The organism is Vicinamibacterales bacterium, from assembly GCA_036504215.1.
Lineage (GTDB): Bacteria > Acidobacteriota > Vicinamibacteria > Vicinamibacterales > Fen-181 > FEN-299.
Map to the genome: position 1 here is coordinate 1 of DASXVO010000005.1, position 56574 is coordinate 56574.

Below are 56574 nucleotides of genomic sequence, written 5' to 3' on the forward strand. Positions count from 1 at the left end.
GCTGGCCTCGCAGTCCGCTTCGGACGGGTTCACGGGCTCGCGCACGACCCTGAACGACGAAGCCAACAAGATCCTCGCGGAAATCGACCGTGAAGCCGGCGTTGCCGGCCTGACGACGTCCACCCAGCAGTTCTCGGTGTATGTCAGCACCAGCTCGACCGCGGCGAACAACACCGTCGGTGGCGCCATCGGCCAGGCCGACTCGAAGGCTGACGGCCTGAACGTCACGGGCATCTTGCTCGACAGCGTCGCGAACGCCAAGCTGGCGGTCGCGACCGTCAAGAGCGCGGTCGCGATCCTGGGCGGCGTCCAGGCCCAGGTCGGCACGCTCGAGAATCGGCTCCAGTTCGCGGTGGCGCTGAGCCAGTCGCAGGTGGTCAACGTGAAGGCCGCCGAGAGCCGGATCCGCGACGCCAACATCGCGGAAGAGTCGGCCAACATGACCCGCTACAACATCCTGAACCAGAGCGGCATCGCCTCGTTGGCGCAGGCCAACCAGCAGGCGTCTTCGGTTCTGTCGCTGTTGCGGTAAGCGGGCCGCCTGACCGGGGAGTTTCCCTTCCCGTTCGGCAGCATCGGCGGAGTCGTGAGTTCATCGCCGGGGAAGCCGCCGTGGCGGCTTCCCCACCTTCCTCCTGGGAAGTGGCAGTTCGTGCCGCCTGAGGGCCGCGGACGCGGGTGTGTGCGTCTGCGCTCAAGGTTTGCGCGCCGTGTCCGATTACATACTCGGAACGCGGCAGCGACGCTGCCAACGGCCGGCAAGGATGCCGACCGGAAACTTCAAGGAGGAATGTCATGGCTTCGTTCTCTGTTGTCAGCAATATCGCCTCGGCAAACGCCCAGGCCAACCTGTCCATCAACAACGTCGGCTTGCAGCGGTCGCTCAACCGGTTGTCGAGCGGCTTCCGCATCAACTACTCGGGCGACGACGCGGCCGGTTTGGCGGTGGCGAACGGCTATCGATCGGACGTCGCGGTCCTCAACCAGGGGATCCGGAACGCGAACGACGGTCTCTCGACGCTCCAGATCAAAGACGGCGCGCTCAACAATATCTCGACGTTGCTCGACCGGCTCGCGACCCTGGCATCGCAGTCGGCCTCCTCGGCATTCAACGGCAGCAGGGACACCCTGAACGCCGAGTTCGTCGCAATCGTCGGTGAGATCGACCGTGAATCGTCGGTGGCCGGCCTCAACACCGTCCAGCAGTTCTCGGTATTCGTCGGCAGCGGCAGCACCGTGGGTGGCACGATCGGGATGGTGACTTCCGGCGCCACGTCGCTGGCGCTCTCGGGTGTCGGAATCGCGACAGACGCGACCGCCAAATCGGCGATTGCGCTGATCTCGTCGGCCGTGTCGATCCTGGGCAGCGTCCAGGGCAGCATCGGAACCCTGGAAAACCGGCTGCAGTTCGCCGTGGCGCTCGGTCAGTCCCAGGTCGTCAACACGAAGGGCGCCGAGAGCCGGATCCGCGATGCGAACGTCGCCGAGGAATCCGCTAACATGACGCGGTACAACATCTTGAACCAGAGCGGCATCGCGGTACTCGCCCAGGCGAACCAGTCGTCCTCGGCGGTATTGTCCTTGCTGCGCGGCTAAGCGGCGGCGCAGGCGTCGGACCCGCGGACGGGTGACCCGTCGTCACGGTAGGGGCACAGCCGGATGTGCCCCGCCCAGGACGGCGGACAAGAGAGGTCTTGATGGTTGGCGTAGATCTCGCAATCGCCGGAACGGCGGACCTTGGCGACGAGGGGCTGGATCGCCTCGAGCAGCTCCTCTCGGTGCACGACATCAGGGTCTCGTTCGGCCGGAGCCGGTGGACCGGTCAGCCAATCATCCGCCTCGTAGACGGGCACACGGGCCAGCCGCGGCGTCAGATCCCGCGGCCGGTCGTCAGTGAGCTGGCCGGTCTTGCCGCCGAACTCGCGCGGCAGGCCAGGCAGCGATAGCAGGGAGGAGACATGGGCACCATCACGATGAGCGGCTTCAACAACATCGACTGGTCATCGATCCTGAAGGCCGTGATGGCACAGGAGAGCCAGCCGCTGACTGCGATGCAGAAGCAGCGCAGCGCGATGTCGTCGCAGAAGACCGCGTTCACGACCCTTGCCACCAAGCTGAGTGCGCTCGAAACGAAAGCCTCGGATCTTTCCAGCGTCAGCTCGTTTGCAGGCCGAAAGGCCACGAGCGCCGATACGACGGTGCTCGGCGTGAGCGCAACCAGCACCGCGGCGATCGGCATGTACAGCATCGAAGTAAAGTCGCTGGCCCGCGCCCAGGTCACCACGTCGAGTCAGGCCAATGCCCGCACCGACATCGTGGCCAACGGCGGCACGCTGCGGATCACCTCGGGCGGCGTCAACACGGACATCGTCCTTGGCACCAGCCCCGTGACGCTCGAAGGGCTCTCTGCCGCGATCAACTCGACCGCGAACAGCCCGGTGACGGCGTCGATCGTTCAAGCGAATGGCAAGTACCAGCTCGTCCTGACCGGCGCGAGCACCGGCAAGGACCATGCCTTCACGGTCGATACGAGCGGTCTCACCGCGGGCTCGACGATCAGCTTCAACGCAACGCCCGTCATGAACGCGACCGACGCCGACATCTTCGTGAACAAGGTCGAGGTGACCAGCGCGAGCAACGCGATCGACGGCGCGATTCCCGGCGTGACGCTGAATCTGCTCAAGGAGACGGCGACGGGCAGCAGTGTCGGAGTGTCGGTCAGTCAGGACTCCTCGGCGACCAAAGACAAGATCCAGGCCTTCATCACCTCCTACAACGACCTGATTACGTTCTTCGACCAGCAGGCACAGTCGGCACGAAGCGGCGACACGGGCAGCATCGGACGTGACGCGATGGCGCGCGGTCTCCGATCGACGCTCTCGTCAACGCTGCTCCAGCCCTTTGCCGTTGGCGGCGTCTTCTCGAATCTCTCGGAGATCGGCATCGAGTTCCAGCGGACGGGCCAGCTCGGGCTCAATGCCACGGTGTTCGACGATGCGATGAAGAACCATCAGCCAGACGTCGAGAGGCTGCTGGCAGGGACGACCGGTGTGACCGGCGCCTTCGGGACGATCGGAACCGCGATTGGGCAGTACGTCGACGCGGGTGGTCTCGTGCCCGGCGTACAGGACCGTCTCGATTCGCAGATGAAGGCCATGGACGACCGCATGGCCGCCATGGGGGCGCGCCTGGCGATCCGGCAAGAGTCGTTGCAGCGGGAGTACGCCGCAACCGACCAGTTGATTTCGCAACTGAATGCGAGCGTGAACTCGCTCTCGTCGCTGAACAACGTCTACAAGCTCTACTAGCCAGTAGCGGTTCGTCTCGGAGGAACGCAGGCATGCAGACAGCGATGGCACGGGCCGCCCAGGCCTATTACCAGACCCAGGTCCAGTCCCAGTCACCGCTGGAGCTGGTCGTGATGCTGTACGACGGGGCGCTGCGCTTCATGCGCTTGGCTGCTGACGGTACGCGAAGACGGGACCTCGTGGTCAAGCGCGACGGCATGTCACGCGCGATGGCCATCCTCGCCGAGCTTCAGAACACGCTGAATGTGGAAAACGGCGGCGAGATTGCCCGATCCCTCGACGGTCTGTATGCCTACATCACGAGCCGCCTGATCGAGGCGAACATCAAGCAGGATCCGGCGCCGATCGAGGAGTCAATCCGTCTGCTCACGCCCCTGCGGGACGCCTGGGCCCAGATTGCCGCAAACCCCGGTCAGCCGGTGACGAAGTGAGCGCTGCGACGACCACCGAGCTCGAGAACGCGCTGTCGGAGTACGGCGCCGGCCTGGAAGCGGAAGTGGCGCTGTTGCAGCACCTGCAGCGTCTGGCGCGCGAACAACGCGAAGCCGGTCTTTGCAACGACGTCGGCCGTCTGACCGACTGCAGCGACCATCGTACCCGCATCATGGCGGGTCTCCTTGAAATCGAAGAACAGATCCGACCGATGCGGCGTCTGATCCTCGACAATCTGCCGGCCGCGCGCTCCCTCCCCGGATTCGCCGACGTCTCCCTGCAGCATCGAGCCGCCAGCAACCACGTGACCGCCATCCTCGGATCCGATCAGGAGACGCTGGCCGCGCTACACGCGATCGACGACCAACGGCGGACGGCCGCGCAACTCCTGGAGAGCGGCGAGAACACGCTGGCTGCGTATCGCCGTGTCATCGCTCCTCACTCCTCGAACGCCGGCCTGGTCAACGAACGCGGCTGACGCCCTCATCGACTCCAATTGACTGCAGCAGACAGACGCGCCTGCCGGCGGAGTGCCGGAGGATTGAGGCGCTGTCAGCCCCTGGCGGCCGCAACTTGAGACGCGGTCTGGAACGAGCGGCGGGACAGGGCCGGTCGGCTGGCGAAGAAGAAGGACGCGGTCTCTGAAAATCCGAGCTTGGCGTAGAGCTGACGCGCCGGGCCGTTTCGATCGGACACAATCAGCGTCAGCCGCAGATAGCCCATGGCGCGAACGGTGTCCGCCACGCTGCCGAGAAGTTCACGCGCAAGACCTGCCCGCCGAATCGATGGGTCGACGACGATCTGGGCGATGTGCGCCGTCTCGGGAGCCACGGCCGTGGTAATGACGGCACCCACTACCTGCCGCGACTCACGCCGCTCGATTGCGAAGCTCGCCTGTGGCAGATAGCTCCCGCAGGCTGGCGTGGCGAGCAACTGGCCCAGATAGTGGGCCCACTGATCGAGCCGTCCGTCCGGAGCGAAGCACCGTGCCTCAGCCAGGCCGGCGTACGATCGGGCTGTCAGCCTGACAACGTCGGCCGGATCGACATCCATGAGAGGCTGGAGGCGGAATTCGGGGCCGAGACCACCAGGCGACAGGGCCCCGGACGCGGCAACGAGCGGAGAGGACAGGTAGGGATGACGCTCCACGACGAACCGCTGTCGTTCGAACGCCGATAGCAGCGACGGCGAGATCGGGAACAGGAAAGAGCTCAGCGACCGCGCGAACCTGGCTTCCGGAGACTGCATCACCCGGTCGAGAAGTTCGCGCAGCCGGGCGGCGCTGTCGGCCACGAGCGTTCCGAGTTGCAGGGTGCCTTCGTGGACGACGAAGTACGTCCAGCCCACGGCCCGGCCCTCGGTGTTCCGGACCACGAGGCCGGGGAGGCGTCCGGCCCGACGCGCCTCTTCGACGATGACGCACGACGGCGCCAGGTCCCACGAGAGCTGAGTTCGATAGCGCTCGCACTCGGCCTCATAGAGCCGCTCGAACTCCGCAGCGTCCGTGTCGCGCCAATCCTCGAAGATCATGGCGGTTCGGTTGTCAGCCGCGGGTGGGTGCGGAGGGTGGCGGCTGCGTCTGGCCGGCAAATCGCCGCAACCGCTCCACCAGGATGTGCGCGGCCGTGGCGGTGCCAGCCGCCGTCCGGTTCTCCTCGCAGATCTGGTCGTAGATCTCGCGGCGATGCACGGCGACCGCCGGCGGCGCCGTGACCCCGATCCGGACGCCTTCCCGACCGACGCGAAGGACGCGGATCTCGATGCCATCACCAATCATGATGGCTTCGTTGCGCTTGCGTGTGAAAACGAGCACCGCACCTCTCCCCGGTTATTCGACCGTCAGCGGGTAGCGCAACGGATACAGACTGTTGCTGGGGACGACCTGGAACCCTGCCATCCGGCTCGGGTTGACGACCACCGGCGCGCGGAGATTCACGGTCGCCTCTCCGCTCTCGTCCACCGCCACGAGGGCGAGCCACAAGAGCAGGGTCTTGTCGTCGGCGCCCAGCCGGAGCAGATCGCTAGGCCCCAGGACGCATCGGTACTTCGGCAGAACGAGCCGAGGATCGATGGCGAGAAACGTCGCCGCCGGACCGTCTACGGCGTGCAGGCACTGCAGCGGCGCCATGGTCATCGACGAGAGCACCACGAACCGATGACAGTGCTCGAATCCGGGAAGGCCGTCTGGAAAGTTGAGGATGTCTCGCGGGTCGGCATCGAAGTCGCCAAACCGCGTCTGAACCCTGATGCGTCCGTCCATCGGCTGTTCCTCTTCGTCCAAGCGCTCTGGGTAGGTCATTTGAGGTAGTCCAGCAACGAAAGTCGTGTCCGTGTTGAGACGGCGCCGAGGGCCGCCTGGTACGTCGTGTTGGCCTGCTGCATGCCCGTAATGGCTTCGGCCATGTTCGCGTCCTGCTCCTTCGACAACCGGGCCTGGCTGGAGAGCTTCATCTCATTGAGACGCCTCCGCTGATCGTCGAGTCCGTTCAGGGCCGCACCGACACCGCTCTGCACCCTGGTGAACTCGTTGAAGGCCTGCTCCAGGCTCGCCAAGCCGTTCGCCATCCCGGCTTGATCGCCCGTGCGAACGGCGGCGATGAGCGTCTGCAGGTTCGCGAACAGGCCCGGGCCACCCGCTGCCAGGTCGAGGCTTCCACCGTCGAACGTCACCTGAATGGCCTTGTTCTTGTCGATGTCCACCGAGATCGGCGAATTGTTCCCGCTGTAGCCCGAGATCGAGCCGCCGGCAAGCCGGGCGAACGGAGGCGTCAAGCTCGCGGATCCGGAAAACAGGTACGTGCCGCGAAATGTCGTGTTCAAGTCGTCGAAGATCGCGTCGCGCAGCCCTTCGAGCTGCTGCGCCGTTGCCTCACGCTGCTGGGTCGTCTGGGTCGTGCCCTGGCCAGCCACAGCCGCCGAACGCGCGGTCGTGACCTGCGAGATGAGGTCCGACATCACCGTGTCGACGACGGTGAGACGCGAGGTGACCGAATCGGCCGAACGGACGTACTGATCCACGGTCGCAATCTCGCCGCGCCCGCGAACCACCGCTGCCATCGCCGAGGGGTCGTCGCTTGGCTGCAACAGCCGTTTTCCCGACGAGACCTGACGCTGGTACCGCTGCAATTCGGCTTGCGCGCGTTCGAGATCCGCGAGCGCGGCAGCGTCGCCAGAACCAAATGTGATGCGCATGATCAGTGCCCCACCATCGCCATCAGTGTGTCGAGCGCCTGGTTGATTGTCGTGAAGAACTTCGCGTTCGCCTCGTACGCCCGCTGGAACTTCAACATCGTCATCGCTTCCTGGTCGAGCGAGACGCCGGATACGGCGCCCCTGAGCGCGTCGATCTGGGTGACGATCTCCGCTCGGTTCTTCTGTTCGGCCCGTGCGGTCGCGGTATCCTGCCCGATTCGATACGTGAGCTCGGCCCAGCCATCGTTGAAGGTCCCGGCCCCGCCGTTCAGGACCTTCTTGTCGCCGAGCGCGGCGAGGATTCGGGCGTTCCCGTTGTCGCCGACAGCCGCCGTGGCTGCGGCCGCGACCAGCCGGGGATCGGCGGCCAGTGCCGGGTTCACGGTAATCGCCGCAGCCGCACCCGTCTGCGCGGCAAGGGGCGTGAAGAAGTTGGCCGCCGGGTTGCCGTTCAGGTCGCGCCCGGCCGTGTGCTGGGTGTTCACTTCCCGGACGAGGGTGTAGGCCATCGAGTCGAGGCTGTCGATGTAGCCGGGGATTACGACGTCGCGAGCGTGCAACATGCCGCCCAGCTGGCCGCCAGTAATCTCGCCCGTCACGGACACACCGCCGGTCTGCAGGTCCGCAAACCCATCGCTGTTGGTCACGACATCGAGCTTGTAGGCGTTCGTGCCAATGACGAGCGCGCGGCCGTTCGCGAACGACACGTCCACGCCGCCGCTCTTGTTGTCGAGCACGTTGACATCGACGAGCTGCGACAACTGCTTGATGTTCTCCGACAGGTCGTCGCTCAGGCTGAGCGTCATCGAGGACGACCCGCCGCCGCGGCCGATCGAGTCGTTCAGGGCCGCAATCCGCTGAACCAGGCCGTTGACGGTATCCGCAATCCCTTTGACCCTGTTGTCGGCGTCCAGCCGCGCAGCCGTGAACCGCTCCGACATGCCGTTGAAGGCGCTTGCGAGCGACTGGCCCTGGAGGATCACTCCCTGCCGCATGGTGGAGGACGTCGGATCCTCGGACAGACTGGCCCACGAATTGACGAACGCGGTGAACTTGCCGTCAATCGACTCGCCCGGCGCTCCGAGCGCGGCTTCGACAACGCTGAGCGCATCGGCCAGTGCCGACTCACGACCCTCTGCCGGGCGTTCGAGGCGCACGCGCCGCTCGAGCAACGCATCGCGGGTCGACCGGATGCCCACGACGTCCACGCCGCCTCCGGCGCTCAGTCGATCCGTCGGGGGAACCGAGGCGAGGTCGAGTTGACGTCGGGCGTAGCCCGGCGTGTTGATATTGGCGATGTTCTGACCGACGACGTCCAGGCCGAGTCGCTGCGCGTCGAGCGCCCGGGACGCCATCGTCAGGCTGCTGAACAAATCCGACATCAGCCCCTCGCTTCCAGCGCTGCCGGCGCCTGGCTGGTGAACTCACGACCGTCGGCACCGTAAGCACCGACCAACCCCTGCGCACCGAGTGAAGTCCGGACCATTTCCGACAAGGCGCCGCCGAGACGACGGCACCGCATCAGCGCCGATTTGGCGCGAGCCAGTTCCTGCAGGATCTGGTCACGCTCTCCGTCGACCGCCCCGCGCTCTGCCGGCAGCACGGCGAGTGCCGCCGCGAGCGCGATCTCGGAACCGAGGATCTCGTCGAGCCTGGCGGAAGCCAGGCCGTCGCCCGCCTGTTCGAGGGCCGTGCGCAGGCCAGTGGCTGCAATCAGCAGAATTCGCCCGTAGTCAGACATGGCTCCCGTCCTTGGAACGTGAGCGCGAGCGGTACGGTGGCTGGACAGGCTACAGCCGACCACGCCTGCCCCGCCGCCCGTCGGGCGACCAGGCCTGCGCGTCGGCGGTCTCTCTGAACGAAGGATGAGTGCTCCACTGCCAGTCCCCGCATACTTCGGGCGGGGGCGATTCGGGCAGGCTCTCGCCCTGCAGGGGGCCACGGGCCCCCTGGCAGGACCGAGCCGCGCGAACCGGCTCGCCCGTTACCGCTCGAGCAGGTGATCGATCAAGCGGTCCGCCAGTTTCATAGGATCCTGGCCGACCCGCCCTGCCACGAGCTTCTGCCGGGCCGCCGCGACGACATCCTGGCGGATCGACGGAGCGTTCTCGGCTGCCTTCATCGCGGCGCTCGCGAGCTGGGCATCCGACGACAACTCCACACGGTCCGTCCCGGCGTCGCCCGGACGATCGGCTTTCCCCTGCCGTTCCAGTCGCGTCTGCTCGAGACGTGCTGCGGCCGAGGCCTCATGGTTCGGGCTATTGCCCTGAATCTTCATCATCTACTCCCACGGCCACTCCGAGCGTGGAGGGCTGGCTGTTTGGTAAATCGGCAACCACCCCACCAAGCTTTAATAGCCCCGCGTATTTGGTGGCCGCGACCTCCGGATTCACCGGATGGCCGTCCTGGAGTACCTCGAAATGCAGGTGGGGTCCCGTTGACCGCCCCGTGCTGCCCACCCGCCCGATCACTGCGCCGGCATCGACCACGGCACCCGTCCCCACTTGGACGGACGCGAGATGCGCATACCGGGTCCGAATACCGTCGGCGTGCTCGATGACAACCGTATTCCCGTAGCCGCCCTGGGCCCCGGAGAACACCACCCGTCCCGAACCGGCGGCCGGCACTTCCCTGCCATACGCCGCCTGGATATCGACCCCCGCGTGAAAACGCCGCGTCCCGCTGAATGGATCCGCGCGGATGCCAAACGGAGAGCTAATTCCCGATGACAGCGGCAACGGCAGGGCGGCCTCGGGTTCGTCGTCGGCCGCGGGCGTGACGACAGGCAGGATGGAACGGCCCGGGAGACCGAGCGGCGCCGTGGTCACGGCCGCCGGCCACGCAGAGTCGGTGGCGGCGGTCTCGCTCGACGACTTGGCGGATCCACCGACCTGGCGGTCCAGCGCTCCCTGCAGCACACGCGTCAGGCCAATGCCCCCGCTCAACGTCAGCTGCCGTGCCAGCTCCACGTCCATCGTCTCGGTCATGGTGCCAGCGCCAAGACCGTCCTTCTGATCCTGGTCCCCGAGCATCGACTCCCGCATCTGGCGGATCATCTGGCAGACGAAGAACGACTCGAACTCCCGGGCCAGCTCCAGGATCTTCTCCCGGTCGCCGGGCTTCACGCCCGCCTTGGCGGACGCCACCGTCGTCGCGGGCACTTCCGGCATCGACAGGGGCCACGAGGCGCGGGTCGGGTCGGTGCTCATCAGATGATCACCAGCTCGGCGCGCAGCGCGCCAGCCGCCTTCAGGGCCTGCATGATGGCGATGATGTCGCGGGGCGTCGCGCCCAGGGCATTCAGCGCCTTGATGACCGACTGCAGCGTCGTGCCTTCCTCGAGGGCCACCAACTGTCCGCCGCCCTCGCTGACATCGACGTTTTCGTCAGGCGTGACGACGGTGTCGCCCTGTTTGGAGAACGGCGAGGGCTGAGACACGTTGTACTTGGTCGAGATCTTCACCGAGAGATTGCCGTGCGCGACCGCCGCCGAGCCGATGCGGACGTCGGATCCCACGACCACGGTGCCGGTGCGCTCATTGATGACCACGCGTGCCGGGGCGTCCACCTCGAGCGACAGCGGCTCGAGCCGCGCCATGAGGTCCGGCAACGACGCTCGATACTGCTCCGGCACCTTGACCGCGACGCTCGCCGGGTCGACGACCTGGGCCGCACCCGATCCGAGTTCGGCGCTGATGCTCTTTGCCAGCCGCATCGCCGTCGTGTAGTCCGGATCGTTGACCGACAGGATGATGCGCTCGGCCGGCTTCAGTTCAACTCTCTGCGCGTACTGCACCATGCCGCCAGCCGGCACGCGCCCCGCGGTGAGGTGATTGACCTGAACACTGTTCCCGCCCTTGCCACCGCCGAAACCACCGAGTGTGAGCGCCCCCTGGCCCAGCGCGTAGACCGACCCATCCGGCCCCCGCAGCGGCGTGGGCAGCAGCATCCCGCCCTGGAGACTGCGGGCATCGCCCACAGACGACGCGGTGATGTCGATGCGCGCACCGGCGCGAACGAAAGCGGGCAACTCCGCCGTCACCATCACGGCCGCGACGTTCTCGATCTTCATCTGGTCGCCCGGCACAACGATGCCGAACCGCTGCAGCATGTTGGCGAGCGATTGCGCGGAAAAAATAGTCTGCCGGCGATCGCCGGTCTTGTTCAGGCCGACCACGAGACCGTAGCCCACGAGAGGGACCGCCTGGTATCCGTCGAGGCGCGCGACGTCCTTGAGGCGGACGGGCGCATGCCCTTGCGCAAACACTCCCGCGCCCGGCAGGAACAGCGCCACGGTGAGCAGTACGGCACAGGTGCGGGTCGGGCACATGGTGATATTGCCTAGAAGACTTTGTTGAGCAGCCGGACCAGGATCCCGGGCTTCAGGCTGTCCCTGATGAGCCCGTTCCCGAAGTAGCGAACACTGAGCTGACCGATCTGCGTCGAGAGCACGACGTTGTTCGGCAGGATGTCCGCCGGCCGCACGACGCCATTCAAGACGACCATCTGCCGGTCGCCGTTGATGTCGATCTCGCGGACACCTTCGAGCACCAGGTCACCGTTCGGCAGCACCTCGGAGACGCGCGCCGTCATGACCGCCGTCAGTTCACCCGCGCGCGTCGTGGCGCCGGCGCCCGAGAATTTCGAGTCGCTGGCCAGCGATGCCAGTTTCGACGGGTCGATACCGCTCGGCAACTTGCCCTCGAGGCCCAACAGATTGGGGACTCCGGCCGTCGCCGCGCTGTTCTTGCTGACACTCGAATCGGCCTTGCCCGACGCCGTGATGCTTTCGATGACCCGGATCGTGACGAGGTCGTTCACGCGGCGGGCGCGTGGGTCGTTCATCAGTCCGGTCATCCAGGCGATCGACGCATCAGGGGCCGGCTGCGCCGCGCGTGCGGCCGCGAGATAGCGCTGGTACTGGTCCTCGTAGGCGCCGCCCGGCTTCTGCGCCGGCTTGGCCGTCTTCCCCTGCGCGCTCTGCGCGATGGCAGGGCACGTCCAGACGACGAGCATCAGCGCCAGCAGTCCCCGGCCGGCGACGCGGTACGCACCGCTCATTGCACCACCTCGACTTGTCCGGGTCCCACGACCCGCGCCTTCAGCGCCCGCCGGCTTTCACGGTTGACGACACGAATCATGTCGCCTTCGAGACCGCTCTGCTCGGCCACTGCCTGCGTCTGTACCATCACGGGCCCCACGGACGTCCGCACGGCCACGACGTCGCCACTACGGACCGTCGGCCGGACCTCCACCGTCGATCGCGTCACGACTTCGCCGGTCACGAGGTCTCGCACGACCCTGGCGCCCACGATGTCCGAGGGGCGAGGCAGGCGCTGGAGGAGGACAGCCCCCACCTCGCCCCGTGTCGCCACCAGGTCGGCGTCGACGAATGACTCGCCGCGTGAGAGCGGCCGCACGGTTCGCACGTGATCGGCCGCCACGAAAATGGAAGCGAGAGCATAGCCGGCGGGAACATGGGAGGCCTGGCCCGCGTCGGAGCCGAGGGTCTCACGGCTGCCGGGCTTCAGCCGCGACAGATTGAATCGGATTGAACGGCCGACGCGCGCGCCGGGCTCAGGGCTGGCCATGAGCGCCATCGCCTCGTCTCCTGCCACCGCGTTGATGCGAAGAGCTTCGATTCGCACGTCGGCCTCGCGTCCCATCCTGTCCCTGATTACGTTCTCGATGGCGTGTCGGACAACCGACTCCGACACGGCCTGTCCGTTGGCGCCTGGTGGCGCCGCGTGGAGCCATGAGCCCCACAGCAGCGCGATCACCGCACTACCGAGACATGTTGTTGACCTGCTGAAGCATTTCATCGGCCGCTTTCACGACCCTGGAATTGGCCTCGTACGCCCGCTGGCCAAGGATCATGTTCACCATCTCCTCGACCACGCTCACGTTCGATTCTTCCAAGAAGCCCTGAGCCACGGTGCCCAGGCCGTCGGTGCCCGGCACGCCATTGGTCGGCTCGCCGGACGCAGTCGTGGGTGCAAAGAGGTTGCCGCCGAGCGCGGTCAGGCCGGCAGGGTTCTGGAAGCTCGCGAGTTCGATGGTACCGATCTGCTGCGCGGCCGACTGTCCCGGCAACGAGGCCGAGACGATGCCCTGTCGCGAGATGGTGACGGAGATGGCGTTCGGCGGAATCGTGATCGCCGGCTCGAGCTGATAGCCATCGGCGGTGACCAGCATGCCCTGGCCATTCAGGTGCAGGGCGCCCGACCGCATGTACGCGGTCGTACCGTCCGGGGTCGCTACCTGGAAGAAGCCGCGGCCTTCAATCGCGAGGTCGAGCGTTCCCCCGGTGGACTTGAGATTTCCCGAGGAAAAATCACGTGCCGTGGCCACCGGCCGGGTGCCGAGTCCCGCCTCGAGTCCAACCGGCGCTTCGCCAGACGTGGACGTCGGCGAGCCCGCCTGCTTCAACTGCTGGTAGACGAGATCCTGGAATTCGACACGGCTCTTCTTGAACCCGCTGGTGTTCACGTTCGCCAGGTTGTGCGCGATGTTGTCGATGTTGGTCTGCTGGGCGTTCATGCCGCTCGCAGCCGTATACAGCGCACGAATCATACTGTCTCTCCTCGGGACGGCCCCGGTGTCCCGTTCAACTTCTCGCGGCCCGTGCCGATTACCCGACTGAGTAAATGTGTCGGCCTGCCGACAGCCCTGGCACGCCTCTCGACCACCCCCGCCCTCACATGCCGTGCTGACGGAGCGCTCGGTCCGGGGGGGCTACCGACGACCCAACTCCGTAATCGCCCGGGCATCGATGTCGTTCGACAGCATTGATATTCCACGCTGCAACGACTCGAATGCCCGCGAAACCTCGGTCAAGTGCACCATCCGATCCGACACGGAGACATTCGACTGTTCGAGCGCGCCACCTCGTACCGCGACCGACTGCTTGTCGACAGGCGCAACGTCGAGGGGAGCCCGAAATCGCCCGCGCTCTTCGCGATCGAGCCTGGCATAGTCTCCGAAGTCGACGATCTGCAACTTCCCGGCCGGAGCCCGGTCCACGGCGATCGTGCCGTCCGGTTTCACCACGAGCTGACCCTCAGTCAGCTTGATCGGCCCGCCTTGGCCCATCACCGGCATGCCGTCCCCGGTGACCAGCGTCCCGTCGGCCGATCGGGAGAAGTGGCCGTTGCGGGTATATCGCGGGCCGGCGGGCGTCTGGACGACGAAGAACCCCGAGCCGTCGACCGCCATGTCGAGATCACGTCCGGTCGGCAGGATTTCTCCCGGCCCGAAGTCGATCTTCGCCAGCGCGGGCGCCGTGTCGACCGCAGCATCCAGCACCGAGTCGAACGACGGGCGGCCGACCGCGACTGTGCCGGCTCTCTCGCCCTTGTATCCGGCGGTGCTCTCGTTGGCGAGGTCGCTTGCGACGCGATCGAGCTGCGCCATCCTGGTGTGCATGCCACTCAACGCGATGTAAATGCTTCCCGCCATATTGGCCTCCCGTCCTACCCCGCCAGTGTCGGCGTCCCGGGTTCCCAGGTATCGAGCGACCGCACGTCGAATCCCTCGTCGCGGCCCTGTTCCCGTGTCGCGGGTGCCGCCGACACGGACACGGCCGGAATATCAAGACTCTCCGCGTCCTCTGCCGCCTCGTCCCCCATGGACAGCCACAGGTCCTCGACGCGGCCCGCCCCCTCCAACCGGACCCAGAGGTAGTCATCCCCGCGCGCCTCGGTCATGTGCACGGCCCCGGTGGTGCGAGCCGCTTCCGCCACCCGCGCGGCGACGGCGTGCACGTTCGGCATGGCGGCGTAGACCGGCAGATCAGCCTCCGGAGATGCACCGTAGGCACGCGCGAGGATCGGCCACTGCTCGTCGGAGACGAGATACGGTTCGATGATCCAGCCGGTCAACTGTCGCAACGCGCCAATCGCCGTCCTGGGCACGGGCGCTGTGCAGGCAACCTTCAAGAGTTGGTGGCCCTCGTCGGCTTCGAATGGCACGACGCGCAGTGAGCGGACTGCATGGGCGGAGAGCCGGCCTGGCGCCGGCATCAGCCGCGAGGAGTCGACGGCTGTCAGGAAACCGACACCGCCCTGCGCCGCAAGTGCGCGCAGGACGTCGAATCTCGACACGATTCCGAGTTGCACCAGTTGCGTGCCGAGCCTGAGGCCGCTCTTCGCCTGCGCGTGAACCGCCTTCTCCAGCACTGCCGCCGGGATCCGGTTCTGGTGGGCGAGCAGGCCGCCAAGCCGGGCCTGGGCGAGCGCGGGCAGCGTGGCTGGCACGACCGGAGGCGTGCGCGACAGGCGCTGGTGCGCGGCCAACTCGAGACACCGCGCGGTGCAATACCACTTGTCGTCCAGACGAAGGCCGAGACCGCCGAGACGGACGAGTATCTCGGGGCGCCACCGGTGGCACTCCTTACGAGCGCAACGCGGCATGCGTACCCTCCCGCTTTCGTGCGGCAGTCTTGCCGCGAGCCGCCGCCGATCTCGCCAAGTGTACCCGGAGATTCACTTCACCCTCGGACACCTTTTCGTCCGCGGCGATCGCGGTGACGGGCCGGCCGCTCTTCACCGCATGCGTCATGCGACGGGTGGTTGTGCGGGACACCGCCGCCGGACTGAGCTCCGGCCGGTCGGCAATGCGGCCGAGCTCGGACGCGCTTGCCCGGAAGCCCGATTCCGCTGTCTCTGCAAGCAGCGTGAGGGCGTCGGTGAGATGCGCCAGGCGCGATTCAACCTGGTCGAGTCGGCGAAGTCCGCGCAAGACGAAGACGAGCACACCGGCCTCGACGAGGCCGACTAGCGTGAGCGCGATCACTGCGTAGCTCATGACTGATCCCGTTCTGCCGATTGATCGTTGTGGAGAGGCCTGACCGGGCTCGTGCTCCGGCCGCCAGCTCGACTTGCAAACTTCCTGCCGCCTGCCGGTCGGCTCGCGACGCTTGCCATGGCGAGCTGCCTGCCGCCTACTGTCCGAGGGAGCGGATCCGCTCGACGGCGCTCATCACCTCGGTGACCCGCACGCCGTAGTTCCCCGCCACGACGACGACCTCACCGCGGGCAATGATCTTGTCGTTGATCAACACGTCCACCGGTTCGTCCGGCGACCGGTCGAGGTCGATGACCGAGCCCGGCCCGATGTGGGTGAGCGCCTGCAACGTCATTTCCGTCCTGCCGAAGCGAACGGTCAGCGGGAGCTCGATGTCGAGAATGACTTCGAGATTGTCGATGCCGCTGTGCGGGGCTCCAGCCGGCGCACGTGGCGCCTGGGCCGACGGCCCGAACGATGACCGGTCCGCAGGCATCGATATCGACGGGGACGGCGCCTCGGTCGACAACGGGGAGTCGTCGATCCGCGCCCAGCAGCCAAACCGAAGGCTGCTTCCGTCCTCCATGGCCACGTCGAAGACCGACGGCGCGTCGGGCGGAAGAACGTCGGCGCGGGTGACCGAACCCTCGACACGGATCTTGGCGCCGGCCGCCACTGGCTTCTGGCTGAGGCCGCCGGCGGCTTGCCCGATCACCTCGCCCAGGGTGTCCACGACGGCATCGACACCCGGGTCCTCGTCCATCCCCATCAGCCGCCGCGCCAGTTCGGTGGCGTCGGCCTCGCTGACCGCCAGCGTGAACGTACCGGACAAGGCCCCGCTCATCGCGCAGGTGACCGTCCAGCCCGCGGCCAGCGGGCCCGTGCTGGCGACTGCGGCTGCATTGCTGCCGAGCAGGGCGCTCACGACGCCCGCCAGTTCGCCGGCCAGCCCGGTAATCAGTTCCTGCTGTCGTTCGGTGTGGCTTCCGTCCATCGCCTTACTCCGCTTCCTGGCGCAGGCCAAGGCGGTTTACGATCTCGACACCCACGAATCGATTGGACCGGACCGGTCGCCCGGTGTACTTGGTGACGGCGCCCGCATGCACCTCGATTGGATCGCGTGTCGGCCGGCCCAGGGACAGACAGTCACCCGGCCGCAGCGCGAGCAGGTCGCGGGCTTCGAGACGCGTACTGAGCGACGCGCTGATTGAAATCGGGACCTTCGACAGGTTCTCGAAGAGCCGTCGCCTCTCGACGGCCGTCGGGTCGCGGTGCGTCCCGTGCCATCCTTGGGCGAAACTCGCGCCGACCTGGGCCGGCACGCACAGGTTGAGCATGCCGCGGGTCTCGGCGATCTTGATGTCGAAGACCAGCAGGATGAACACTTCGTTGGGCGCGGCCACCTGCAGCATCTGGGGGCGCGTCTCACGCCCATGGATCCGGAAGTGGACGCTGATGATCGGAGCCCACGCTTCCGCCAGATTCTCCAGAATCAGCTTCACGACCGAGTCGACGACGTTCTGTTCGATCTCCGTCAGGGCCCGGCTCAGCTGTGGCGGGCGGCCGGTGCCCCCCAGCATGCGATCGATCATGGCGAAGGCGATGCTGGGATTGAGTTCGAGCGCGCCCAATCCGTCGATCGGCGGCAGGCTGAGCGCGTAGAACGCCGTCGGGTCGGGCAGCGACATCAGGAACTCGGAATACGTGAACTGTTCGACCGACACCACACTGACGTCGGTTGCGGATCGCAGGTAGGCTGAAAGCGACGTGGCCACGTTGCGGGCGAAGCGGTCGTGCAGGAAGTGCAGCGAGCGGATCTGCTCCTTCGAGACGCGGTCGGGGCGCCGGAAGTTGTAGAGCGTGGCTTCGGCGATCACGGCCTCGGCCGGCTCGCGCGTCGCCTCGCGCTCGATCTCGCGCGCCGATCCCAGCAGCGCGTCGATCTCTTCCTGCGACAGGATCTTTCCCATCAGTGTTTCTCCGGCAACCCGAGCGCCTTCCGCAGGCTTGCGCGCAGGCGCGACAGCGCCAGGGAGCGCAGCTGTGACACCCGCGACTCACTCACCCCCAGCACCTCGCCAATCTCCGCCATCGTCAGCTCCTCCTCGTAGTAGAGGGCGAGGACGTGGCGTTCGCGTTCTGGCAGTTCGAGGAGGGCGCTGCCCAGCATCTTGCGGAGCTCGCTGCGGGCCAAGCGTGATTCCGGCCCTTCATCGGGGTCGATGCAGAGTTCGAGGAGCGGGGTGCCGTCCGGGCTCGCGCTGTCCAGCTGGCGCACCGCGCCGATCTCCAGACCGCGCAACTGCTCGAGCACGCGCGTGTATTCCTCGGCGGACAGGTCCATGGCCGCCGCGATCTCGTGTTCCTCCGGCTCGTGCGCCAGTTCGTGGCGAAGGCGGGCGATCGTGCCGTCGAGGTCGCGTCGCATCTTGCGCAGCGATCGCGGAGCCCAGTCGAGGTCGCGCAGGGCGTCGAGCATCGCGCCTTGCAGCCGGCGCCGAGCGAAGGCGTCGAACGGCACGCCCATCGACGGGCGGTAGCGGTGCGCGGCTTCGATCAGGCCGATCACACCGACGCTGATCAGGTCCGCCAGCTCCACCTGCGAAGGCAGGCGCTGCGCGAGCCGATGCGCCATCGCCTTGACCAGGCCCACGTGCTGCAGCACGAGCTGGTTGCGTTCCGCGACATCCGCTTGCTGGGGCGTCGTCATGCGCACCGCTGCACCTCCACTCCACCGGAGCCGGCCGTTGCTTTCACTCCCGGCGGCACCAGTCGGAGCCCCGGACCGCCGCTCGGACCCAGGTTCGCGATCCGCGACGCCAGCACTCGGAAGCACCGGCTCGCGGGAGACTGTGGCCGATGATCCACGATTGGCCGCTGCACGAGCACGGCCTCACGAACGGCCGGATCGTAGGGCACGTAGCCGTAGTACCGAAGCCCGCGATTGAGGAACCGTGTGGCTGCGACATCGAGCTGGCGATAGACCAGTTCTCCCTCGTCCGCATCGCGCGCCCCGTTCACGAGAATCGCAATGTCCTTGGTGGCGTCGGCCAGGGTCAGCACTTTCACCATCGCGTAGGCATCGACCATCGCGCTCGGCTCGAGCGACGTGACGACGAGCACGCGTTGGGCACTGATGAGCAGTTGCACCACGTTGTCCGACAGACCGGCGGCCGTGTCGATGAGCAGATAGTCCAGATTGAGACACAGGCGCTGCAACCCGTCGGCCAGTCTGAGCCACTGCGCCTCTGTCAGGGCGGTCAGGTCACGCAACCCGGAACTTGCCGGAATGATCTTCACCCCAAACGGGCCGTCGACGAGGATGTCCTCGATCTCCCGCTCGCCCGCCAGCATGTGCCCCAGGTGGTAAGCCGGCGCCAGACCGAGCAGGACGTCGACGTTGCCCAGTCCGAAATCGGCGTCGAGAATCGCCACGCGATGGCGAAGACGCGCCAGCGCGACCGCCAGGTTGATGACGACACTCGTCTTCCCGACGCCGCCCTTGCCGCTCGTGACGGCGATCGTCGTGGCGCCCTTCCGGTCCCCGGTCGTGGTGTCGATGGAAGCCGTCATGCCGCGTCTCCCGCCTGGCCCAATTCCTCGCCGAGGACGCACGCCGCCAGAACCGGTGGCGTGGCGCGCGCGAGATCCTCGGGCACACGTTGTCCCGTTCCCAGGAACGAAATCGCCAACTGATGCTCACGTAACGTGCGCAGCAGCGGCGAGATGCTGCCGGCCTCGTCCAACCGCGTCAGCGCGACGCAATCGGGCCGCGCCAGCTCGAAGCTGTCCAGCAGCCGATCGAGTGCGTCAGACGACGTCGTGGCCGGAACGACCAGGTGCGTGCGCACGCCCCGACGTCCGGCGAGCAGATCGAACATCTCGCGAGCGGCCCGGTCGCGCGGTGACCGTCCGGCGGTGTCGACCAGCACGGGACACGACGAAGGCTTGGCGAAGACCTGTTCGATTTCGCTGGGCGCCCGGACGACACGGAAGGAGGACCCGATGATGTCGGCGTAGAGGCGCAGTTGTTCCACCGCACCCACCCGGTAGCCATCGGCCGCCACCAGGCCCAGGCGCCTTCCGTGGGCGGCCCGCTCCTGCGCGGCGATCTTCGCGATGGTGGTCGTCTTGCCGGCGCCCGGAGGGCCAACGAAGACCTCGACCGGCACCAGACTGTCGCTCCCGGCGGCCATCGACCCGAGGCACTGCGCCAGCGCCCGGCGGATCGTGGGGACGGAGGCCCCGCGCCGCCCGCTCCGGGGCACGGCCTCGTAGACGCGCCGGGCCAGTTCGGCATCGACGCCGGCGGCGACCAATCGGGCGATGATTTCGTTGTCTGCGGCAGGAGCTTTGGGCCGTCCGGCCCCGTCAGCTGGTCGGTTTTCCGACACCGATGGTCGGTCCACGGCCGCTGTAACCTCGATCTCCCGCCCCCCCATCCAGCCTGACACGCCTCGTTTCGCCACCATCCTGGTGGAGAGAACGAGCGCGCTCGGCCCGAGATCCGCGCGGACCCGCGCCAGCGCTTCACGCACGGTTGGCATCCGATATCTCTTCAGGTGCATGTCAATCCAGCACTGAAAGCACGGTCACCCGAATTTGTGATGGCACTTCGTTGTGCGACAGCACCGCGACCTGGGGGAGCACCCTGGCGAACAGCCGCCAGAAATGAGGTCGGAGTGCTGGCGTGCACAGAAGCACAGGCTGTGCCACGGCGGTTTCGATCACGCGGGCAATCTTGGTGGCCAGGCGCTGGGCGTCGTTCGGGTCCACCGCCAGAACGGTCCCGTGCTCGGTCCGCACGACGGATTGCAGCAGCCGGTCTTCGAGCGCGGGCGCCAGGCTGATGACCGGGAGCTCCCCACGCTCGTTTTGATACTGCTTGCAGATCACGCGGCCGAGCACCGACCGCACCGACTCGGTTATGGCGTCCGGGTCCTTGGTCGCCGATGCGCTGTCGCTGATCGCCTCGAGGATGGTCGCCAAATCTTTGACGGCCACACGCTCGCGGAGCAGGTTCCGCAGGACGCGCTGGATCTCGCCGAGCGACACCACCTTCGGCACGAGGTCCTCGACGAGCTTCGGCGAGGTCTGAGAGACCCGGTCCACCATTTCCTTCACCTGCTGGCGTCCGAGCAGTTCCGGCAGGAACGTCCGAATGGACTCTGACAAGTGCGTCGACACGGCCGTCGTTGGATCGACCACGGTATAACCGGCATTGGTCGCCTGATCCCGATGGTCTTGGGGAATCCACCACGCCGGGAGGCCGAACGCAGGTTCCCGAGTCGAGATACCCTCGAGACCGGCGGCCGCAGTGCCGGGGTTGATGGCGAGCAGACGGTCGGGATAGAGCTCGCCCCGAGCCACCTCGACGCCCTTCAAGAGAATCGAGTACACCCGCGGCCCGAGTTGCAGGTTGTCGGCGATGTGGACCGGAGGCACGACGATACCGGTTTCCGTTGCGATCTGGCGACGGATGGCGCGCACGCGGGTCAGCAGCGTGCCGCCCTGCTTCTCGTCCACCATCGCGATCAACGCATACCCGACCTCGACGCTGAGCGGATCGACGCCGATCGCCGACTCGATGGAATCTGGCGGTGGGCCGGCCGGCTTGTCTTCCTCGACGGCCACGGTCTCTGGCGCTGACTTGGTCGCATACGCGGCGCCCCCGAGCAGCGCCGCCACGAACAGGAACGGGAACTTGGGGAGGCCCGGGATCAGCGCGAGGGTCACGAGCACCCCGGCCGCGATGACCAGCGGGCGCGAGCGCGCCAGCAACTGCACCGCCACCTCTTCACCGAGGTGGGATTCCGACGCCGCCCGCGTCGTGATGAGACCGCCCGACATCGAGACGAGGAGCGCGGGAATCGATGTCACCAGCCCCTCACCGACGGTCAGGATGGTGTAGGTCTTGGCGGCCGTGGCGAGATCGAGCCCGTGCTGCATCACGCCGATGATCAGGCCGGCGATGATGTTGACCGCGGTGATCAGGATGGCGGCGACCGCGTCCCGCTGTGTGAACCTGATGGCGCCGTCCATCGCGCCGTAGAAGTCGGCTTCCCGCCGTATCAGTTCACGTCGCGCCTTCGCGTCCTTGTCGTCGATCAGCCCGGCGTTCAGGTCCGCGTCAATCGCCATCTGTTTGCCGGGCAGCGCATCGAGGGTGAACCGCGCCGTCACCTCCGAGATGCGGACCGCGCCGTGGTTGATGACGACGAACTGAATCGTGATCAACACCAGGAACACGACGACGCCGACGACGAAGTTGCCGCCGACCACGAACTGGCCGAACGACATGATCACGTTGCCGGCAGACTCGACGCCCTCGGCGCCGTGGAGGAGCACAAGGCGGGTCGAGGCGACGTTCAGTGACAGGCGCAACAGGGTGAGGACCAGCAGCAGCGACGGAAACACGGAGAACTGCACGGGCTGCCGGATGTACAACGCCGTCAGCAGCAGCACCACCGCGAGGCCAATATCCATCGACAGCAACAGGTCGAGGAGAAGCGGCGGCAGCGGCACGATCATCAAGAGGACGACCGACAGCACCGCGGCCGGCGCCAGCATGTGGGTGAAATGGAACGGATGTTCGGCTTCTGCCATGGACCTCGCCTCGAGGTACCGCGGGCCCGGAGGTCCGCGGGACGACACCGGTTGCTAGAGCGCCAATTGCTTCAATCGAATCAGGTAGGCCAGGACCTCCGCGACGGCCTCGAACAGCGCCGCCGGGATGAATTCGCCCACCTCGACCGACTTGTACAGCGACTGCGCGAGCGGCACGTTCTCGACCATCGGCACACCGTGCTCGCGCGCAACCGCCTTGATTTTCTGTGCCAGGAAGCCCCGGCCTTTCGCGATCACCCGCGGCGCAGCCATCCCGGCGCGCTGATACTCGAGGGCGACCGCGTAATGGGTCGGGTTCGTGATGATGACCGTCGCCTTGGGCACCGCCGCCATCATCCGCTTGCGCGCCATCGTCATCATCACCTGGCGCACGCGTGCCTTGATCTCGGGGTTGCCCTCCATCATCTTCATGTCGTCCTTGACTTCCTGCTTGGTCATCATCAGCGACTTCGTGTGCCGCCAACGCTGAATGCCGTAGTCGGCGCCGGCCACGAACAGCATGGCCAGGGCCGACTGACGCAGGAGCCGCTCGACGTCCCCCCAGCCGACGATCGCGGCCTGGAACGGCGACATGCGCGCATAGCGGGCGTTGTCGAGCAGGTTCGCCTCGATCACGCGGTAGCTGATGAAGGTGAGGACGGTGACGAGAACAATCATCTTCAAGGTGTCGATGCCGCCGCCGGAGAACCCGAGCTTCTTCGCGCCCGTGACCGGGTTGAGCTTGCTGAAGTTCAGCTGCAACGCCTCGCTCGCGAAGACCCAGCCACTCTGCGCGGTGAACAACGCGATGACGGTGACCATCGCCGTGAGGGCCACCGGGGCCACCAGCACCAGGAGCGTGCGCAGGCCGTCGAGCGCGAGCGAGCCAACCTCGTCGAACATGAGGTCGTGCGCAGGAAATCGGTGCATCTGGCTCAGCGCGTTGCCAACGGCCCGGCCGAGCCCCTCCATCATCCAGGCGCCGCTCCACCCGAGCGCCACGAGCACCGCCGCGAGCGTGCCGGCCTGAACGAGGTCGCGACTGCGCGCAACCTGGCCCTTCTTGCGGGCATCCCGCAGGCGGCGTCCGGTCGGTTTCTCAGTGCGATCAGTGGCCATCGACTCGGCTCTCTACCTGAATCCGTACGCCAGACGGCCGGCCAGTTCGAGGGCCGGCATCACGAGACGCGTCACCACGCTCGGCACGACTCCGACGGCCGCTGCCAGTGCCACGAGGCCTGCCAGCAGCCGGATCGGGAACCCAATCACCATCAGATTCAGGGCCGGAGCCGCGCGGGAGATGAGGCCAACGGCCAACTCGGCCACGAGCAGCACGATGACGATGGGCGCCGCCATCTGCGTGCCGAAGACGAACAGGAGGCCGAGCAGCGCCGCCACACTGGTGGCCATCTGGGAATCGACGTGGCCGATGCCGATCGGCATTGCCTGATACGATTCGGCCAGGGCGCGCAGGAGCGCGTGGTGGCCGTTGATGCCGAGAAACGTGAGAAGCGTGATGCTGCTGTAGAGCGCGGCAATCAGGTTGTTCCGCGCCCCGGTCTGAGGATCCACCGTCGCCGCGTACGCGAACCCCAGCTGGAAGCCGGTCAACTGCCCCGCCAACTCGGCTCCAGCCATCAGGATGCGGATCGAGAGGCCCAGCGCCAGCCCGATGGCCGCCTCGCGGATGGCCATCACCGTCAGGGCGGCCAGCGTGAGGCTGGCCGGCATGGCGACGGTCGGCGAGATGGCGATGCCAAGCACCACCGACAGGCCGACCTTCACCGGCACCGGCGTGTACTGGCCACCGAAGGGCGGAGCGGTCGCAACCAGGAATCCTGGCCGGATCAGCAGGAGGGCGAGCCGGGTGATGATCGCGAGATCGATCACCGAATGAACTCCGGAAGGCGCTCAATCAGGTGTCGCGAGAACCCGCTCACGACCCGGAGCATCCAGGGAAACGTCAGCGCGAACACGACGAAGATGACGGCCGCACGAGGGATGAACGCCAGGATATTGTCCTGGATCGACGTGACGGTCTGGAAGATGCTGATCAACACGCCGACGGCCAGTCCGGCCAGGAGCATGGGCAGGCTCACGATCACAGCCATCTCGATCGCCTGACGAACGACACCGACAACCAGGGCTTCGGGCACAGCGTTCTCCGAATCAGAAGAAGCTACGAACCACCGACGACACGAGCAGGTTCCATCCGTCGATCATCACGAAGAGCAGCACCTTGAACGGCAGCGAGATCATCGCAGGCGGCAGCTGCATCATGCCCATCGAGAGCAGCGTCGTCGACACGACGAGATCGATGAGCAGGAACGGGATGAACAGGAAGAAACCCATCTGGAACCCGGTCTTCAATTCCGAGATGACGAACGCGGGAATGACGGCGCGCATGGGCAGGTCGTCACGGGTCTTCGGCCGCTCTATCTTCGCGAACTGCGCGAAGAGCGCCAGGTCGGCCTCGCGCGTCTGCTTCAGCATGAACTCGCGCAAGGGCGGCATGGCCCGCAGCACCGCCTCGTTGACGTCGATCTGCCCGGCAAGCGCCGGCTGGACCGCCGTCGCGTTGATCCGGTCGCCCACGGGCGCCATGATGAACACGGTCAGAAACAGCGTCAGGCCCATCAGAATCTGGTTCGACGGCATTTCCTGTGTGCCCAGTGCCTGTCTGAGAAAATGAAAGACGATCGCGATCCGGGTGAACGACGTCATCGTCACCAGGACTGCCGGCAGGAACGTGAGCAGCGTCATGAGGAGGACGATCTGGAGGGGCGCCGAGACCTTGCCCACACCGTCCAGCGTGACGTCGATACGGGGCGCCGCTCCTTGCTGCGCGAACGCCGGGGCCGCGAGCACCGTGAACAGCAGGACGACGATGAGGAAGAGAATCCGTTTCACTGCTGTCCTCGAGGTGGAACATCCACGGCGCGTTCGAGCGCGCCGGCAAACCCGGGTTCGGCGGACCGCAACTCGGCCACCAACGACACCTGGGCCGGCGTCAGGCCGAGCAGCAGCCGCCGGCCCTCCACGCAGACGACCAGCAGGGATCGCCGCTCGCCGAGCGGGACCGCGGTCTCGACCCGAATGGCCGACGGCCCACGGCGGCCCAGCGGTCCAAACGCCCCGCGGCGGAGCAGCCAGGCAAACACGGCCACGAGGCCGACCACGATGACCACCGCGGCCAGCCCGCGGATCGCCCCCATGACGTCGCCGCCTGGCAGCGCGGTCGGGTCCGGACCAGTGAGTGCCAGCAGGGTGAACATCTATGGCTCCGAAATCGTCGCCTGGGGAATCTCGGTCACGCGCATCGCGGTGCTGTCTTCCACGATGACCACTTCCCCTTTGGCGATCGTCACGCCGTTGACCATGACCTGCAGGTCCTCGCCGGCCGATTGATCGAGCCGAAGGACGCTGTGCCGCTGGAGCGCCAGGCACCGGCGCACCGTGACGCTGCCGGACCCGAGGATCACGGACAGCTCACAGACCACATCGAGCAGCCCGGTGAAGGGACTGACGACGTCCGGCGCCGGGTTAGAACTGGACGACGAAGTCAGTAAAGAGGACATCGAGCACCTTCTTGCCGCCGAGCAGCGGCGTGCACCGTTCAGCGATCGTCTTCTTCAGCGCGGTCTTCCCCTCCGGGGTCACGAGCCGCTCGCTTGTTTCCTGTGCCAGTGCCTCGATAATCGCGGAACGGAGCCGGGCCTTCGCGACGTCGTCCTTCCCGATTTCCTCCGCTTCCTTCTTGGTGCCAACCACCAGCCGCAGCGTCAACCGGACGAACCGTGTCGCACCCTTGTCGGCGAGGTTGACGAGGAACTGTTCCAGCGGCACGATGCCCTCGCCGACCAGGGCCTTCTCGGCCGGCGGGGTGTCGGTGGAAGCCTCGCCGTCACCTCCTTCGGCCGCGTCGGTCGGTGGCCCGCTGCGAGTGAAGTACCAGGCGGCAGCGCCGCCGCCGCCGAGCACGAAGATGGCCACGACCACGATGATGATCCACTTCATGGCGCCGGACTTCTTCGCCGACGCCGGGATTGTCGACACCGCGGCGGCCTGGGCAGGATTGGAAGGTGTATCGCTCATAAATGTCTTGGGACTCCATCGTCCTCACGACAAGTCGAGCAAGCGAGGTACCGGCCTCAGGCGGGGAGGCGAAGCCGAAATCGGGTAGTTTTCAGCGGACGGGCACGGGGAGCCGGACGGCTCCCCGGACGGGGTGACGACCCACCGACATCAGTAATCGGCCGCGGCAACAAGAACTTGAGGGCGATGCCGTCACGCATCGACCTCGAATCTGGCCTGTGACTCGCCACCTCGAGATGGCGCGCGGCGTGGTTGCGGTTGCGGTTTGCCCCCGTCCTGCCTCTGACGGTGGCCGTCGGCGGTCACGACCAGACGGGCGAGTTGCAACCCCTGGCCTTCAAGCCCCTGGCGCAAATCGACTTCGTGCGCCTGGATCCACTCTCGCGCAGTGGCGGTGTCCGCCTGAACGTGGGCGGTCACCTGCCCCCGCTCGACTCGAAGCGATACGGTCACTTCCCCCAGGTGCTCCGGCGTGAGGCGCACCTTCGCCTCGCCCACACCATCGCGCCAGGCCATCGAGATCGCCCGCACCACCTGTCCGGCGATCGGCGGGTCCGGGGTCGCCTCGGCACCGCCGCCAGCGGGAGCGACCGTGGCGCCGCCGGCAATCGCCGGGTCCGACGACGGCATCGTTGTGGGCGGAAGGCTCATCACCGCAGCGGCCGCGCTCCCGGCGTCGTGGACGGCAGGCGCGAGTGGCGTCGGCTCCGGATTCCTCTGTGACGTCGAATCGCGCCCGGTGCCGCTTGCGGCGTACGCCTGCTCGACCAGCCTGACTCGTTGTTGGCTGTCGCCCCCAAGTGACGCGAATTGCGAGGGGTCGGCAAACAAATCCTGCGTTCGCCTCGCTCCAGGCTCCATCCCCTCCGCCATCCCGACGGCCGTTATCGCCGGCGCGCCGAATACCGACGGCGTCGCGGGGGTCTCCCGTACAGGCGCCGTGTCAGTCGCCTGACCAGTCTGGCGCCCGGCTTCGGCCACGGCCGCCATCACCATCATCCGGGCAGCTCGTTGAGCGGCAGTTGCCTCCGTCATCCCCGACTGGCCGACCGCGGAGGGCCTGGCCGGTGCGCGCCTCATCGTGACGAAGCCGGCGAGATCGTCGGAAGGTTCCGGCGCCCCGGACGTCTCGAGACCCGCCGACGCAGGCAACGTCGGAAGTTCTTCGGTGGTCGGCGAATCCAGCCCTGGTCGCCCCTTGACCTGAGGAAGCTGGTCTGCGCGTGGCAACCACGAGGAACCCGCCGCCGACGTGGTCTCCCCATCGACGCCGTCGAGGTGTGGCTGGCCCCGCCACCATGCGTCCGTCGCGGATCCGGACAACCCGATCTTCCTGGATTCGGCCTTCATCGCGCCCGTGCTTGGGGCGGCTTGTCCGGCCGATTCCGCCGCGTCTTCCGCTGGCGGGACGTCCTGAAGGTCAACCTGGGTCGCGGGTGGCGCCGGGCTGCCTGCGACGAACCCGAGCAGCGGCGCCGTCGCGGCAGCGGTCGCCGACACTCCAGGGTCCGCGATGCCAGCGGGCACGGGACCCGGGCGGGAAGACCCGCCGACGACGTTCTGCGAGTCGGCCCGGGCCGTGGCGGTTGGCGATTCGACAGACGCCTGGGCGGCATCCGCATCGGCCGGAGGCTCTGCGACCGTGGCCGAAATGACTGCTGCCACCACCGCTACCTGTTGGACGATCGGTCGCTCGGCATCCGCCGCGACCACCTGCGCTTGGCCGGCCGCGGTTTGATTGCCGGCGGATTCGCTTGGTGCCTGCGGATCCGGGGGCTTGGCGGCGGGATCAGCACCCTCGTCCGGCACGCGCTGAGCCGGTGTGTCCGCACGAGCGATTCGGTTGTGGTTCGTGGGACGACCGTTCGCCACGGGTCGCGAATCGCCACTGTCCGTCCTGGCTGGCTTGGCAGCGGCGGGATGAGCCGCCTCCGCGCCGGCCGCGCTCGCTGGGCGCCGATCGCGTTCGTGGACCACGTGCCTGTTCTGGTTCGACTTGTCGAACGAGGCGGATTGCCGGGCCCGCGCGCCGTCGAGCAACGAATCGAAGTCCGATGCGGCGGTGGCCGCCGTCCCCGCTGCGCGCGCATGAGCGGGTGCCGGACCGGTGTCCACGCCAACCAGAGCAATTGAAGATGCGCCCACGAATCCCCCTTGCGAACGCTCGAGATGAGAACGTGGACGCCGCAGAAGATGCCGGACCCCACCGCACCCCCTGCGGCGCCTGCGAACGCCGGGACCACACCCCGGTGTTGCGCGCCGACCCTGGCCCCCGCCCTGCCGCGGGCGAAGGCCGAACCTTGCCGATCTCGGACGGACGGTCTACCGCTTCAGGTTGAGCGTTTCCTGCAGCAGTTCGTCCGAGGTCGTGATCGACTTCGAGTTCGCCTGGTAGCCGCGCTGGGCGAGAATCATGGCGGTGAACTCGGCGGCGATGTCCACGTTCGACTGCTCGAGCGCGCTGCCGATCAGTGTGCCGCGGCCGCCGGTGCCCGCTGCGCCGACGTTGGCCTGGCCAGCCGCCTGCGTCTCGCCGTACCGATTCGACCCGAGCTTGACGAGTCCCTTCGGGTTGTTGAACGTGGCAAGCGCGAGTTTGCCGATCGCCACGGTCTGGCCCGCGCCGAACGTCGCGCTGATCGTGCCGTCAGAGCCAATGCTGATGTTGTCGACAGCGCCCGGCGCCGAACCGTTCTGGGTGATCGACGAGGTGGCCGACGGCGACGAGTAGCCGGTGAACGAAGCGGCGCCAGTCGCCGTATCGAGGACGTCCCACGTCATCACGGTCGCCGCCGCGCCATTGGCCCACGCCGGCGTGGTGACGGTGATGTCCGCGGCCGCCTGCAGCTTGCCGTTGGCGTCGAACACGAGCGTCCCGGTGCCGCCGCTGCCCGCAGGGATGGCGGAGGGCGGCGCACCCGCCACGCCGGTCACGTCTGCACCTGGCACCGTCAGCGCGTAGGTCCACGTGCCCGCCCCGGACTTGGTGTAGGTGGCCGTCATCACGTGCGGAGCCCCCTTCACGTCGTAGATCTGCACGGAGCTGACGAACGTCGAGCCGACGGCCGCGCCAGCGTCCAGGTTGACCAACGTACGGAACGTGGTCGTCGCGGTCGGCGCCCGAAGTACGCCGGGTGGGACGACGAGGTTGGTCGGCGTGCCGTTGGTCGTGACCTGCCCGGTGATCGGATCCGTGGTCGTATAGCCCTGAACCTTGTACCCGTCGGGTGTGACGAGGAAGCCATCACGGTCGAACGCGAAGTTCCCCGCTCGCGTGTAGGCCTGCCCGGCGCCGCCACTGACGAGGAAGAAGCCATTGCCCTGGATGGCCACGTTGGTCGCCTCGGTCGAGTTCGCGATCGACCCCTGACTGAACGTGGGCGAGATCGACCCGGTCACCACACCGAGACCGACCTGCATCGGGTTCGCGCTCGTTCCGCCGACCGTCTGGCTGACGAGGTCCTGGAAGGTGACGGTGCTGGCCTTGAACCCGATCGTGTTAATGTTCGCGAGGTTGTTGCCGATGACACCCAAGGCGGCAGAATTCGCGTTGAGGCCCGACAATGCGGAAGAGAAGGATCCAACGGCCATTACTTGTTCCCTCCGGTCGAGGAAGCGGTGGACGACGACGTCAGACTCTGTGCGACCAGAAGCTGACCAATCGCGCTGACCTGAGACGAGATCTGAGAGAGTTGTTCGAGCGAGCTGAATGTAGCCAGCTGGGTGATGAACTGGCTGTCATCCATGGGCTTGCTCGGGTCCTGGTGCTGAAGCTGCGTGACGAGCAGATTCAGGAAGGCATCCCGACCGAGTCCGTCGGTGCGCTTCAAAGCGGGGGTCGTGGCGCCGGTTGTCGCCGCGCCAACGCCTGATGTCGAGTTGATGGACACTCATGCTCCTTCCGGCACTTCGCGCAGTGCCACGTACCGCAAGCCTCCGAGCACGTCGAATTCCTTCTGTTCCGCCTTGCGCTCGGCCAGTTGGAACGCCTTCCACGTGCGGTCGCGTAAATGTTCGAGCGATCGCAGCTTCCGTCTGGCCTCCATCGCTCTGGCGGCCACGACGCGCTCCTCGTCGAGCCGTTGCTCGAGCGCGTGGCGGGCGGCGACGATGACCTGCTGCTGACGTCTGATCCAATTCCGATACCAGATGGCGCGGGTGGTATCCGAAGCCCGCGCGGCCTCTTCACGCGCGCGTTCCTGCGTCTCCACCAGGGCGCGTTCCGCGTCCTGGACGGCCCGTTGCGCGGCCGCCGTTGCACGCTTCGCCTCGCCGAGTGCGCGCTGCGCGTCGTCGTCTTGCTTGCGGCGGAGGTCGAGGGCCACCTGGGCCCGAAATCGGAAGTTCGCCATGGGGCTCACTGACAACGCGCTCGCTGGCTACAAGGCCCGCAGCGCGCCGATCGCATCCTCTGTGGACGACAGCGCGTCGGCGGGCTGGCGGAGAAACGCATCGATCGCCTCGCGCCTCGCGAACGCCTCGTCGATCCGTGGGTTGCTGCCAGGCACGTACGCGCCCACGCTGATCAGATCCTCGTTTTCCTTGATGGTCGACATCCAGTCGCGCACGCGCCCCGCTTTCATCCGGTGCTCGACGTCGGTGACGTCGGGCATCGTCCGGCTGACGCTCTGCAGGACGTCGATCGCGGGATAGTGATTCCGCGCGGCAAGTTCACGTGAGAGCACGACGTGGCCGTCCAGAATCGCGCGCACCGAGTCGGCGATCGGCTCGGTCGTGTCGTCACCCTCGACGAGCACCGTGTAGAGCGCGGTGATGCTGCCCCGCCCGCGCACATTGCCCGCCCGTTCGAGCAGCGTCGGCAGGAGCGCGAACACCGAGGGCGGATACCCCTTCGCGGTCGGCGGTTCGCCCGCGGCGAGTCCAACCTCGCGCTGCGCCATCGCGAAGCGTGTGAGCGAGTCCATCATGAGCAGGACGTTCTTGCCCTGATCACGGAAGTACTCCGCAATCGACGTCGCGGCGTAGGCGGCGCGCATGCGCATCAGCGGCGGGTTGTCCGACGTGGACACGACCAGGACCGAACGGCGCAGCCCGTCGGCACCCAGATCGTTCTCCAGGAAGCCGCGCACCTCGCGGCCGCGCTCGCCGACCAGGGCAATCACGGCGATCTCCGCGGCGGTGCCTCGGGCCATCATCCCGAGAAGGGTGCTCTTCCCCACGCCGCTGCCGCCGAACAGGCCGAGACGCTGTCCGCGTCCTGCGGTCAGCATCGCGTCGATCGCGCGAACGCCGGTGCCGGTCGGCGCCACGATTGGATCGCGCGCGAGCGGGTTCAGCGGCGCAGGATGGAGCGGGTACTCGAGAGTCGTGTTCAGTGGGCCAAGCGAATCGAGCGGACGACCGAGACCGTCCACGACGCGCCCGAGCAATTGATCGCCAACGGGCACGGCGGCGGCCGAACCTCGGGCCACGATCCGGTCACCCGCGCGGATGCCGGCGGTCCCGCCGAGCGGCACGCTCAGCAGTCGGCCCTCGCGGAAGCCTACAACCTCCACGGTGAGCGAGGGTTCGCCCGGCGCACCCTGCAGTTCGCAGAGGTCGCCGACGCGTGCCCGCGGACCGCTCGACTCGACGAGCAGGCCGACGGTGCGAACGACGCGACCGGCGACCGGCAGGCAATCGGCCCGTTCGATCCGATCCGTGTAGCGGGAGAGCGAAAAGGACTCAGCGACCACGATTCATCACCGGTTGGTCCTGCCCTTCCTCCACCAGGAGCGCCCGGGCCAGTTCCTGGAACTGCGCATCGACGCTGGCATCGACGTAGCCGAAGTCCGACTGCACCAGGCAGCCACCGCGGCTCACCGACGGATCCGGGACCACGGTCACGTGGCTGCCCGCCAGCAGCGTGTCGCGGCGACCCGATGTCGCCTCGAAATCATCCGGGTTCAGCCGAATCGTGACCGACGTGCTGTCCCCCAGCCGGTCGAGAGCCACGCGCGCCATCGTCACGGTCAGGTCGGAATCGAGCGTCACCTCGCGGCGGACGATCCGCCGCGCAATGGCCAGCGCGAGCTGCACCATCTGTCGTTCGGTCTGGCGTACCATGGAGCGGCGCACGTCCGCCAGTTCCTCGATCGTCTGCGCCAGTCGCCGCAGCATCGCCTCCGCCCGCTTGGCGCCCGCCTCCGAACCTGCGCGTTCTCCCTGCTCGTAGCCCTTGGCGAACGCTTCGCGCTCCATCGCGGCGAGCCGGGCCTGCTGCTGGGCGAGATCGATGGTCGGGGCCGGGGGACCCGCCGGCGGCGTACCCGCGGCGCCATCCTCCAGGAACAACGCTTCGACGACCCGTGGTTGTGCGTCCTGGCCCGCGCGTCCCCAGTCGAACGGTTCGAACTGTGACGGGTCGGTCAACCGTCTCGCCTTAAACGACATAGGCCTCACCCGCCGCCGCACCGGTCGACAGCAACCCTTCTTCCTCGAGTTTCCGCGCGATCGCGACGATCTCGTGCTGCGCCTTCTCGACCTCGCGCAGCCGAATGGCGCCCAGGACTTCCATTTCCTCGCGCAACATGTCCGCCGCGCGCTTGGACATGTTCTGGAAGAACCGGTTCCGCATCTCGTCTGTCGTGCCCTTGAGCGCGACAGTCAGCACCTTGCGGTCTGCCCGCTGCACGATTTCCCGAAGCGCGTTGTCCTCGACCTTCATCAGGTCGTCGAAGACGAACATCAGGTTACGGATGGAGACCGCCAGGTCGGGGTTCTGGCCCTCGAGCGATTCGATGACCGGTTGACTCACGGTGCGATCCAGGCGGTTGAGGAGCTCCGCCACCGCGCGCACGCCGCCGTACGATTCGTGACTGGCCGTGCCCAATGTCTTCAGGCGCTGCTCGATGACCGAGGAGATCCGGCTCACCACGTCGGGCGAGATCTCGTCGAGGCTCGCCATCCGCGTCAGCACGTCCACGCGCAGACTCTCCGGGAGCAGGCTGAGCAGCTGCGCGGCGTGCGACGAGTCGAGGTGCGCGAGAATCAGGGCGATGGTCTGCGGCTGCTCCGCCAGGATGAACTTCGAGAGCTGCTGCGGGTCGGCCTTGGCGAGCGACGTGAATCCCGCGGTCGATTGGAACGACCGGACGACGCGCTCGATCACGCGCCGGGCGTTCTCCGGCCCCAGCGACTTGAGCAACAACTGCTGCGCGAACTCGACACCGCCACGCGCGACGTACGACGCGGCGAGCGCCATGTGGTGGAATTCTTCGAGGACCCCTTCTCCCGACTCGGGAGCCACGGCGCCGAGCGCCGCCACTTCCTTCGCGATCCGCTCGACCTCGTCTTCGTGCAGGTACTTGAAGATCTGTGACGACGTCTCCTCACCGAGCATGAGCGCCAGCACCGCTGCCTTCCGGGCACCGGAGAAGACCTGTTGGACGGGCATGGGTTACCGTCCCTCCTCTTCCGCCAGCCACGTGCGGACAAGACGGGCGGCATGCTCGGGTTCCTTCTGCACCATCCCGGACAGTCGCTTGGTGAGCACCGTCATCTTGCGCGGCTCACCAGCCTTTGCTTCCGTGGCCTGGATCTGCGCCTCGATCTCGGTCTGCAACTCTTCGACGGTCTTCGGCAACTGCTGCGGCAGCGATTGGGTCGACTCGTGCACGGTCACCGTCGGAAGCCCGGTCAGCCCCCGGTGCATCATGGGGCGCACGATGAACACGAAGGCGAACAACCCGAGCAGCACCACGGCGCCGATGCGCCCGAACTCGAGAAAGTTCGGCCCGTACAGCTGCCACATGCCCGCGGCGGGCGGTTCCTCGGTGATGCTGCCCTCGAACGAGACGTTCTCGACCGTCAACTGGTCGCCCCGCAGCACGTCGAAGCCGACAGCTGCGGCCACAAGGCCTTGAATCTTCTGCAATTCCACCGGTTGGCGTGGCCTCGTGCTCCGTGTCACCACGCCCTTCTTGTCCTTCTTGACTACCGGCTCGTCGTCCACGATGACGGCCACCGACAGCCGCGCAACCTCGCCGCGCGGCCGGATTGTGTGCCGCGTCGTCCGGCTGATCTCGTAGTTCGTGGTCTCGGCCAGTCGGCTGGAACCACCGAGCGGTGCGCTCGCGGTCTGCGTCGCCGGTGCGGTCGGCTGACCCGGAACGGGCGTCACCGGCAGGTTCGCGCGCGCGCCCGCCAGACCGCCCTGGGAATTCGGCACGCCCGGGGTGCCGTCCTGCGACGTCTGACGGCTCCGCACGACGCTCGTCGGGTCCCACCGCTCCTCAGTCTCTTCCTGGCTTTGCGGGTTGATCCGTGCCGCCACATTGACCCGCACTCGCTCCGCACCAACCACCGGTTCGAGCAGATTGACGACCTTCATCATGAGGTCGCGCTCGACTCGCTGCTGTCGTTCGAGCTGTACGCCGTCGAGCGGCCCGTCCTCACCGTCAGCGGGTCGCGATAGCGGCCGGCCGAAACTGTCGACGATGACGACGGCCTCGGGGCGGAGGCCTTCGATGCTGGCGGCGACCAGGCTGGAAATGCCGTGCACGGTTGCCGTGGACAGCGGCCGGTTCGCGTTCTTCAACTTCAGCACGACCGAGGCCTTCGCCGCCTGCTCCTTCGCACCGAACAGAGAGTCCTTCGCGGCGACGATGTGGACGCGCGCGCCGCCGACTTCGCTGAGCGTGCTGATCGTGCGCGCAATCTCACCCTCGAGAGCCCGCCTGTAGTTCACCTGCTCGAGGAACTCGGTGGCGCCGAACGCCGTGCGGTCGAAGATCTCGAAGCCAATCCTCCCCGAGGACGGCAATCCCTGGCCCGCGAACTCGAGGCGCAGTTCATCCACCTTGGTGGCGGGCACGCGGATCGAACGTCCACCCTGGTCGATCTGGAAGGGAATCTTCTGAGTTTTCAGGCGGGAGACGACGTCGGCCGCTGCCTCCGGGTCCATGTCAGCGAACAGGAGGACCCAGTCGTTCGAGGACAGCCAGAAGGCCGAACCTGCCATGAGGACGACAACCACGACGAAGGCACCCCCGATGGTCACCATCTGGGAGGGCGTGAGCGACGTCGCGAGCGATTTGAGCCGGTCTAGGAACTGTTTGGGGTCCACGGGTCAGTGCGCTCAAAAAGTGAACGGATTCAAGAACACCACTAGATGGGCATCCGCATGATTTCCTGGTACGCCGAGACGAGCTTGTTCCGTATCTGGACCGTCAACTGCAGCGTCATGTCGGCACGCTGCAGGGCGATCATCGCCTCGTGGACGTCGCCGGTGCCGTCGAGCATCCGACCGATCGACTGGTTCGCCTCGCCGCCGGTCGACTCGACCGCCGAAACCAGGCGCCCCAACGACTGCGCGAACCCGTCAGCCCCACTTCCGGCCTGCGGGGTCGCCGCCGTCGGCAAACCGTGTCCGATTGAGCCAATAACTGCTTCAATGGCCATACTTACCGCCCGAGCTCGAGCGACCGCTGCACGAGGTCGCGAATCAGACCAATCGCCGAGAGGTTCGCCTGATACGCGCGAGCCGCGCTCAGCATGTCCACCATCTCTTCGGCCGAGTCGACGTTGGGAAGCTGGACGAAGCCGTCCTTGTCGGCATCGGGATGTCCGGGTTCGTAGCGTCGCTTGAACGGCGTCTGGTCCTCGACGATGTCGTTCACCTTGACGCCGATCGCGCCGCTGGCGCGGCCGAGCGCCGCGTCGAAGCTGGACACGTCGGTCGGCGCGAGCACGACGCTGCGACGCCGATACGGCAGGCCGTCAGGGCCTCGCGTGGACTCGGCGTTCGCCAGGTTCGACACCGACGCCTCGAGGCGGACCCGCTCGGCAGTCAGCGCGCTCCCGCTTGCGGCCATCGCGGCACTCAGGGTCGACATGCTACCGTCCCTCGCTGATGGCGTAGCGCACCAGGCGGAACTTCGCAGCCAGCGCTGTCTGCGCCTTGGCGAAATCGCCCGATGCCTCCGCCATGTTCATCAACTCCCGATCGAGTTGCACGTTGTTGCCGTCGCGACGGCTCGCGAGGCCGTCGACTTCCTTCGTCCCGGCGGTCGCGGACGCGATGGGCGTTGCCTGCAGGTGCGCGGAATTCGTCTGGGCCAGAACGACCGGTCCGCCAAGCTGGCGTTCCAGGGTGCCGCTGAAGTCTGCTTCCCGAGCTCGGAAACCGGGCGTCTCGAGATTCGCGAGGTTGCCTGCCGACGCTACTTGGCGCGCGACCGCTCGACCCATCTCCCTGCGGAGCGCCGAGATAACCGCGGCATCGCTCATGTCGGACATGTCCACTTCCTGAAGTTCCAGCGGCGGTTGTCGATTACCCATTTGGGTGCCGCTTGGCCGTCACGGTGAGCAAGAAGGGTGCCCGGGCGGGTTCAGGCAGAAGAAAGCCGAAGATGGCGGCTTCCAGGCAGGCGGGGGACGGCGCGAAGAGTCGGTAAACCGACAGTCCCGACGGGACCGCGTCAGCGCATGGAGCCGAAGCGGGGACGTTCCAGGCGATCGCCCAAATCCCGCAGCAGGACTTCGAGCCGCGCCAGCCGCTGCTCGATGACGTCGAGTCGCGCGGCCACCGACAGCGACCCATCCCCACTGAGGTCACGATCACCGCCGGCCCGCCCGCTCAGTTGACGCGCGAGCTGGCGATTCTCCGCCTCGAGCGCCAGACGATCGGTGACGCGCTCGACCACGACGTCAATCTGCCCCATCGAAAACGGCTTGGTCAGATAGTCGTACGCCCCGAGCCGCACGGCCTGGATGGCGGAATCGAGCGAGGCGTAGCCCGTGATGATGACGACGTAGCAGGATGGATTCGCGGTCTTCGCTGCGCGCAGGACGGCGAGTCCGTCGGCCCCCGGCATCTGGAGGTCGGTCACGATGAGACGGTACCGCGCCGGGTCCCGTTCGATCGCGGCGATGGCCGCTCGCCCGTCGCCCGCGGTCGCCGTCTCGAATCCCCGGTCGCGGAAATACTCCACGAGGAGCTCCCGGATCTCGGGTTCGTCATCCACCACGAGGACGTTCAACGGAGTGTGCGGGAGTTGTGGCATAGGGCTTGCGAGCGGTCGGTTGACCTTACTCCATGACGGGTAATCGGCACCTGGCGCATTTTCATGAATCTTCGCTTGACGGCCGCGGCCGGGGCGAGGATAGTCGGTACGTCCTGAGACTCCTATGCGAACTTCTCAACCGAGCGTTCTCGTTGTTGACGACGAAGCGGACCTTCGCGAACTGATCGCCGACTCGATGGCCGCGGATGGCTTCGACGCCACCCAGGCAGCCGACGGCGCGGACGCGATGGCCAGGCTCAAGACGTTCGCGTTCGACGCTATCGTAGTCGATCTTCGGCTCCCGGACACCGACGGCATGGAGGTCCTGGACTTCGCGCTCACTCGCTACCCCGAAGTCGTTGCCGTGGTGATGACGGGGTTCGGGGGCGTGACCGAGGCGGTCGCCGCCATCAAGCGCGGCGCCATCGACTTCCTGATCAAGCCGTTCCAGGTTTCGCAGCTGTCGCGCGTCCTGAAATCCGAGCTCGAGCGTCGGCGCCTGCGCCAGGAGAACGCCGAGTTGCGCGTGCAATTGCGCAACCGTTTCGGGTTCGACGCCGTCATTGGCCAGAGCGCGCCAATGCAACACATTTTCGCCACGCTCGAATTGGTCGCGCCCATGAACAGCACGGTGCTGATCCAGGGTGAGACCGGCACGGGCAAGGAACTGATCGCGCGGACGATTCATCACAACAGCCCGCGCGGCGACCAACGGTTCGTCGCGTTCAACGCCGCCGCGATCCCCGAAGCGCTCGCAGAAGCCGAGTTGTTCGGCCACGCGCGCGGGGCGTTCACGGGCGCGATCGCCAACCGGGTCGGCCGGTTCGAGCTCGCACACCGCGGCACGATCTTCATCGACGAGGTGGCGCTGATGTCACCCGCGCTGCAGGCCAAGCTGCTGCGCGCGCTGCAGGAACGGGAGATCGAGCGCGTCGGCGAATCGCGCCCGATCAAGTTCGACGCGCGGGTGATTGCCGCCAGCAATAGCGATTTGCGGAAGCTCGTGAAGGAAGGCACCTTCCGCGAGGACCTGTTCTACCGCCTCAACGTGATCCCGATCACCCTGCCCCCGCTGCGCGACCGCCAGGAAGACGTCCCGCTGCTCGCGCGACACTTCGTACAGAAGGCGTGCCGCAACAACAACCTGCCGCAGAAGACCCTCAGCCAGGAGGCGTGCCGCTGCCTGATGAACTTCTCGTGGCCCGGGAACATCCGGCAACTCGAGAACGCGATCGAGCACTCGGTGGCGATGACGGGCGCGGAACGCGAGATACCCGCCGGCGCGCTGCCACCCGAGGTCATCGAGCCGGCCGGCTCCATGATGCTCCCCGCGGTTCGGATTCCGGACGAGGGCATCAATTTCACGTCGGTCGTGTCGCAGCTCGAACGCGAGCTGATTCTGCGGTGCCTCGAGAAGACCGGTGGAAACAAGCGCCAGGCGGCGCGCCTGCTGCAGTTGAGCCGTACGACGCTCATCGACAAGCTGCACCGGTTGAATCTCGACGAACGGTTCACGGCGGCCTAGCAGCCCGGTGGAAGTCGCGGCGCAGCACCGAGGGCGACGATGCGCCCAGCCGGCAGGGCGCGACGACTGAGAATAGCGGGCCATATTCGAGGGAGGAGCAACGCAGCCGGGTGAGATGCAGCGTCGGCCGAATGCCGACGGGACTTTCACCACGGGCTGCGGTGTGCTTCAAGTTTCCAGGCGGTCGGCCGATTGTATATGTGTGCGGGCGGGTGCCTGCACCGCACACTCCCTGGTTCTTCCGTGACGGAGCCGCTCATGCGAATCCTCGTTGTGGACGATTCGTCCACGATGCGTCGGATCATCATCAACACTCTCAACAAGCTCGGATACACCAGCATCGTTGAGGCGTCGAACGGCCGCGAGGGCCTGGACCGGTTGTCCACGAACCCGGTCGACCTCATCGTCACCGACTGGAACATGCCCGAGATGTCCGGGATCGAATTCATCCGCAGCCTGCGGGCCAATGACAAGACCAAGGCCATTCCCGTGCTGATGGTGACGACGAATGCCGCGAAGGATGACATCGTGGAAGCGCTGAAGGCTGGCGTGAACAACTACGTCGTCAAGCCCTTCACGCCCGATATCATCAAAGAGAAGATCGAGGCGGTGATCGGGAAGTAGCCCCTCCCTGCCTTCAGGACCTGTGAACCATGGACGGTGTTCGGCCCGGCACAGCAACCTCTCCGATCGGCGACTGGCTGACCCCCCAGAACACCGCCATTCCAGTCCTCCCGACGTTTGCCGGTCGCGTGATCGAGATGACGAGCGACCCGAATGTCTCCCTCGTCCAACTCGCCAACGTCATAGCCAAAGACCAGGTGCTCGCCTCCCGATTGCTCGGGCTGGCCAACTCCGCCTACTGCGCGCCGATGCAGGAGATCACCACGATCTCCGAGGCCGTCATCCGGATCGGCACCGGGCCGGTGCGGAACCTGGTGTTCACCGTCTGCTTCAGCTCGAAGATGTACGACCCGTCGATCTACGGAGAGCAGGGCCGCACGCTCATCGAACACGGGATCGGCACGGCGTACATGGCGCGGATCGTCGCCGATCAGGCCGGTGAATCCGAGGACGAAGCCTTCCTGTCCGGCCTGCTGCACGACATCGGGAAACTCCTGATCCTGAAACTCGCGTTCGATTACAAGCGGCGGACGGGAACCTCGATCCCGGCCGACGAGGTCGCGACGGCCATCGACCAGCATCATGCGAGCTTCGGTGGCATCACGCTCCGCCGCTGGGGCCTGCCGACGTCGCTCGACGAACCGATCCGCTGCCACCACGATTACCGGGCCGCCACCCACACGCCGCGCAAGGCGATGGTGGTCTACCTGGCCGATCGCCTGAGCCATCGCTACGGGTTCGGGTGCGACCCCGACGCCTACAATCTGATCGGCGACGCGGTCTGCCGCGAGTTCGGCATCGACACGGCCTGGCTGACCGAAGTCGACGGGCGCGCACAAGGCCTGTTCGACGTGGCTCGCGCGTTTCTCGCCGGCGCCCCATCGCGAGCCTGACGAACGAGGGAGTTCATCCCCTTTTCCCGCCTCCTCAGGTTCCCTGTAGTAGAATCCCCGCGATACTCTACCGCTCCGCTCTCAGTCCGCCCCTCGTGAGGATCACCGATGAAACGTCTCGTCCTTGCCCGAATCGTCGCATCACTGGTGTTCTGCGCTGCGGCCACCACCATGGTGGGCGCCCAGTCCCGGTACGCCCGCGATCCCAAGCAGCCGATCGACGACGAATACACCAAGAAGATCCGGGAGTACACAACCGCGCCGCACTTCCTGTCGCCGCTCGTGGACTACCTACCCGCGTCGAAGACCGTGCCGACGCCGAAGGCCGTCATCGGTGACATCGCCGGTGCGCCGAACAAGCTCCCCTACTCTGCCCAGGTGCACGAGTACATGCGGCTCCTCGAAAAGGCCAGCCCCCGCGTGAAGGTCCTCTCGATCGGCAAGTCGGAGGAGGGCCGGGAGATGATCGCGGTGGCGATTGCCGACGCGCCGCTGATTGCCAAGATGGAGGAGAACCGGGCCCGGCTGGCCAAGCTGGCGGATCCTCGCACCATCGCGCTCGATGACGCGGAAGCCGACCGCCTGGTGGCAGCCTCGACGCCGATCTACTACATCACCGGGTCTCTGCACTCGCTGGAAACTGGCGCCCCCACTGCGTTGATGGAACTCGCCTACCGCCTCGCCGTGGACGAGGCGCCGTACATCAAGGCGATTCGCGCGAGCGTCATCACGCTCATCACGCCTGTCGTCGAAGTGGACGGCCGCGACCGACAGGCCGACATCTACGCGTGGCACGTCGCGCACCCAAAGGAGAACACGCCGCCGCTGGTCTATTGGGGCAAGTACCTGGTGCACGACAACAACCGGGACGCCATGGGCGCCACGCTCGCCCTGACGAAGAACGTGATCAACGTCTTCGTCGATCAGAAAGCGCAGTTGCTCCACGACCTGCACGAGTCGGTACCCTATCTGTACGACAACACCGTCGGCGACGGCCCCTACAACGCCTGGGTCGATCCCATTCTCGCGGACGAATGGCAGCTGCTCGGCTGGAACAACATGTCGGAGATGACCAAGTTCGGCATGCCCGGCGCCTTCGCGCACGGCACGTTCGACACCTGGTCGCCCGGGTACCTGATGTTCATCGCCGCGATGCACAACGGAACGAGCCGGCTCTACGAAACGTTCGGAAACGGCGGCGCCGACACCGTGGAGCGGACGCTTCGGCCGACCGAGTACGCCCGCACGTGGTACCGCCAGAATCCGCCGCTGCCCAAAGCGCTCTGGTCACAGCGGAACAACAACAACTACCAGCAGACCGGCCTCCTGACGTCGCTCTCCTACTACGCGGCGAACAACAAGCTGTTCCTGAAGAACTTCTACCTGAAAGCGAAGCGATCGGTTCTCAAGCCGAAGGTCGAAGGGCCGGCGGCATACGTCTTCCCGGCCGATGATCCGCGGCCTGGCGCACAGGCAGAACTGCTCCGCACCCTGCAGAAGCAGCGCTGCGAGATCTCACGTGCCACCGCGCCGTTCACGCTGACGCTACCGGCGAAGAAGAAGCCGGCGCGCCCAGGCGAGGAACCGCCGAAGGCCGACCCGGCCAAGCCGGCCGATCCGAAGAAGGACGAGAAGGCCACCGAGACCAGGCAGTTCCCCGCCGGCTCGTACATCATCCGCATGGACCAGCCGTACAGCCGCATCGCCGATGCGCTGCTGGACTACCAGTACTGGAGTCCGAACGATCCACAGAAGAACCCATACGACGACACCGGCTGGACCTTCGGTGAATTGTTCAACGTGCAGGTCGTGCGCGTCGGAGACGCGAAGGTGCTCGATGTGCCAGCCGATCGCGTCAACGGCGATGTGAAGGCGGCGGGCGCTGTGAACGGTGCCGGCACCGTATTCGTGGTGAACCACGACGCCGACCCGAACCTGTTCGCACTGCGCTATCGCCTGCAGAACGTTCCGTTCGAGGCGGCCGAAGAACCGTTCGAGGCAGCGGGGCGGAAGTTCAACCGCGGGTCGTTCATCATCAAGGGCGCCGCGGCTGCGGATCTCCAGAAGGTCACGAGCGAACTCGGCCTGCAGGCGTATGCGCTTCCGGCCGGACCGACCGTGAAGACGCACGCGATCAAGGCCCCCCGCATCGCCTACGTCCACACATGGATCGGCACACAGGACGAAGGCTGGTGGCGCCTCGAGTTCGACCGGCTGCAGATCCCCTACAAGTACATCAGCACCCAGACGGTGGCCGCGACGCCGAACCTCAATGCCAGCTACGACGTGATCGTCTTTCCGCCCGTTGGCCGCGGCGCCCAGCAGGTGGTGGCCGGCCTCCCGATGTGGGGCAACCCGCTGCCCTGGAAGAAGACCGACCTGACACCGAACATCGGCACCGAGGACTCGACCGACGACATGCGCCCGGGGCTCGGCTGGACCGGCCTGGCCAACCTCGAACGGTTCGTCCATAGCGGAGGCCTGCTCGTCACGGCGGACGACACCTCCGACCTGGCCGTCACCTTCGGCCTGACGCAGGGCGTTTCGATGCAGCGCCCCCAGCGCCTGAAGGCGCCCGGCACCGTCGTGCGCTCCAAGTTCGTCGATCTCGCGAGCCCTATCGCGTACGGCTATGGCGAGAACCTCTCGGTCTACATGTCCAACAGCCTGATCCTCGGCGTCAGCAGCACGCTCGCCGGCCGTGCTCCCCGGTTCGGCGATGACCGCGACCGCCCGACGGGGCGCGGCACCATGGACGACCCCGACACCCCGCAGGGCCGGCCCGTGGCGGAGGTGCCCGAGGAACCGAAGGCCGAACCGTGGCAGGCGCTCCCGGTGACCACCGAGCAATTGCGGAATGGACTCAGCGTGATACCGGTGGCGCAGCGTCCGCGCGTCGTGCTCCGGTACGCCGATGCGAAGGATCTGCTCGTGTCCGGCCTCCTCGACGGCGGCAACGAGATCGCACAGCGTCCGGCGGTCATCGACGTCCCCCACGAGAAGGGCCACGTCGTCCTCTTTTCGCCCAACCCGGTCTGGCGCGGCGAAACCCAGGGCAGCTACTGCCTGGTGTTCAACGCGATCCTGAATTTCGACAACCTCGATGCGGGACGGGTGCTGGACAAGAAGTAGCGCACAACACAGACTGTGAGATTCGAGATGGCGAGTGCGGGGCCCTCGAGCGGCCCTGCATTCGCCTCTTGTCGGCCCGCCTCTCCTCTCCCGCCCTCATCGTTCCGCACACCTGTTCTCACCCGTTGTCGTCTCCGTTTGCAGCGGCCGCGGCCGCGTCCTGTATAATCCGCCTGCCAGTCCTGCCGTCAGCCAGGGATACATCATGCTGAAGTTCGTCGTCAGCCTCCTGACTGTGGTCGTCCTGCTCCCGGCCTCCGTCTCGTCGAGCGCTCCGCAGGACACCCCGTCACCGTCCCATCCGCTCACCGTCGGCGTGCTTCGTCGCGACGGCGTCGTCGTCCCATTCGCCTCGCACGACGGCGAGCGATGGTCGCACATCTGGCGGGAACCGGCGGTCGCGATGGTGCGCGAGGCGGCGCCGGCGCTGAGCGACGTGCCCAAGCCCTGGTGGCCGACCGCCTCGCCGGTCCTCATCTGGGCGGCTTGGCCCCTCTCGGAGCGCGCACGCATCATCGCCATAGAGAAAGCGACGGTCATCTCGCCATGGTGCGTCGTCCAGATCGGCCTGCAGAGCACGTACAAATCAGCGGAAGCCGTGCCGACGGCCGAGGAACGCCCGTTTCCGAAGGATGGGATCGCGGCCGACGGCCCTGCCGCCGTCCGTCCGCTCACCGTCCTCGACCCGACGACTGCCGACTGGCGCATCGTGACGGAGGCCCTGGCCTTGCCGGTTCTCAAGTCCGAGACCGAGCACGCCCGCCACGGCGGGGTGCGAAGCAAGAAGGCCAGCGACCAGCGGGAGCGCGCAGGCACGCGGTTCACGCTCGAAGTGCTCGTGCGGGCCGACGCTCCGGTTCCCGGCCTCAGTCTCTACTACTTCGAAGGCACCAAACGGTATGTCGGGCCGCCACTGACGTTGTGGGGCGGCGAGCAGCGTCCGTGCGACCGGATCACGTTTGCGAAAGGATGGGTCCACCGGTTGTCCGACGGAACGTTCGCCTCGAACGTCTTTGTCACGTCCACCGACTGCACCCGGGCCGGCCTTACGAACACCCTCCCCCTTGCCGCGCTCACGGTCGCCGACAAGCCTTTCTGGATTGTCCAGGAGTCGGACCCGATCGGCGAGCGGTACAAGATTCTCGACGCCGCCGATCCGAAGTTCAGCGCCGTTCTCGAAACCATTGGCGGGTGGTGCCGGTGATCGGCTGCCGCTCGGGCAGTCGCAGCGCTATACTGCTAAAATGCTCAGTTGTTCTCGCCGGCCGGGACTTGATGTGCCGGCACGACGAGGGCGTGCTGGAATCACATAGAGTGCCTGGAGGAGATCGGATGATTCGCCTACGAGTGGGTGCGGCGCTGGCACTGTGCGGGCTGCTGGTCACGGCCGGTGCGGCGGGTGCGGACGTAAAGGCCACCGAAAAGACCCAGACCAAGTTCGAGGGCATGCTCGGCCGAATGATGGGGCTGTTCGGCGGCAAGGCCGCGAAGGAAGGCATCGTCAGCACGGTGTCGGTGAAGGGCGATCGGAAGATGACCGCCAACGAGGACAGCGCAACGCTGGTCGATCTCGCCGAGGAGAAGGTCTACGAGATCAGCCTGCGGGACAAGAGCTATCGCGTGTACACCTTTGCCGAGATGAGAAAGAAGATGGAAGAGGCGCGCGCCAAGGCTGACGAGGACGCGCGCAAGCAGCAGACCCGCGAGAAGAAGGACGCGAACCAGAAGGAGATGGAGATCGACTTCAGCGCGAAGGAGACGGGCAAGAAGCGAGAGATCAGCGGGTACTCCTGCCGGGAGGTCGTCGTCACCGTCGCCGTTCACGAAAAGGGCAAGACGCTCGAACAGGCGGGCGGCATCCTGATGACCGTGGACAGCTGGATGGCCCCGAAGATCGCGGCGATGAGGGAAATCACCGATTTCGACATGCGCTACGCGAAGAAGATGGCCGAGGGTGGGGCAATGCCTTCCGCCGAGCAGATGGCGCAGGCCCTGGCGATGTACCCCGGTTTGAAGCAGGCCATGGCGAGGATGCAGAGCGAGAAGGTCAACATGGACGGCACGCCGATCGAGACGGTGACAATCGTTCAGTCAGTGACGACGGCCGACCAGGCGACCAACGCCAAGAAACAGGACAACGAGCGCGGCGAGTCGCCGGCCGGCGCGTTGGGCGGCATGCTCGGGCGCTTCGGCAAGAAGAAGGAAGAGCCCAAGGAACAGGCCGCAGATGCCCCGAAGGGCGCCGCGACCGACGGCCCGAACAAGTCGACGTTCATGACAACGACGCTGAGCGTGCTGAGCATCGGCACGAGCGTTGGACCCCAGGACATCGCCGTGCCGGTGGGATTCAAGCTGAAGGGCTAGTCGGGTGCCGAACGGCGCGTCCTGAACCAGCCACGTTACGCGGAAGCGGAGAGGACCGAGGTCCTCTCCGCTTCCCAGCCTCCCCGCTTCCCGCCGGCCCGCGCTGCCCGCCTGTCCGTCTTCGTGAGCAACCCCCGCACTGTCCGTTTTTGGGACAAGCCAGTCCATGGCCGCACAGCGGCAAGAGACACCCGCCACCGACAGCTGCGTTGATACCCTTTCTTATCAGTTAGTTACGGATGCGTGTGCGCCTGGCACGGGTCTCGCCCTTCGGACAGTGGCGGCGACGAGACCCCGCTGCCCGGCTGAATGCGCCTCGATGAACGGCAGGAACGTCGCGGCGATCGTTTTCGTGCCGAACCCCGTCTAAGGCTAACGAGCCATGGATATTCAACGCCCGTCCAGCATCGCGCGGAACAAGCAGATCCGCCGCCTCATTATCGGCGGCATCGCACTCCTCGGAATTGCCGTCATCACGCTTGCTTTGTCGCGCCTGAAGCCAGCGGCACCGCCCGTGGAGCGTGCCACGGTTTGGATCGATACCGTGAAGCGAGGTCCGATGGTGCGGCAGGTCCGCGGCCTGGGCACGCTCGTGCCGGAGGACATCCGCTGGATCCCTGCCGCCACCGATGGCCGTGTCGAGCGGATCGTGGTCTACCCCGGCACCCCGGTGAACGCCGACACGATCATCCTCGAATTGACCAACCCGACGCAGACGCAGGCGCTGCTCGAAGCGGAACAGCAATTCAAGGCGGCCGAAGCGCAGTTCGTGAATCTCCGCGTTCGCGTGCAGAACGACGTCCTCTCGCAGGAGGCGGCCGCCACCGGCGTGACGGCCGACTACCGCCAGGCCAAGCTGCAATCTGAATCGGACGCGGAACTGGCGAAAGAGGGGCTGGTGTCGTCGTTGACCACCAAGCTCTCGCAGGTGAGGTCCGACAACCTGGCGACGCGCGATCAGATCGAACAGAAGCGGTTGCTCCAGATGCGCGAGTCCGTTCAGGCCCAACTGGCTGTGCAGACCGCGGAGGTGGATCGGTTGCGGGCCCTGGTGATCCTGCGACGGAGCCAAGTGGACCAGCTCCACGTGCGCGCGGGCATCTCGGGGATGCTCCAGCAGGTGCCGGTGGAAGTGGGCGCGCAGGTGGCGCCAGGAACGAACCTCGCGCGCGTTGCCGACCAGGCTCGGCTCAAGGCGCAGCTGAAGATTGCAGAAACCCAGGCGAAGGACATCGTGATCGGGCAGACCGCGTCGATCGACACGCGAAACGGCATCATCCCGGGACGCGTCTCGCGCATCGACCCGGCGGTGCAGGGCGGCACGGTGACGGTGGACGTCGCGCTCCAGGGTGACCTGCCGAAGGGCGCCCGTCCGGACCTGAGCGTGGATGGGACGATCGAGCTCGAGCGCCTGAACGACATTCTCTTCGTCGGGCGGCCCGCCTACGGTCAGGAACAGAGCGTGATCAGCCTCTTCCGGGTGGACGAGGACAACGCGAACTGCACGCGGGTGAAGGTCACGGTGGGCAAGACGTCGGTCAACACCATCGAGGTGAAGTCGGGCCTGAAGGCCGGCGACCAGGTGTTGTTGTCGGATATGTCGCAGTTCGACGCGTTCGATCGGGTACGGCTGAAATAAGTCGGCCGGGCCAGTCACTGCCGGCTATGATGTCGGCGACGAGCCAACGATGGTGAACCCCGGATCGCGGGAGGAACGATGAACGGCAACGGGTCTGAGCAATCGCTCATTCAGCTCGAGGGCGTCACGAAGGTCTTCTACACGGATGAGGTCGAGACGCACGCGCTGTCCGGCATCCACATGGAGATCCGCAGGGGCGAGTACGTGTCGATCGCCGGTCCGTCCGGGTGCGGCAAGTCGACGCTCTTGTCCATCCTCGGCCTGCTGGACACACCGAGCGACGGCACCTACGTCCTCAACGGACAGCCCGTGGCCAAGTTGAACATGGCCGAACGGGCCCGCATCCGCAACCGCGAGATCGGGTTCATCTTCCAGAGCTTCAATCTGATTGGCGACCTGACGGTCTTCGAGAACGTCGAGCTGCCGCTCACGTACCGCGGCATGAAGTCCGCCGAGCGAAAGACGCGTGCGAACGAGGCCCTCGAGAAGGTCGGCATGGCGCACCGCGCGCGGCACCTCCCCAGCCAGCTCTCCGGCGGTCAGCAGCAGCGCGTGGCCGTCGCCCGAGCGCTGGTCGGCAGCCCGCTGATCATGCTGGCCGACGAGCCGACCGGCAACCTCGACTCGCGCAACGGCGAGGCCGTGATGGACTTGCTCCGCGAGCTGCACCGGCAGGGCTCGACGATCTGCATGGTCACGCACGACCCGCGCTTCACCCGTCACGCGGACCGGACAATTCATCTGTTCGACGGCCAGGTCGTCGAGGAGAGCATGGAGTCGACCCCGGCGTGAGCGCGATCATCTCACTTCGCGGCATCGAGAAGTTCTACCAGCACGGCGTCAGTCGCACCTACGTGCTGCGCCGCATCTCGTCGGAGATCCGCGACGGGGAATTCGTCTCCATCATGGGGCCGTCGGGGGCGGGCAAGTCCACGGTCCTGCACATCATCGGCATGTTCGACAGCGCGTGGACTGGCGAGTTCGACTTCCTCGATCAGCCGGTCCACACGCTCAGCCAAAAGGCCCGCTCGGCACTGCACAAGCAGTACATGGGGTTCGTCTTCCAGAGCTATCACCTGCTGGACAACCTCACGGTGTACGAGAACCTCGAGATCCCGCTCTCGTACCGAGACGTGAAGAAGAGCGAACGACAGTCGATCGTCTGCGACGTGCTCGACCGCTTCCAGATCGTCGGCAAGAAGGACCTCTACCCCAACCAGCTGTCGGGTGGCCAGCAGCAACTCGTGGCCGTCGCCCGCGCTGTCGTCGCAAGCCCGAGAGTGATTCTCGCCGACGAGCCGACGGGCAACCTGCACTCGGCCCAGGGCAAGGAGATCATGGAGCTGTTCAAGAAGCTCAACGCCGAGGGAACGACGATCGTCCAGGTGACGCACTCTGAGGTGAACGCTTCGTTCGGCCACCGGATCATCCAGCTGCGAGACGGGTGGGTGGTCGACTGATTCTCCTGTGAGCCGTCGCCGTGATGTTTCATAACCGAACCCGCGTACTGATTGCCGACGATCAGCCCGACGTCCTCGAGGCACTTCGGCTCCTGTTGAAGGCCGAGGGCTGCGATCTCGACGCGGTCACGTCGCCGCCAGCCATCCTGCGGGCGCTCGAGGACCGTGAGTTCGACGTCGTCCTGATGGACCTGAACTACACGCGCGACACGACGTCGGGCCGCGAGGGGCTGGACCTCATTCCCCGCATCCAGGCCATCGACGCCACGCTGCCGGTCGTGGTCATGACGGCGTGGGGATCGGTCGACATCGCGGTCGAAGCCATGCGGCGGGGTGCCCGGGATTTCGTCCAGAAGCCGTGGGACAACGAGCGCCTGCTGACGATCCTCCGCACGCAGGCCGAATTGGCCCGCGCGCTCAGACGCGGGCAGCGTCTCGAAGCCGAGAACAGCGCGCTGCGCGAGCAGGCCCCGACCAACCTGATTGCCCAGGCGCCCGCGATGCAGCCCGTGCTGCAGATGATCTCGCGCGTCGGCCCCGCGGACGCGAACATCCTCATCACCGGCGAGAATGGCACCGGCAAGGGCGTTGTGGCCAGCGCGCTGCACGCCGCCTCGTCGCGGTCCACGCGGCCGATGGTCACCGTCAATGCCGGCGGCCTCTCGGAGGGCGTGTTCGAGAGCGAGTTGTTCGGTCACGTGAAGGGCGCGTTCACCGACGCCAAGACCGACCGTGTCGGCCGTTTCGAACTGGCCGACGGCGGGACGCTCTTCCTCGACGAGATCGCCAATGTGGGCCTCGCCCAGCAGGTGAAGCTGCTGCGCGTCCTCGAAACCGGCGAATTCGAGCGCGTCGGATCGTCACGCACGCACAAGGTCAGCGTGCGCGTGATCTCGGCCACCAACTCGGACCTGTTCGCGGAGGTCGCCACAGGGCGGTTCCGCCAGGACCTGTTGTTCCGCCTCAACACCGTCGAGATTCGGCTGCCGCCGCTGCGCGAACGCCGCGAGGACATCCCACTTCTCGCGGTGCACTTCCTTCGCCTCCACGCCCAGCATTATCGGAAGCGCCTGTCCGGGTTCGAGCAATCCGCGCTGCAGGCGCTCGTCGAGCACAACTGGCCCGGCAACGTACGCGAACTCGACCACGCGGTCGAACGCGCCGTGCTCATGACGCAGGGGCCGACCTTGCGCTACGGTGACCTGAGCCTCACGCCCTCGCGCGACGGCGCATCGCGCCTCGAGGACATGAGCCTCGAAGACGTCGAATCCTTCCTCGTCAAGAAGGCGATGGCGCGCTACGATGGGAACGTGAGCCATGCAGCCCGCGCGCTCGGCCTGAGCCGTAGCGCGCTCTACCGCCGACTGCAGCGCTACGGCCTATGACGCGGTCGAGGCGCGGTCGCCGATGGCTGGGCCATGAGCGACGCGTCCTGCTCATGGCGCTCCTCGCCGGCCTCCCGGCCGTCGTCGTCGCGCTCTGGCTGCTCTGGACCGGCAACTTCGCGCCCAAGATCTCCTGGACCCTCACCGTCTTGATCCTCTCGTGCTGGTGCGGCGTTGCCGTCGCCCTGCGCACGCGCGTCGTCTACCCGCTCCAGACCCTCTCCAATCTCCTCGCCGGGCTCCGCGAAGGCGATGCGTCGGTGCGCGCACGCGGCGCGGCCCAGGATGATGCCCTCGGCGAGGTGATGCTGGAGGCGAACGTCCTTGCCGACACGCTCCGCCAGCAGCGCCTCGGCGCGCTCGAGGCGACCGCCCTGCTCCGCAAGGTCATGGAGGAGATCGACGTCGCCGTGTTCACCTTCGATGGCGCCCATCGCCTGCGCCTGATCAACCGCGCCGGAGAGCGGCTGCTCGGGCGTGCGGCCGAGCGCCTGCTCGGATGCAACGCGGAAGAACTCGGCCTGGCGTCCGGCCTCGACGAGCACACGCCTCGTGTCGCCGACATGGCCTTTCCCGGCGGCGTCGGCCGCTGGGAGGTCCGGCGCACCAGCTTCCGGCAGGGCGGCCTCCCCCACCAGCTCCTCGTGCTGACCGATGTGAGCCGTCCGTTGCGCGAGGAAGAGCGCCAGGCGTGGCAGCGACTGATGCGCGTTCTTGGCCACGAGATCAACAACTCGCTGGCGCCCATCAAGTCGATTGCGGGCAGCCTCGCGCGCCTGCTCCAGCGCCAGGAACTCCCGGCCGACTGGCGTGACGACGCGGGACGAGGCTTGGGGGTGATCGCACAGCGATCGGAGGCCCTCACACGGTTCACCGCGTCCTACGCGCGGCTCGCCCGACTCCCCCAGCCTCGCCTGGCTCCGCTCGACATCGGAGACCTCGCCAGGCGTGTCGTCGGCCTCGAGACCCGGATGGCCGTTTCGCTCGAACAGGGGCCTGCGCTCCAGGTGCCTGGCGACAGTGATCAGCTCGAGCAGTTGCTGATCAACGTGCTGAAGAACGCCGTGGACGCGGCCCTCGAGACGGATGGCGGCGTGAACGTGAGCTGGGCGACCTCCGGCGGCTTCCTGGAGCTGCGCGTGGACGACGAGGGACACGGGCTGGCGCAGACGGCCAACCTGTTCGTGCCGTTCTTCACGACAAAGCCCGGTGGGTCCGGCATCGGTCTGGTACTCAGTCGCCAGATCGCCGAGGGCCACAACGGAACCCTCACCCTGGAGAACCGAACCGACCGGAGCGGCTGCCGAGCGACGCTCCGGCTGCCGCTCCTCAATCCCCGCTCGTCAGTCGTCGCCGACAATCCCGCCCACATCGCCTGGCCCGATCCCGAAGCACGCCGCTAGACATCTTCCAGGGGGCAGAGCGTGACGAATGACGCACGTTCTCGCGCCGCGCTTCCGCCCCGATGACGACGCCGGAGGCGTCGTCCAGAAACAGCGCGGGCTAGACAGCGAAGCGAGTTTGGCGGTGTGTGGCGAAGCTAGCAGTCTTCGGGGTGGCAACCCGGGTCTCAACCGTCGGGTTTCCGGCGGCAGGTGCGACCTCCGTTTCTCACTGAACACGCAAGCTTCGTCGAATCACGAAGTTAGGCTTCCTGGCACGGAAATCGCTAGACGCGGCCTGCGGCAATCCCAACACAACACCCAGTCCGGTACTTCGGCAATCGGCGGCGCTGTTCTTCGTTCGTGCCGGGAGCCCTGCTCCCGGTTGATCGCAATGCCCGGACCGGCACGCCTGTCGTTCCACCGGGCGACGCCATCAGAGGACGTGACTATGAGCGATCGCGAGAGCTGGTTCACCGATGAACTCGAGCGGCGAGGGGTGTCCCGCCGCGACTTCCTGGGATTCTGCACGGTGATGGCGTCGGCACTCGCGCTGCCCGCATCACTGTCTGCCGCGATCGCCAAGGCGATCCAGCAGACGGACAAGCCGGTCTTGGTGTGGCTCGAATTTCAGGACTGCTGCGGCAACACCGAGTCGTTCCTGCGTGCGGCCCGACCCACCGTGGCCGACATCATTCTCGACACGCTGTCGGTGGACTACCACGAGACCATCATGGCGGCCGCGGGTGTACAGGCGCATGAAACCCTGAAGAAGGTCGTCGGCGACAAGCGAGGCCAGTACCTCGCGGTCGTCGAGGGTTCGATTCCGACCGGTGACGGCGGCGCCTATTGCACCATCGGCGGCCGTTCGGCGCTCGAGATCGCCCGGGAGGTCTGTGGCAACGCGGCAGCGACGATCGCGATGGGCACGTGCGCGGCCTACGGGGGCCTGCCGGCCGCGGCGCCGAACCCCACGGGCGCCGTTGGGGTGGCTGACGCCGTGCCGGGGATCAAGAACCTGGTGAATTTCCCTGCGTGCCCCGCGAACGCCGAGAACATCACGGCTTTGCTCGTGCACTACCTGACGTTCAAGAACTGGCCTCCGCTCGACGAGTACCAGCGGCCGCTCTTCGCCTACGGCAAGCTCATTCACGACAACTGCGAGCGCCGCGCCCACTACGACGCCGGGCAGTACGTCGAGGCGTGGGGCGACGAAGGCCACCGAACGGGCTACTGCCTGTACAAGATGGGCTGCAAGGGCCCGGTCACGTCCCAGAATTGTCCGCGCGTGCGCTGGAACGAGGGGACGAACTGGCCGATCGGCTGCGGTCATCCGTGCGTCGGCTGCGCCGAGCCGGATTTCTGGGACAAGATGACGCCTTTTTACCAGCACCTGCAGGGGCCGCCGATTCTCGGCCCCGGCTACACCGTTGACCGCGTCGGCGTCGCCGCGTCGGTCGGCATCGCGGCCGCCTTCGCCACACACGGCGTGATCTCCTATGTGAAGAGGTCCAGGCAGCTACCGCAGGAAGAGCCCAAACCCGAGGCGAAGAAGGGAGACACGGTATGACGCACATCGTCGTTGATCCCGTCACTCGGATCGAGGGGCACCTGCGGATCGAGGCCGAGGTCGATGGGGGCAAGGTGCGTGACGCCTGGTCGTCTTCCACGATGTTTCGCGGCATCGAGCTGATCCTGAAGGGCCGCGACCCGCGCGATGCGTGGGTGTTCACGCAGCGGATTTGCGGTGTGTGCACCACCGTGCACGCCATCGCCTCCATTCGGGCCGTCGAGAACGCGATCGGCGCGGCACCGCCACCCAACGCACGGCTGCTGCGCAACCTGATCATCGCGATGCAGTGCGTCCAGGACCACGTCGTCCACTTCTACCATCTCCACGCGCTCGACTGGGTGGACATCGTTTCCGCGCTGAGCGCAGACCCGACCAAGACCTCATCGCTGGCCGAGTCGATTTCGGACTGGCCGCTCTCGAGCACGAAGTATTTCGCCGGCGTTCGCGACCGGATCAAGGGCTTCGTCGACCGTGGACAGCTCGGTCCGTTTGCCAACGCCTACTGGGGACATAGCGCATACAAGCTGCCGCCGGAGGCGAACCTGCTCGCCGTGGCGCACTACCTCGAAGCGCTCGAGTGGCAGCGAGAGGTCATCAAGGTCCACGCGATCCTCGGTGGAAAGAACCCTCACCTCCAGAGCTTCCTGGTCGGCGGCATGGCGACGCCGGTCGATCCCGACAAGCAGGCCTCGCTCAATGCCGACACGCTCGCTCAGGTGCGCTCGCTGATCAACAAGGCGCACGACTTCGTGGCCCGCGTGTACATTCCTGACGTTCTGGCTGTCGCTTCGTTCTACAAGGACTGGGCAGGCTACGGCGCGGGACCCGGCCACTTCCTCGTCTACGGCGAGTACCCCGAAGACGACGGGCAGCGCCCTGCCCTCTTCCTCCCATCCGGCGTCATTCGCAACAAGGATCTGAGCAAGGTCGAACGCCTCGACGCGGCCCTGATCACCGAGCAGGTCACGCACTCGTGGTACGAGTACGCCGGTGGCGACCAGGTGGGCCTGCACCCGTTCGCCGGCGAAACGAAACCCAGTTACACGGGACCCAAGCCTCCGTTCGAGCGGCTCGATACAGCGGCGAAATACAGCTGGCTCAAGTCGCCACGCTACGACGGCCTTCCGATGGAAGTCGGGCCGCTCTCGCGCATGCTGGTGGCCTATGCGTCCGGCCACGCACGGGTGAAGGAGGTGGTCGGCGGCGTCCTCCAGAAGCTCGGGGTCGGGCCCGAGGCCCTCTTCTCCACGCTCGGTCGCGTGGCGGCGCGCGCCATCGAGACCCTCATCCTCGCCGAGAAGCAGGTCGAGTGGCTCGACCAACTCGCCGGCAACATGGCGCGGCACGACTTGCGGACGCACGACAACTCGAAGTGGGACCCGAACAGCTGGCCCGCCGAGGCATCGGGTGTCGGCCTCCACGAGGCGCCGCGCGGCGCCCTGGGTCATTGGGTCCACATCCGCAACGGCTCGATTGCCAACTACCAGTGCATCGTCCCCAGCACGTGGAACGCCGGCCCGCGTGACGCCGCTGGCCACCGCGGGCCGTACGAGGAGGCGCTTCTCGGAACGCCCGTCGCGGATCCGGCGAAGCCGATCGAAATCCTGCGGACCATTCACTCCTTCGATCCATGTCTGGCGTGCGGCGTCCACGTCCTGGACGGCCGCCGGCGCGAAATCGCGCGAGTGAGGCTGTCATGATCGGCGACACCGCCCTGGCCGAAACCGTGCGCGTGTACGTCTGGGAGTGGCCGGTACGTGCGTGCCACTGGCTGATCGCCGGGTCCATCGCGGTCCTGTCGGGCACCGGGCTCTACATCGCGAATCCCTCGCTCATGACGACCGGCGTCGTCACGCAACGGTCGCTGATGGGCCTCGTGAAGTTGATCCACTACTCGACCGCGATCGTCTTCGGCATCGCGGTCTTCAGCCGCGTCTGGTGGATGTTCGTCGGAAACAACTACGCGCGATGGGACAAGTTCGTCCCCGCGCGCACCAAGCGCTGGAAGGCGATCTGGCCGACGCTGAGCTACTACCTGTTTCGGATGCGGAAACCCCCGGGCTTCGTCGGACACAACCCGCTGGCGGGGCTGACCTACACACTGGTGTTCGTCATCTACCTCATCATGATCGGCACCGGGCTGGCGATGTACTCGGTCAGCGCGCACGTCGGCTCGCCACTGCGGCTGTTCACGTTCCTCGTGCCCGTGTTCGGCGGTCTCGCGATGGCGCGCTGGCTGCATCACGGGTTCATGTGGATGCTCATCGGCTTCGCGCTGCACCACGTCTACAGCGCCGTGCTGATGTCGCAGGTCGAAGCGAATGCCACGGTCGAATCGATCTTCTCCGGCTACAAGTTCGTTCCGCGAGAAGACCTGGTGTACTCCGGCTACCGGTTCATCGACCGCAAGGACCAGCATGGATAGCCGTTCGTCGCTGCTCATTCTCGGCCTCGGCAATCTCCTCTGCACCGACGACGGCGCGGGCGCCTTCGTGGTGCAGGAGATTGCCGAAACGAGGGTGGCGCCGGACGGCGTGCGGATTCTCGACGGAGGCACGCTCGGACTGGCCCTTCTGCCCTATCTCGAGGATGCAGAGCGCGCGATCCTGGTTGACGCGGTGCAGGTGGACGCGCCGCCTGGAACCGTGATCCGCCTCGAGGGTGAGGAGGTGGGACCGGCCATCGCGTCCCACCTATCGGTCCACCAGGTGGGCGTCGCCGATCTGCTCGACGCCGCGCGGTGGCGGGAGCGTGTACCTCCCGAACTCACCCTGCTCGGCGTCGTGCCGCTCAGCACGGAACTCGGCTACGGCCTCTCGGCACCAGTGGACGCGGCGTTCGACGACCTCGTCGCCCGCGTCTGCCAGGAGGCGGCTCGACTGGGTTTCCCCTTGTCGATGAAACAACCGCATGACCACGACCACGAGGGCGCTCGTCTGCGCGCTGCTGTCGGCGATCGCTGAGACGACCTGCGGCCGGTCCGACATTGCCTCGCCGCCCGCCTCCCGGCTATCTTCACTCGCCGCGCGGGAGGCGGGTCGCCGCCTCTACCAGACCCACTGCGCCTTTTGTCATGGCGAGCGCGGCGATGGCCAGGGAGTCCGTCGGTCGTCGTTCGCTCGCGCACCCCGGGATTTCACCGACGTGGCGTGGCGCCGATCGACGTCGCCAGAA

62 protein-coding genes (1 of these 62 only partly in view) are annotated in these 56574 nt (G+C 66.6%); 22 read left to right on the forward strand and 40 right to left on the reverse strand.

Annotated features, from left to right (window positions below; translation table 11 throughout):
- The 6 genes from VGK32_00830 to VGK32_00855 all read left to right on the forward strand — a co-directional run.
- Positions 1-532: flagellin (locus tag VGK32_00830; GenBank protein ID HEY3380276.1), on the forward strand; the 532-nt coding region annotated here is incomplete at its 5' end.
- 263 nt (positions 533-795) lie between these two features.
- Complete coding sequence (locus VGK32_00835) at positions 796-1596, forward strand: flagellin (protein ID HEY3380277.1); 801 nt, start codon at positions 796-798, stop codon at positions 1594-1596.
- A 101-nt stretch (positions 1597-1697) separates the two neighbouring features.
- Positions 1698-1946, forward strand: a complete 249-nt coding sequence (locus VGK32_00840) for a hypothetical protein (GenBank protein HEY3380278.1) — start codon at positions 1698-1700, stop codon at positions 1944-1946.
- Positions 1947-1958: 12 nt separating this feature from the next.
- A complete protein-coding gene (gene fliD / locus VGK32_00845; protein HEY3380279.1) occupies positions 1959-3308 on the forward strand; it encodes a flagellar filament capping protein FliD in 1350 nt (449 codons plus the stop codon).
- Positions 3309-3340: 32 nt separating this feature from the next.
- Entirely contained in the window at positions 3341-3739 is a 399-nt protein-coding gene (gene fliS / locus VGK32_00850) for a flagellar export chaperone FliS (protein ID HEY3380280.1), read from the forward strand.
- Entirely contained in the window at positions 3736-4218 is a 483-nt protein-coding gene (locus VGK32_00855; protein HEY3380281.1) for a hypothetical protein, read from the forward strand. The genes fliS and VGK32_00855 overlap by 4 nt, the downstream gene beginning before the upstream one ends.
- Positions 4219-4292: 74 nt before the next feature.
- Here VGK32_00855 and VGK32_00860 read toward each other — a convergent pair whose 3' ends face one another.
- The 40 genes from VGK32_00860 to VGK32_01055 form a co-directional block, all read right to left on the reverse strand.
- Entirely contained in the window at positions 4293-5270 is a 978-nt protein-coding gene (locus tag VGK32_00860; GenBank protein ID HEY3380282.1) for a GNAT family N-acetyltransferase, read from the reverse strand.
- Positions 5271-5283: 13 nt separating this feature from the next.
- Positions 5284-5553: a carbon storage regulator CsrA gene (gene csrA, locus VGK32_00865; protein ID HEY3380283.1), complete on the reverse strand. Its 270-nt coding sequence runs from the start codon at positions 5551-5553 to the stop codon at positions 5284-5286.
- A 15-nt stretch (positions 5554-5568) separates the two neighbouring features.
- The gene (gene fliW / locus VGK32_00870; protein ID HEY3380284.1) at positions 5569-6000 is read right to left on the reverse strand and encodes a flagellar assembly protein FliW; all 432 of its coding nucleotides are present in this window, start codon (positions 5998-6000) and stop codon (positions 5569-5571) included.
- A 35-nt stretch (positions 6001-6035) separates the two neighbouring features.
- Positions 6036-6932, reverse strand: coding sequence for a flagellar hook-associated protein FlgL (flgL, locus tag VGK32_00875; GenBank protein ID HEY3380285.1), 897 nt, complete (start codon positions 6930-6932; stop codon positions 6036-6038).
- A gap of 2 nt (positions 6933-6934) precedes the next feature.
- Positions 6935-8314 carry a flagellar hook-associated protein FlgK gene (gene flgK / locus VGK32_00880; GenBank protein HEY3380286.1) on the reverse strand — a complete coding sequence of 460 codons (1380 nt, stop codon included), beginning with the start codon at positions 8312-8314 and terminating at the stop codon, positions 6935-6937.
- The gene (locus tag VGK32_00885) at positions 8314-8673 is read right to left on the reverse strand and encodes a hypothetical protein (protein HEY3380287.1); all 360 of its coding nucleotides are present in this window, start codon (positions 8671-8673) and stop codon (positions 8314-8316) included. Before VGK32_00885 ends, flgK begins: the two co-directional genes overlap by 1 nt.
- 243 nt (positions 8674-8916) lie before the next feature.
- Positions 8917-9213, reverse strand: coding sequence for a flagellar biosynthesis anti-sigma factor FlgM (flgM, locus tag VGK32_00890; GenBank protein HEY3380288.1), 297 nt, complete (start codon positions 9211-9213; stop codon positions 8917-8919).
- A complete protein-coding gene (locus VGK32_00895; GenBank protein ID HEY3380289.1) occupies positions 9191-10141 on the reverse strand; it encodes a peptidoglycan DD-metalloendopeptidase family protein in 951 nt (316 codons plus the stop codon). The genes flgM and VGK32_00895 overlap by 23 nt, the downstream gene beginning before the upstream one ends.
- Positions 10141-11262 (reverse strand): flagellar basal body P-ring protein FlgI, encoded by a 1122-nt coding sequence (locus VGK32_00900; GenBank protein ID HEY3380290.1) that lies wholly within the window; start codon positions 11260-11262, stop codon positions 10141-10143. The genes VGK32_00895 and VGK32_00900 overlap by 1 nt, the downstream gene beginning before the upstream one ends.
- 11 nt (positions 11263-11273) lie before the next feature.
- Positions 11274-11993: a flagellar basal body L-ring protein FlgH gene (locus tag VGK32_00905; GenBank protein HEY3380291.1), complete on the reverse strand. Its 720-nt coding sequence runs from the start codon at positions 11991-11993 to the stop codon at positions 11274-11276.
- A complete protein-coding gene (gene flgA, locus VGK32_00910) occupies positions 11990-12580 on the reverse strand; it encodes a flagellar basal body P-ring formation chaperone FlgA (GenBank protein ID HEY3380292.1) in 591 nt (196 codons plus the stop codon). The genes VGK32_00905 and flgA overlap by 4 nt, the downstream gene beginning before the upstream one ends.
- A gap of 136 nt (positions 12581-12716) precedes the next feature.
- Positions 12717-13505 carry a flagellar basal-body rod protein FlgG gene (gene flgG / locus VGK32_00915; protein HEY3380293.1) on the reverse strand — a complete coding sequence of 263 codons (789 nt, stop codon included), beginning with the start codon at positions 13503-13505 and terminating at the stop codon, positions 12717-12719.
- Between the two features lie 162 nt (positions 13506-13667).
- The gene (locus VGK32_00920) at positions 13668-14390 is read right to left on the reverse strand and encodes a flagellar hook basal-body protein (GenBank protein HEY3380294.1); all 723 of its coding nucleotides are present in this window, start codon (positions 14388-14390) and stop codon (positions 13668-13670) included.
- A 14-nt stretch (positions 14391-14404) separates the two neighbouring features.
- A complete protein-coding gene (locus VGK32_00925; GenBank protein ID HEY3380295.1) occupies positions 14405-15343 on the reverse strand; it encodes a hypothetical protein in 939 nt (312 codons plus the stop codon).
- Positions 15324-15737, reverse strand: coding sequence for a hypothetical protein (locus VGK32_00930; protein ID HEY3380296.1), 414 nt, complete (start codon positions 15735-15737; stop codon positions 15324-15326). The genes VGK32_00925 and VGK32_00930 overlap by 20 nt, the downstream gene beginning before the upstream one ends.
- Positions 15738-15873: 136 nt before the next feature.
- Positions 15874-16710, reverse strand: coding sequence for a flagellar motor switch protein FliN (gene fliN / locus VGK32_00935; GenBank protein ID HEY3380297.1), 837 nt, complete (start codon positions 16708-16710; stop codon positions 15874-15876).
- A gap of 4 nt (positions 16711-16714) precedes the next feature.
- Positions 16715-17686: a flagellar motor switch protein FliM gene (gene fliM / locus VGK32_00940; protein HEY3380298.1), complete on the reverse strand. Its 972-nt coding sequence runs from the start codon at positions 17684-17686 to the stop codon at positions 16715-16717.
- Complete coding sequence (gene fliA, locus VGK32_00945) at positions 17686-18426, reverse strand: RNA polymerase sigma factor FliA (protein ID HEY3380299.1); 741 nt, start codon at positions 18424-18426, stop codon at positions 17686-17688. Before fliA ends, fliM begins: the two co-directional genes overlap by 1 nt.
- Positions 18423-19289 (reverse strand): MinD/ParA family protein, encoded by an 867-nt coding sequence (locus tag VGK32_00950; protein ID HEY3380300.1) that lies wholly within the window; start codon positions 19287-19289, stop codon positions 18423-18425. The genes fliA and VGK32_00950 overlap by 4 nt, the downstream gene beginning before the upstream one ends.
- Positions 19286-20263 carry a hypothetical protein gene (locus tag VGK32_00955; protein ID HEY3380301.1) on the reverse strand — a complete coding sequence of 326 codons (978 nt, stop codon included), beginning with the start codon at positions 20261-20263 and terminating at the stop codon, positions 19286-19288. Before VGK32_00955 ends, VGK32_00950 begins: the two co-directional genes overlap by 4 nt.
- Before the next feature lie 22 nt (positions 20264-20285).
- A complete protein-coding gene (gene flhA / locus VGK32_00960; protein HEY3380302.1) occupies positions 20286-22322 on the reverse strand; it encodes a flagellar biosynthesis protein FlhA in 2037 nt (678 codons plus the stop codon).
- A gap of 54 nt (positions 22323-22376) precedes the next feature.
- A complete protein-coding gene (gene flhB / locus VGK32_00965) occupies positions 22377-23441 on the reverse strand; it encodes a flagellar biosynthesis protein FlhB (protein HEY3380303.1) in 1065 nt (354 codons plus the stop codon).
- 12 nt (positions 23442-23453) lie between these two features.
- On the reverse strand, positions 23454-24212 hold the full coding sequence (locus tag VGK32_00970; GenBank protein HEY3380304.1) for a flagellar biosynthetic protein FliR: 759 nt from the start codon (positions 24210-24212) through the stop codon (positions 23454-23456).
- Entirely contained in the window at positions 24209-24478 is a 270-nt protein-coding gene (locus tag VGK32_00975) for a flagellar biosynthetic protein FliQ (GenBank protein HEY3380305.1), read from the reverse strand. The genes VGK32_00970 and VGK32_00975 overlap by 4 nt, the downstream gene beginning before the upstream one ends.
- 13 nt (positions 24479-24491) lie before the next feature.
- Positions 24492-25232: a flagellar type III secretion system pore protein FliP gene (gene fliP, locus VGK32_00980; protein HEY3380306.1), complete on the reverse strand. Its 741-nt coding sequence runs from the start codon at positions 25230-25232 to the stop codon at positions 24492-24494.
- Positions 25229-25597: a flagellar biosynthetic protein FliO gene (gene fliO, locus VGK32_00985; GenBank protein HEY3380307.1), complete on the reverse strand. Its 369-nt coding sequence runs from the start codon at positions 25595-25597 to the stop codon at positions 25229-25231. Before fliO ends, fliP begins: the two co-directional genes overlap by 4 nt.
- Positions 25598-25900 (reverse strand): FliM/FliN family flagellar motor switch protein, encoded by a 303-nt coding sequence (locus VGK32_00990; protein HEY3380308.1) that lies wholly within the window; start codon positions 25898-25900, stop codon positions 25598-25600.
- Positions 25866-26417 carry a flagellar basal body-associated FliL family protein gene (locus VGK32_00995; GenBank protein ID HEY3380309.1) on the reverse strand — a complete coding sequence of 184 codons (552 nt, stop codon included), beginning with the start codon at positions 26415-26417 and terminating at the stop codon, positions 25866-25868. Before VGK32_00995 ends, VGK32_00990 begins: the two co-directional genes overlap by 35 nt.
- A gap of 192 nt (positions 26418-26609) precedes the next feature.
- Positions 26610-28562 carry a flagellar hook-length control protein FliK gene (locus VGK32_01000; GenBank protein ID HEY3380310.1) on the reverse strand — a complete coding sequence of 651 codons (1953 nt, stop codon included), beginning with the start codon at positions 28560-28562 and terminating at the stop codon, positions 26610-26612.
- A 177-nt stretch (positions 28563-28739) separates the two neighbouring features.
- Positions 28740-30008 carry a flagellar hook protein FlgE gene (locus VGK32_01005; GenBank protein HEY3380311.1) on the reverse strand — a complete coding sequence of 423 codons (1269 nt, stop codon included), beginning with the start codon at positions 30006-30008 and terminating at the stop codon, positions 28740-28742.
- Complete coding sequence (locus tag VGK32_01010) at positions 30008-30307, reverse strand: flagellar hook capping FlgD N-terminal domain-containing protein (protein ID HEY3380312.1); 300 nt, start codon at positions 30305-30307, stop codon at positions 30008-30010. Before VGK32_01010 ends, VGK32_01005 begins: the two co-directional genes overlap by 1 nt.
- Positions 30308-30769, reverse strand: a complete 462-nt coding sequence (locus tag VGK32_01015) for a flagellar FliJ family protein (GenBank protein ID HEY3380313.1) — start codon at positions 30767-30769, stop codon at positions 30308-30310.
- A gap of 27 nt (positions 30770-30796) precedes the next feature.
- Positions 30797-32113 carry a FliI/YscN family ATPase gene (locus VGK32_01020; protein ID HEY3380314.1) on the reverse strand — a complete coding sequence of 439 codons (1317 nt, stop codon included), beginning with the start codon at positions 32111-32113 and terminating at the stop codon, positions 30797-30799.
- A complete protein-coding gene (locus VGK32_01025; GenBank protein HEY3380315.1) occupies positions 32103-32810 on the reverse strand; it encodes a FliH/SctL family protein in 708 nt (235 codons plus the stop codon). Before VGK32_01025 ends, VGK32_01020 begins: the two co-directional genes overlap by 11 nt.
- Entirely contained in the window at positions 32800-33813 is a 1014-nt protein-coding gene (gene fliG / locus VGK32_01030) for a flagellar motor switch protein FliG (GenBank protein ID HEY3380316.1), read from the reverse strand. The genes VGK32_01025 and fliG overlap by 11 nt, the downstream gene beginning before the upstream one ends.
- Before the next feature lie 3 nt (positions 33814-33816).
- The gene (fliF, locus tag VGK32_01035; GenBank protein HEY3380317.1) at positions 33817-35484 is read right to left on the reverse strand and encodes a flagellar basal-body MS-ring/collar protein FliF; all 1668 of its coding nucleotides are present in this window, start codon (positions 35482-35484) and stop codon (positions 33817-33819) included.
- 41 nt (positions 35485-35525) lie between these two features.
- Positions 35526-35819 carry a flagellar hook-basal body complex protein FliE gene (fliE, locus tag VGK32_01040; GenBank protein HEY3380318.1) on the reverse strand — a complete coding sequence of 98 codons (294 nt, stop codon included), beginning with the start codon at positions 35817-35819 and terminating at the stop codon, positions 35526-35528.
- 2 nt (positions 35820-35821) lie between these two features.
- Positions 35822-36253, reverse strand: a complete 432-nt coding sequence (gene flgC / locus VGK32_01045; protein ID HEY3380319.1) for a flagellar basal body rod protein FlgC — start codon at positions 36251-36253, stop codon at positions 35822-35824.
- A gap of 1 nt (position 36254) precedes the next feature.
- Positions 36255-36656: a flagellar basal body rod protein FlgB gene (gene flgB / locus VGK32_01050; protein HEY3380320.1), complete on the reverse strand. Its 402-nt coding sequence runs from the start codon at positions 36654-36656 to the stop codon at positions 36255-36257.
- Positions 36657-36838: 182 nt separating this feature from the next.
- Entirely contained in the window at positions 36839-37384 is a 546-nt protein-coding gene (locus tag VGK32_01055) for a response regulator (protein ID HEY3380321.1), read from the reverse strand.
- 163 nt (positions 37385-37547) lie between these two features.
- On the opposite strand from VGK32_01055, the gene VGK32_01060 reads away from it, so the two are divergent.
- The 16 genes from VGK32_01060 to VGK32_01135 all read left to right on the forward strand — a co-directional run.
- Positions 37548-38948 carry a sigma-54 dependent transcriptional regulator gene (locus VGK32_01060; GenBank protein ID HEY3380322.1) on the forward strand — a complete coding sequence of 467 codons (1401 nt, stop codon included), beginning with the start codon at positions 37548-37550 and terminating at the stop codon, positions 38946-38948.
- Positions 38949-39206: 258 nt separating this feature from the next.
- Positions 39207-39572, forward strand: a complete 366-nt coding sequence (locus VGK32_01065; GenBank protein HEY3380323.1) for a response regulator — start codon at positions 39207-39209, stop codon at positions 39570-39572.
- Positions 39573-39601: 29 nt separating this feature from the next.
- Positions 39602-40465 (forward strand): HDOD domain-containing protein, encoded by an 864-nt coding sequence (locus VGK32_01070; GenBank protein ID HEY3380324.1) that lies wholly within the window; start codon positions 39602-39604, stop codon positions 40463-40465.
- Between the two features lie 108 nt (positions 40466-40573).
- Entirely contained in the window at positions 40574-43597 is a 3024-nt protein-coding gene (locus VGK32_01075) for a M14 family zinc carboxypeptidase (GenBank protein ID HEY3380325.1), read from the forward strand.
- A gap of 205 nt (positions 43598-43802) precedes the next feature.
- Entirely contained in the window at positions 43803-44801 is a 999-nt protein-coding gene (locus VGK32_01080) for a hypothetical protein (GenBank protein HEY3380326.1), read from the forward strand.
- Positions 44802-44929: 128 nt separating this feature from the next.
- Positions 44930-45961, forward strand: a complete 1032-nt coding sequence (locus tag VGK32_01085; GenBank protein ID HEY3380327.1) for a hypothetical protein — start codon at positions 44930-44932, stop codon at positions 45959-45961.
- A gap of 382 nt (positions 45962-46343) precedes the next feature.
- Complete coding sequence (locus tag VGK32_01090) at positions 46344-47600, forward strand: HlyD family efflux transporter periplasmic adaptor subunit (protein ID HEY3380328.1); 1257 nt, start codon at positions 46344-46346, stop codon at positions 47598-47600.
- Between the two features lie 78 nt (positions 47601-47678).
- On the forward strand, positions 47679-48392 hold the full coding sequence (locus VGK32_01095; GenBank protein ID HEY3380329.1) for an ABC transporter ATP-binding protein: 714 nt from the start codon (positions 47679-47681) through the stop codon (positions 48390-48392).
- A complete protein-coding gene (locus VGK32_01100; protein HEY3380330.1) occupies positions 48389-49060 on the forward strand; it encodes an ABC transporter ATP-binding protein in 672 nt (223 codons plus the stop codon). The genes VGK32_01095 and VGK32_01100 overlap by 4 nt, the downstream gene beginning before the upstream one ends.
- A gap of 23 nt (positions 49061-49083) precedes the next feature.
- Positions 49084-50445 carry a sigma-54 dependent transcriptional regulator gene (locus VGK32_01105; GenBank protein ID HEY3380331.1) on the forward strand — a complete coding sequence of 454 codons (1362 nt, stop codon included), beginning with the start codon at positions 49084-49086 and terminating at the stop codon, positions 50443-50445.
- Between the two features lie 53 nt (positions 50446-50498).
- On the forward strand, positions 50499-51848 hold the full coding sequence (locus VGK32_01110) for an ATP-binding protein (protein HEY3380332.1): 1350 nt from the start codon (positions 50499-50501) through the stop codon (positions 51846-51848).
- Positions 51849-52278: 430 nt separating this feature from the next.
- A complete protein-coding gene (locus VGK32_01115) occupies positions 52279-53397 on the forward strand; it encodes a hydrogenase small subunit (protein ID HEY3380333.1) in 1119 nt (372 codons plus the stop codon).
- A complete protein-coding gene (locus VGK32_01120) occupies positions 53394-55100 on the forward strand; it encodes a nickel-dependent hydrogenase large subunit (GenBank protein ID HEY3380334.1) in 1707 nt (568 codons plus the stop codon). Before VGK32_01115 ends, VGK32_01120 begins: the two co-directional genes overlap by 4 nt.
- A complete protein-coding gene (cybH, locus tag VGK32_01125; protein HEY3380335.1) occupies positions 55097-55825 on the forward strand; it encodes a Ni/Fe-hydrogenase, b-type cytochrome subunit in 729 nt (242 codons plus the stop codon). The genes VGK32_01120 and cybH overlap by 4 nt, the downstream gene beginning before the upstream one ends.
- A complete protein-coding gene (locus VGK32_01130; protein HEY3380336.1) occupies positions 55818-56363 on the forward strand; it encodes a HyaD/HybD family hydrogenase maturation endopeptidase in 546 nt (181 codons plus the stop codon). The genes cybH and VGK32_01130 overlap by 8 nt, the downstream gene beginning before the upstream one ends.
- Positions 56311-56574, forward strand: partial view of a cytochrome c gene (locus VGK32_01135; GenBank protein HEY3380337.1) — the 5' portion only. The gene runs 123 nt beyond the window's last position; the window shows 264 of its 387 coding nt (coding positions 1-264); the start codon lies at positions 56311-56313; its stop codon lies off the right edge, out of view. Before VGK32_01130 ends, VGK32_01135 begins: the two co-directional genes overlap by 53 nt.

Bases quoted from the DNA above. Each gene is read 5' to 3' on its own strand.
- VGK32_00835 (HEY3380277.1), top strand. From the start codon at position 796: ATGGCTTCGTTCTCTGTTGTCAGCAATATCGCCTCGGCAAACGCCCAG.
- VGK32_00840 (HEY3380278.1), top strand. From the start codon at position 1,698: ATGGTTGGCGTAGATCTCGCAATCGCCGGAACGGCGGACCTTGGCGAC.
- fliD (HEY3380279.1), top strand. From the start codon at position 1,959: ATGGGCACCATCACGATGAGCGGCTTCAACAACATCGACTGGTCATCG.
- fliS (HEY3380280.1), top strand. From the start codon at position 3,341: ATGCAGACAGCGATGGCACGGGCCGCCCAGGCCTATTACCAGACCCAG.
- VGK32_00860 (HEY3380282.1), bottom strand. From the start codon at position 5,270: ATGATCTTCGAGGATTGGCGCGACACGGACGCTGCGGAGTTCGAGCGG.
- fliW (HEY3380284.1), bottom strand. From the start codon at position 6,000: ATGGACGGACGCATCAGGGTTCAGACGCGGTTTGGCGACTTCGATGCC.
- flgL (HEY3380285.1), bottom strand. From the start codon at position 6,932: ATGCGCATCACATTTGGTTCTGGCGACGCTGCCGCGCTCGCGGATCTC.
- flgK (HEY3380286.1), bottom strand. From the start codon at position 8,314: ATGTCGGATTTGTTCAGCAGCCTGACGATGGCGTCCCGGGCGCTCGAC.
- VGK32_00885 (HEY3380287.1), bottom strand. From the start codon at position 8,673: ATGTCTGACTACGGGCGAATTCTGCTGATTGCAGCCACTGGCCTGCGC.
- flgM (HEY3380288.1), bottom strand. From the start codon at position 9,213: ATGATGAAGATTCAGGGCAATAGCCCGAACCATGAGGCCTCGGCCGCA.
- VGK32_00895 (HEY3380289.1), bottom strand. From the start codon at position 10,141: ATGAGCACCGACCCGACCCGCGCCTCGTGGCCCCTGTCGATGCCGGAA.
- VGK32_00900 (HEY3380290.1), bottom strand. From the start codon at position 11,262: ATGTGCCCGACCCGCACCTGTGCCGTACTGCTCACCGTGGCGCTGTTC.
- VGK32_00905 (HEY3380291.1), bottom strand. From the start codon at position 11,993: ATGAGCGGTGCGTACCGCGTCGCCGGCCGGGGACTGCTGGCGCTGATG.
- flgG (HEY3380293.1), bottom strand. From the start codon at position 13,505: ATGATTCGTGCGCTGTATACGGCTGCGAGCGGCATGAACGCCCAGCAG.
- VGK32_00920 (HEY3380294.1), bottom strand. From the start codon at position 14,390: ATGGCGGGAAGCATTTACATCGCGTTGAGTGGCATGCACACCAGGATG.
- VGK32_00925 (HEY3380295.1), bottom strand. From the start codon at position 15,343: ATGCCGCGTTGCGCTCGTAAGGAGTGCCACCGGTGGCGCCCCGAGATA.
- VGK32_00930 (HEY3380296.1), bottom strand. From the start codon at position 15,737: ATGAGCTACGCAGTGATCGCGCTCACGCTAGTCGGCCTCGTCGAGGCC.
- fliN (HEY3380297.1), bottom strand. From the start codon at position 16,710: ATGGACGGAAGCCACACCGAACGACAGCAGGAACTGATTACCGGGCTG.
- fliM (HEY3380298.1), bottom strand. From the start codon at position 17,686: ATGGGAAAGATCCTGTCGCAGGAAGAGATCGACGCGCTGCTGGGATCG.
- fliA (HEY3380299.1), bottom strand. From the start codon at position 18,426: ATGACGACGCCCCAGCAAGCGGATGTCGCGGAACGCAACCAGCTCGTG.
- VGK32_00950 (HEY3380300.1), bottom strand. From the start codon at position 19,289: ATGACGGCTTCCATCGACACCACGACCGGGGACCGGAAGGGCGCCACG.
- VGK32_00955 (HEY3380301.1), bottom strand. From the start codon at position 20,263: ATGCCAACCGTGCGTGAAGCGCTGGCGCGGGTCCGCGCGGATCTCGGG.
- flhA (HEY3380302.1), bottom strand. From the start codon at position 22,322: ATGGCAGAAGCCGAACATCCGTTCCATTTCACCCACATGCTGGCGCCG.
- flhB (HEY3380303.1), bottom strand. From the start codon at position 23,441: ATGGCCACTGATCGCACTGAGAAACCGACCGGACGCCGCCTGCGGGAT.
- fliO (HEY3380307.1), bottom strand. From the start codon at position 25,597: ATGTTCACCCTGCTGGCACTCACTGGTCCGGACCCGACCGCGCTGCCA.
- VGK32_00990 (HEY3380308.1), bottom strand. From the start codon at position 25,900: ATGTCCTCTTTACTGACTTCGTCGTCCAGTTCTAACCCGGCGCCGGAC.
- VGK32_00995 (HEY3380309.1), bottom strand. From the start codon at position 26,417: ATGAGCGATACACCTTCCAATCCTGCCCAGGCCGCCGCGGTGTCGACA.
- VGK32_01005 (HEY3380311.1), bottom strand. From the start codon at position 30,008: ATGGCCGTTGGATCCTTCTCTTCCGCATTGTCGGGCCTCAACGCGAAT.
- VGK32_01015 (HEY3380313.1), bottom strand. From the start codon at position 30,769: ATGGCGAACTTCCGATTTCGGGCCCAGGTGGCCCTCGACCTCCGCCGC.
- VGK32_01025 (HEY3380315.1), bottom strand. From the start codon at position 32,810: ATGTCGTTTAAGGCGAGACGGTTGACCGACCCGTCACAGTTCGAACCG.
- fliG (HEY3380316.1), bottom strand. From the start codon at position 33,813: ATGCCCGTCCAACAGGTCTTCTCCGGTGCCCGGAAGGCAGCGGTGCTG.
- fliE (HEY3380318.1), bottom strand. From the start codon at position 35,819: ATGGCCATTGAAGCAGTTATTGGCTCAATCGGACACGGTTTGCCGACG.
- flgC (HEY3380319.1), bottom strand. From the start codon at position 36,253: ATGTCGACCCTGAGTGCCGCGATGGCCGCAAGCGGGAGCGCGCTGACT.
- flgB (HEY3380320.1), bottom strand. From the start codon at position 36,656: ATGTCCGACATGAGCGATGCCGCGGTTATCTCGGCGCTCCGCAGGGAG.
- VGK32_01060 (HEY3380322.1), top strand. From the start codon at position 37,548: ATGCGAACTTCTCAACCGAGCGTTCTCGTTGTTGACGACGAAGCGGAC.
- VGK32_01065 (HEY3380323.1), top strand. From the start codon at position 39,207: ATGCGAATCCTCGTTGTGGACGATTCGTCCACGATGCGTCGGATCATC.
- VGK32_01070 (HEY3380324.1), top strand. From the start codon at position 39,602: ATGGACGGTGTTCGGCCCGGCACAGCAACCTCTCCGATCGGCGACTGG.
- VGK32_01075 (HEY3380325.1), top strand. From the start codon at position 40,574: ATGAAACGTCTCGTCCTTGCCCGAATCGTCGCATCACTGGTGTTCTGC.
- VGK32_01080 (HEY3380326.1), top strand. From the start codon at position 43,803: ATGCTGAAGTTCGTCGTCAGCCTCCTGACTGTGGTCGTCCTGCTCCCG.
- VGK32_01085 (HEY3380327.1), top strand. From the start codon at position 44,930: ATGATTCGCCTACGAGTGGGTGCGGCGCTGGCACTGTGCGGGCTGCTG.
- VGK32_01090 (HEY3380328.1), top strand. From the start codon at position 46,344: ATGGATATTCAACGCCCGTCCAGCATCGCGCGGAACAAGCAGATCCGC.
- VGK32_01095 (HEY3380329.1), top strand. From the start codon at position 47,679: ATGAACGGCAACGGGTCTGAGCAATCGCTCATTCAGCTCGAGGGCGTC.
- VGK32_01105 (HEY3380331.1), top strand. From the start codon at position 49,084: ATGTTTCATAACCGAACCCGCGTACTGATTGCCGACGATCAGCCCGAC.
- VGK32_01110 (HEY3380332.1), top strand. From the start codon at position 50,499: ATGGCGCTCCTCGCCGGCCTCCCGGCCGTCGTCGTCGCGCTCTGGCTG.
- VGK32_01115 (HEY3380333.1), top strand. From the start codon at position 52,279: ATGAGCGATCGCGAGAGCTGGTTCACCGATGAACTCGAGCGGCGAGGG.
- VGK32_01120 (HEY3380334.1), top strand. From the start codon at position 53,394: ATGACGCACATCGTCGTTGATCCCGTCACTCGGATCGAGGGGCACCTG.
- cybH (HEY3380335.1), top strand. From the start codon at position 55,097: ATGATCGGCGACACCGCCCTGGCCGAAACCGTGCGCGTGTACGTCTGG.
- VGK32_01130 (HEY3380336.1), top strand. From the start codon at position 55,818: ATGGATAGCCGTTCGTCGCTGCTCATTCTCGGCCTCGGCAATCTCCTC.